Below are 57,671 nucleotides of genomic sequence, written 5' to 3'. Positions count from 1 at the left end.
AAAAAGGGCAGGAGCGGAGCTGTGAACGCCAATTATTATGATGACCGCCAGCTGTTCGAAGCGGTTCGGCCGTTTATGGTTAAGAGCATCAGAGATCATATAAACCTCGGATTGGATACGTCAGAAGTCTTTGTATTAGGTAAAAAAAATGCAGTCTTCCTGGAAAAAATCAATCAGCAGGAAAAGTTTTTCGATGAAATGACCGTTTTGGAACATCCGCGGTACATTCAGCAATACAAGAGCAAGGAAAAACCCATGTATATCGACAAGTATTTATTAGCCTTAAATAAAATTAAATGAACAACGGAACTGTACAACAGGAAATAAAAAACAATATTGCCGAAATCACCTTCGGACATCCCAAAAGCAATTCGCTGCCGGGCGAAATTCTGGAACTGCTGGCAAAAACTATTTTAGACGCGGGCCGCGATGCTTCTGTCAAAGCTATTTTATTAAAATCCTTGGGTGAAAAAGCCTTCTGTGCCGGCGCCAGCTTTGATGAATTACTCTCCATTGAAGAATTGGAAACTTCGCAAAAGTTTTTTGGGGGTTTCGCAAAAGTACTCAACGCCATGCGCACCTGCGGGAAACTGGTGATTGTACGTGTACAGGGGAAAACCACCGGCGGCGGTGTGGGAATTGCATGTGCGGCTGATTACTGCTTTGCCACGAAAGAGGCGGCCCTGGCGCTTACAGAAATTAATCTAGGCATCGGTCCCTTTGTAATTGGTCCGTATGTGGAGCGTAAAATTGGAACATCTGCGTACGCTGCCATGTCGATCGACGCAGATTTCAGAAGTGCAGATTGGTGTGAGCGGCATGATGTGTACCATTCAGTATCAGGAAACATTCAGGAAATGGATGAGAAAATTTCAGAGTTCCTGCAAGTGTTATCCGGCCGTAGTGCTGAAGCGCTGGCTCTGATTAAAAAAGTTTCCTGGGAAGGCACCGAACATTTTGAGAAACTGATGCCTGAACGTATTCACATGAGTGCCAGCCTGATTCTGGAAGATTCGGCCAAGCAGAATATTCAGAAGATTAAAGAGCGCCTGCGTGCAAAATAAACCTGCGGAGTCGGCAAAGACGGTGTTGATTCTTGGTGCCAATTCAGATGTTGCCAAAGAATGCATGCGCCTTTACGTGAAAGGCGGATATTTCGTGTTGGCCGCTTCCCGAGATCTGGAGCAACTGCAGCAGTTTATCAACCGTGAGCAGTTGCCGGCGCAGCAAATTGAAGTTTTATATTTTGATGCTGAAGATTTTTCCAGCCATCAATCCTTTTATTACGGCTTAGCGCGCAAGCCCAACATTGTTGTGTATGCCGCCGGTTTTTTAGTGACCAATGATCAGGCTTTACACGATTTCCCCGTTGCGCACAAGATGATGCAGGTCAATTATGCGGGGGCCGTTTCTATTTTAAATCTGGTTGCTACGGACACGCAAAATATTCAGCTGGAAAGGATCATTGGGCTGTCTTCTTTATCCGGCGTTCGCGGGCGAAAGAGTAATTTTATTTACGGCAGCACTAATTTACGGCAGCACTAAATCAGCTTTTACGCAATATCTGGCCGGGTTGCGGCAGTTGTTGAATGCGCGCGGTGTTGTTGTCAACGTCGTGACCAGCGGATATATTAATACAAAAATAAATGCCGGGTTGAATCTCAATAGGCATTTGCTGATGGAACCTGCTTTTGTCGCAAAGCATATAATTAAGGCCGACCACCGTTTCGAAATCGTACCCGGCTGGAAGTGGAAGATTATTCATCGGCTGCTGAAATGGATGCCGGAGTGGGCGGTTGCAATGCTTCCTTAAATGATGTGTAATAAAAGAAAGCCGTTTCATACATATGTGAAACGGCCTTTTTATGGGTTGTGCTCAGATTTTTCTGCTGCGTCCTTGTTTTGTAAAAGAATATAAATTATTCCTCTGCAATTTTCAATGAAAGTTCCTCCAGCTGCTCCTCCGCAATAGCGCTCGGTGCATCGATCATGACATCACGGCCGGAATTGTTTTTCGGGAAGGCAATGTAATCACGAATAACTTCATTTCCGTCCAGAATAGCCACCAGACGGTCGAAACCAAAGGCCAGGCCGGCATGAGGTGGTGCGCCATATTTGAAAGCATTCATCAGGAAGCCGAACTGCGCTTCCGCTGCCTCGGGCGTGAAGCCCAGCAGTTCAAACATTTTCGATTGCAGGTCGCGGTTATAAATACGCACAGAACCTCCACCAATTTCGTTTCCGTTCAGTACGAGGTCGTAGGCATTGGCGCGCGCTTTCCCCGGATCCGTTTCCAGCAATGCAATGTCTTCCGGCTTTGGTGAGGTAAAAGGGTGGTGCATTGCATGGTAGCGGTTCGTTTCTACATCCCATTCCAGCAGCGGGAAATCTACTACCCACAGCGGCGCAAACTCGTCCGGTTTACGCAACCCTAAGTGATTGCCCAGCTCCATCCGCAGTGCCGATAACTGTGCGCGTACTTTATCTGTCGCGCCCGACATAACCAGCATCAGATCGCCCGGTTCCGCTTCGCAACGTTCCGCTATCTTTTTCAGCGCTTGTTCATCGTAGAATTTATTGACCGAAGAGGTTACGGTTCCGTCCGCCTGATATTTAATCCATACAATTCCGGTGGCACCGATCTGCGGGCGCTTTACCCAGTCCGTCAGCGCATCGATTTGTTTTCTGGTATAATCCGCGCAGCCTTTTACATTAATGGCTACCACGAGGTCTGCCTCATCAAATATTTTAAAATCCTTACCCTGTACCAAATCGTTGAGTTCTTTAAACTCCATGCCGAAACGGATATCAGGCTTGTCATTTCCGTATTTCTGCATGGCTTCCGCGTACGTCATCCTCGGAAATTTCCCAAACTCTTTTCCGGAAATATCTTTCAGCAAACTGGCGGTCATTCCCTCGAAAATTTCCAGGACATCTTCCTGCTCCACAAATGCCATTTCGCAATCGATCTGGGTAAACTCCGGCTGACGGTCCGCGCGCAGGTCTTCATCACGAAAACATTTTACAATCTGGAAATAACGGTCCATGCCGCCGACCATCAGCAATTGCTTAAAGGTTTGCGGTGACTGCGGCAGAGCGTAAAACTGTCCGGGATTCATACGGCTCGGTACTACAAAATCGCGTGCGCCTTCCGGCGTTGATTTAATGAGTACCGGTGTTTCCACTTCAATAAAACCTTTATCCGACAGATAGTTCCGTACTTTCTGCGCCATCTGATGCCTGAAAATCAGTTTTTGCTGCACCGGATTCCGGCGGATATCCAAATAACGGTATTTCATGCGAAGTTCCTCGCCACCGTCGGTTTGATCTTCAATTGTGAAAGGCGGCAATTCTGCAGCGTTGAGAATGCTGAGTTTTTCGACGAGAATTTCAATATCGCCGGTCGCAATTTTCGGGTTTTTGCTTGTCCGTTCGATCACGCTTCCGGTCACCTGTATCACAAATTCGCGGCCCAGTTCGCGCGCCTGTTGCAGCAGTTCTTCCGAAGAGCGGTCGGCATCGAAAACCAGTTGGGTAATGCCGTAGCGGTCGCGCAGGTCAACCCACATCATAAATCCTTTATCGCGGATGGTTTGTACCCAGCCCGACAAGGTAACCGTCTGGTCAAGGTGGTTCAGATTCAGTTCTCCGTTGGTATGCGTTCGGAACATAATTTTCTTTTTTAGAATGAAATGCGGTTACCGGCAGCTGGCCGGTTTCAACCGGGCAAAGATACGGATTTCGGCTGTTTTTCAGGTAAGGGCAAGAGGCGGTTTCGGGAATGGGTGGTGCGAGCGAAGCGAGCGCCGAAAAGGGTGTTTGTGGCAGGAGATAGTTTTAACAAAAACTGGACTGGATTTTATTGAAACTTTAAAAAATAAAACAGCGCGAGCGAAGCGAGCGCCGAAAAGAGTGTTTGTCACGTCCGGTCAATAGTAGGGAATCCGGGGCCAATTGCGTGTGACTTATTTAAATTTTAAAAACTTCGCCTGCCGGACAGCGTACTTTGCGTGAGGGATTGCAGTGGAAATCCCGCAGGACTGTCCGGAACGGCAGGCCGAGGAATTGCAACGAAAAGCCCAACCCTGCCCCATAAAAAATCTCAGCTTATCCCAACTTTTCCCGGGGCAGGGGCACGCCCAAAACGTACTTCGGAAGATGAAATAATTTTATAACTTTGTTAGACCAACCAACTAAAATATTGTCTATGGGAAAAGGAGATCAAAAATCTAAACGCGGTAAAATCACCGCCGGAAGTTATGGTAAAAGAAGACCGCGCAGAAGAAAATCGGTGAACAAAATCCCGGTGAAAGTGATGGATGAAAATGAAGACAAAAAATCCGTGAACAAGGTGCGCGAAGAAGTGGGTTACCCGTCTGGAAAGTCGGAAAATGCTGAGTCCGGCAAGCCCAAGACTGCTTCTAAAACTGCCAAAAATAAAAAAACCGAAGAATAATCTTCGGTTTTTTTGTTCTATTTGCCGCCGAGCAAACTTCCCAGTACGCCGCCCAGACCGCCTTGCTGTTTGCCACCGCCACCCATGACGCTGCCCAGAATGTCATTCAGCGGATTCCCCGACTGGCCGCCGCCGCCCAGCACATTTCCTAAAATATCGTTCAGTGGATTCCCATGCTGTGCCTGCGACTGCGCATTTCCTAGAATACCTCCCAGTAAATCGCCCAGTCCGCCGCCGGAACTTACGCCGTTGTCGCGTTTCTGTTTCCCGAGATATCCCATGATCAAAGGTGCGAGCATCGCCAGCACAGGTCCGATTTTATCCATGGAGATTCCGGTTTTGCCGGCAAGCTGATTTTCCACCGCTCCTTTTTCACTGCCGAAAATATGATCGAGGATAGAGCCGCCTTCTGTTTGTCTTTCCTTTGCCTGCGCCGGATTATTCAGGATACTGCCATCGTGGTCTTTTTCCAAGGCGCTATTTAAGGCATCTGCTTCCGCGGGATCGTGTTCGGCCTTTTTTCTTAAATAAGAAATAACTAATGGTGCCGCGACGGCCAGCAAGGCAATTACCTGATTTTTGCTGACGCCGAAATTATGGTGCGCTTCCGATGCTACTTCCTGTCCGGCATGGCCGGTAATCATATCCAGTAAACTCATAATCTGTATTTTGTAATGGTTGAATACCGGAGAGAAACAAGAAATATTCCAACGCTGTTAATTCTTAAAGATGGGCACGTTTGAGCAGGCTTCGCCAAACATCAGGGATTTGACGACCGGTTTCAGTTTTTGCACCAGCTCCACATAGGCGTTTTCGGGCAATGGATTTTCTGAGCAGCCTTTTACCAACACACGTTTTCCTTCCAGTTCACTGAAATCGTATTGCTCGAGCGCATCATGCATGAGAATAGTTTCCAACGCATCGCGGCTGCCAAAGATTACCTTCTTCGCTGTTTCGGTTACTTTGGCGGTAATCAGGAAATACGCCCAAAGTGGTACAATGGCATCTGCAGAGTTATAAATATATACAAAGGCGTCTTGAAATGTCTGCGTATCCAGAGCGGCAATCTGCTGCCGGTACTCCTTTTCCCGCAGGATAAGACCTTCATATAAATATTCCTTTAAATCAATACCCATTCGCCTGCCCTTTGGGACCAGTTGTGACAGGTCAAAATTTACAAGGCCGCTGTCGGCCACTTTATTTTTTATCTCAAAGTCCGCCATTTTTTATTTTATCTTTGACCAAAATTACAAAATTTTTGTCCGTGAAGTATTACCTTATCGCTGGTGAAGCCTCTGGCGACCTGCATGCCTCCAATCTCATGAAAGCCTTGCAAGTGCAGGATTCTCAGGCGGAATTTCGTTTCTGGGGCGGTGATCTGATGGCTGAGGTGGCCGGGCACGCACCGGTGAAACATTACCGCGATCTGGCCTTTATGGGTTTTCTGGAAGTGGCAAAAAATATCAAAACGATTCTCAGCAATATTAAATTCTGCAAACAGGATCTTTTGCAGTATCAGCCGGATGTGCTCATATTGGTAGATTATCCCGGTTTCAATCTTCGGATTGCGGCCTATGCGAAAAGCCTGGGTATTAAGGTGGTATATTATATATCGCCACAGCTTTGGGCCTGGAAGGAGGGAAGGGTATCTAAGATTCGGCAGTATGTGGACGAAATGCTTGTAATTCTTCCGTTTGAAAAAGAGTTTTATAAAGGGCATCAGGTGGAAGCATATTTTGTAGGCCACCCTTTGCTGGATGCTGTCGCGGATCTGCGGCCGGTGGATGCGGCCGATTTTCGGCAGGAACATGCATTGGATGAGCGTGAAATCATTGCATTGCTCCCCGGTTCCCGGCAACAGGAGGTAACAAAAATGCTCGGCCTGATGCTCTCGGTCCGTGCTGCTTTTCCACAATATCAGTTTGTGATCGCCGGTGCACCGGGTTTGTCACCTTCTTTTTATGAGCAGTTTACCGATGCGGATGTGCATTTTGTTTCCAATCGTACGTATGATTTGCTGCGTTGTTCCCGGGCGGCGCTGGTCACATCGGGTACAGCGACGCTTGAAACTGCCTTATTAAACGTGCCGGAAGTGGTATGTTACCGCAGCAGCTGGGTTTCCTACCGTATTGCACGGTTGGTGGTGCGCAACATTAAATTTATCTCATTGGTGAATCTGATTATGGATCGTGAGATTGTTACCGAACTTATTCAGGAAGAATTAAATACTAAGAGACTGGTTGCTGAACTTTCCAAAATTACTGAAGGCCCAGGACGGGAAACGTTGTTAGAAAATTACCGTTTACTCCGTGAAAAGCTGGGTGGAAAGGGTGCCAGTGATGAAGCAGCACGCATCATTGTAAAAGGGTGATTACACCCGGTAAAATACAGCGATAATACCTGTATCTTTAAAAACAAAAAGATATGCAGAGACAGCCCTTGTTTATTCTGTGTATTGGCTTTGTAACCGGCATTTTTCTCCAGGATATTTTTCATTTATCCGGACTTTTTCTGGTTGGCTTAGTGGGTGCCGGCCTGCTGGGGTTATCCATTTTCTTTATTAAGAATTTTCTCGCCTTTCGCCTGCGACCCGCATTTCTAGTGGTTTTTTTTATTACTTTGGGTATGGTAGCGCACGGGATTTATTCAGAAAGAACGCAGCTTCCGCCTTTACCTGCTAAGGCGACGATTCTTTTTAAATTAAATAAAAAGCTGAATAATAATGAGCGTAACCGCCGGTATGAGGTGGACGCCTGGCACGAAAAGCAACATTTCACAACGCTTCTTTCAGTGCCGAAAGAGCAGCCTTCACTGGACTTTAAACACTACTACCGTGCAGAGGTTTATTTAAATACCGTACAAAAGCCCTATCATGATTTCCAGTTCGATTATGCGAAATATCTGGCGCGAAAAGGAATTTATTATCAGGCGTATGTGCCTGCCCAACTGCAATTGCAACCGCGTGCAGACCTGAGCGTGGCCGAACGCATCCGGCAGGCGCGTTTGGAATTATTACACAAAATAGATGGCTTACCACTGTCGCCTCGCACACGGGAATTTACAAAAGGTATCATTTTAGCAGACCGCAGCGGCTTGGATTCGGAAACGGTCCGGGACTTCCGGAATTCGGGAACTATGCATATTCTGGCAATTTCCGGCACCCATATGGCGGTAATCTTCGGCTTAATTCTGTGGATATTAAATCGCTTATTGCCACCACGCTTTCGGACTTTTAAAATCATAGCAGCGCTATGTTTAATCTGGGCTTTTGCGATTTTTATAGATTATGGAAACTCCGTAGTACGCAGTTGCATTATGGTTACGGTATATTTTATATTTATATTGCTGCGCCGGACGCCCGATTTACTGCATTCGATGTCGCTGGCCGCTTTCGTGATTTTAAGCCTGGATTCCAATCAGCTTTTTGATGTCGGCTTCCAGCTGAGCTTTTCGGCAGTTCTTGGAATCTACTGGCTCAACGGCCCGCTGCTGAAACGGCTGCCGGCCGCCCGGAATAAAATTCAGAATCTCCTGCTGAATATTGTCAGCATCAGTATTGCTGCACAGGCGAGCACGCTGCCTTTGGTTATTTATTATTTCCATCAGTACTCATTTGTGTCGCTGCCGGCAAATCTGGTGATTATTCCGTTTGCGGAAATGGTCATCATTTTTTCTTTAATAATTGTGCTATCTGCCGCTCTCTCGCTGCCCGTTCCTGCCATTCTGTGGCTATATGATCACGTTATTTCGCTGGTGCTGAAAGCGGTACATTATTTCGGAAACGCCAACTTTGCTCTGACCGAACAGATTCCGATGACACTTCCTGAATTGATCCTGGCAGCCTTGCTGGTGTATTTCCTGCGCCCGCTGATTCAAAAGTTCAGTATTAAAAATATTTCCAGATTTGCCTTTGTTACTTTTGTATATGCAGGAACCGCTTTGCTGCTTAACTACCGGGCTTCACTGCTGAATGAAATATTGCTGCATCCTTTTTACCGGGAGAAAGTCATTTCCGTAAAAGATAAAAATTTTGTAACTTTCTACCTCCGGGAAAGCAGTGATCGTGTGAAAATACAACAGTATATCATTGCTCCTTATCTGACCTCGCGCCGCACGAAAAAGTTTGAAATAAAAATAATTCCGGCAGGCACCCAGGAGGTTCGTTTTGGTAAGAAAATATTCCGTCTCGAAGATTGAGACCGGAAAGTAATTCTTATTTAGAAAGATTACAAACTGATTTTTTCTGACTTTGGTCAGGAAAATTGGTCTGGCGTTTTCCTAACTTTGTGATAATTCAAATTTAAACCTTAATTATGGCAGGATTAACGAGTTCTACTATTGGTAGAAAGTACGCAATGGCATTGTCTGCAATGTTCTTGCTCATTTTCCTAATTATGCACCTCACGGTGAATCTTCTTTCAGTGATCAGCCCTGCTGCATTCAATGCCGCTTCTGAATTCATGGGCTACAATCCTTTCATTCAGTTCCTGATGCAGCCGATTCTGGGCTTTGCAGTGATCTTCCATTTTGTGATGGGTTTCATCCTCGAAGTTAAAAATCAGCGCGCGCGCCCGATTAAGTACGGGATGAACAATCCGTCGGCGAACTCCACCTGGATGTCCCGAAATATGATTTATTCAGGCTTGGTGGTGCTCTTCTTTTTGGGACTGCACATGTATGATTTCTGGTGGCATGAAATCGATTACAAATACATCACCGTGGAAGCACCGGTGGCGGACCGTTTTTATGCAGAACTGCACCATCAGTTTGCGAACCCGATCCGTGTGGGGATTTATGTGGTTTCTTTCGTATTGCTGGGGCTGCACCTTGGGCATGGTTTCCAGTCTTCATTCCAGTCAGTGGGTGCGCGTCATCCCAAGTACACGCCGGCAATCAAAGCGTTCGGTAACTGGTACTCTATCCTGATTCCTGCAGGATTTATTTTCATTGCAGTGTATCATTTTATAACTCAGTAAATTTTAGATTTTTATTTAAGCTAAAATTTGAAATTTAAAATTTAAAATCATTACAAATGAGCAAATTAGATTCAAAAATTCCGGCAGGCCCGCTCGCGGACAAATGGAAAAATCATAAAGACCATATGAACCTGGTAGCACCAAATAACCGCGACAAGATCGATGTGATAGTGGTGGGTACCGGGCTGGCAGGAGGTTCTGCTGCTGCTACCCTGGCTGAACAGGGATATAACGTAAAAGCATTCTGCTATCAGGATTCCCCAAGACGTGCACACTCTATTGCTGCGCAGGGCGGGATCAACGCTGCTAAAAATTATCAGGGTGATGGAGACTCTATCTACCGCCTGTTCTATGATACTATTAAAGGTGGTGACTACCGTGCGCGTGAAGCAAACGTGTACCGCCTGGCAGAGGTTTCCGGTAATATTATTGACCAGTGCGTTGCGCAGGGTGTTCCTTTTGGCCGTGAATATGGTGGACAGCTGGACAACCGTTCATTCGGTGGGGTACAGGTTAAGCGTACTTTCTATGCGAAAGGGCAAACAGGCCAGCAGTTATTGCTGGGTGCTTATTCTGCCATGAGCCGCCAAATCGGTAAGGGCCGAATCAAAATGTACAACCGTCATGAAATGATGGATCTTGTAATTGTTGATGGAAAAGCACGTGGAATTATTGTTCGTAACCTGGTGACCGGTGAAATCGAGAAACACTCCGCACACGCCGTAGTAATTGCTTCCGGCGGATACGGAAACGTATATTTCCTTTCCACCAACGCAATGGGTTCCAACGCGTCCGCTGCCTGGAAGATTCACAAGCGTGGTGCTTATTTTGCGAACCCTTGTTTCGTACAGATTCACCCGACCTGTATTCCGGTACACGGAACGCAGCAGTCTAAACTGACGCTGATGTCTGAATCACTTCGTAACTCCGGACGTATCTGGGTTCCGAAAAAGATTGAAGATGCCGAAGCAGTGCGTGCCGGTAAACTGAAACCGGAATCCATTCCGGAAGAAGACCGCGATTATTATCTGGAAAGGAGATATCCTGCCTTCGGTAACCTGGTGCCGCGTGACGTTGCCTCCAGAGCAGCGAAAGAGCGTTGCGATGCCGGACACGGAATTGAAAACAACGATACGCATGAAGGTGTATTCCTGGATTTCTCCACGGAGATTATGAAAAAAGGAAACGAAGCTGCAATCGAGAAAAATATCCATAACCCGACGCCTCAGCAGATTTACGATTTAGGTAAGGCATGGGTGGAAGAGAAGTATGGTAACCTCTTCGTGATGTACGAAAAGATTACAGCCGATAATCCATATGTGACGCCAATGAAGATTTATCCGGCGGTTCACTACACCATGGGTGGAATCTGGGTAGATTATAACCTGATGTCCACCATTCCGGGATGTTTCGTTATCGGTGAAGCCAACTTCTCTGATCACGGTGCCAACAGGTTGGGCGCTTCTGCACTGATGCAGGGTCTGGCCGACGGTTACTTTGTACTGCCATACACGATCGCTGATTACCTTTCTGCTGATATCCGAACCGGAAAAATCCCGACGGATACGCCTGAATTTAGCGAGGCTGAGCAACAGGTGGTGGAAAGGCTGAATTTCTTTATGACCAATCAGGGAACGCACAGTGTGGATCATTTCCACAAAAAGTTGGGGCACATCATGTGGAACAAAGTGGGCATGGGACGTACACCGGAAGGGCTGCGTGAAGCAATCCGCGAGATCGAAGAAGTGAGAAACGAATTCTGGAAAGAAGTACGCGTGCCGGGCGATGCCAACGGTATGAACCAGGAACTGGAAAAAGCCTTCCGCGTTGCTGACTTTTTGGAACTTGGCCAGCTGATGGCGATTGACGCTTTGCAGCGCGAAGAATCATGCGGAGGACATTTCCGCTGGGATCACGCAACGGCTGAAGGAGAAGCCGAACGTGATGACGAACACTTTAAGTATGTAGCCGCCTGGGAATATCAGGGTGAGAATATCAATGCGGAAGTGATGCACAAAGAGGAACTGATCTATGAAAATATTGAAGTGAAAACCAGAAGCTACAAATAATCTCCAACTAAATTATAAAAAATGAGTGCACAAAAAGGATTAAACCTGACTCTGAAAATTTGGAGACAGAAAAATAATAAATCAAAAGGACAGTTTGAGACCTACAAGATTTCCGGAGTGTCGACCGATGCTTCTTTCCTGGAAATGCTGGATATGCTCAACGAAAACCTAATCAACGAAGGCCAGGAGCCCGTAGCTTTTGACCATGACTGCCGCGAAGGAATTTGCGGGATGTGCTCGCTGTATATTAACGGCCGTCCGCACGGACCGGATACAGGCATTACCACCTGCCAGCTGCACATGCGTATGTTCAAGGACGGCGAAACAATCCACATTGAACCGTGGAGAAGTGCTGCCTTCCCGATCATTAAAGACCTGGTAACTGATCGCAGCGCCTTTGACCGCGTGATGGCCGCCGGAGGTTTTGTCTCCGTAAACACTTCCGGAAACACGCTGGATGCCAATGCGATCCCTGTTCCAAAAGAAGATGCGGATAACGCCATGGATGCTGCCGCTTGTATCAGCTGCGGCGCCTGCGTAGCAACTTGTAAAAATGGTTCCGCGATGCTGTTTGTGGGTGCTAAAGTGACCCAGCTGGCGCTGTTGCCGCAAGGTCACGTGGAAGCAGAAAGACGCGTCCTGAACATGGTGAAAGCCATGGATGAAGAAGGATTTGGGAACTGCTCCAATACCGGCGCCTGCGAGGTGGAATGTCCGAAAGGAATTACGCTGGCCGTGATTGCAAAAATGAACCGCGAATATATGGCGGCGCATTTAGACAAAGGATAGACTCCTTATTATAATACCTAGAAACTGCTTCCATTTCCGGAGGCAGTTTTTGTTTGTTAAACTTTGCCAATTATCGCATATTAATTTTAAACACTTCTTCGTATAGTGTATTTTTGCTCGTTTATAAAAACATCTTAATTACATTAATAAATTAAAACAACAAATGACTAAGTATTTTTTGATGCTGCTGGTGGGGTTTCTCACTTTAAGTTGTTCCAAAAAAGTAGAATTTACCGGTAATGTGGCCGGTGGATCGCCGCTGGAACGAATTGAATTTATAGAAGCTGCCGGTGTTGCCACCTTGCCTTTAACCAATGTAGGTGTGGACGCAAAAGGCAATTTTTCCGGTGCGTTCGAAGCACCACGCGACGGAATGTATCTGATGACCTATGGCGGAAAACAGGGAATGATTTTCGTGAAGGGTGGTCAGAAATTAAATATTTCCGGCCAGGCCGGCACTTTTCCAATGCAGTTCACTGTAACAGGAGATGCTAAAAAAGACAACGACTTCCTGCGTGAGGTAGAAAATAAAATAAAAGACTACGCAGCCAATATCAACCTGGGCGATATGGTCGCGAAAAAAGAGGATGCATTCCTGAAAAGCGTGGAAAAAATTCATGCTGATCTTGAAAAAAGAATCGATCAGGCTGCCAAGCAAACTTCTGCGGGCAGTGACGTGGTACAATGGAAAAAAGATGAATTGGAAGCGAGCGTGCTCGGCCTGATGGCTCAGTATGAAATGCACCATCCGCAGGTAGCCAACGATCCTAATTACAAAATTTCCAAAAAGTTCCAGGAAATGGAAGCGGGTCTGCAGAAAAACAAAGAGAGAATGCTGAAAAATCAGCCGCTCTACCGAAACTATCTGTTGGGCAAACTGAATAAAGATTTCATGGAGTTCGGTCAGAAAAAGAGCCAAGCCGGACAACAGCAACCTTCATCCGTATTGTTCTCTGAATTTTTAGATTCCAGAAAAGAACTTTCTGATCTGGAAAAAGATTACCTGCTTGCTTATATTATTGCCAGCGGCGATATCAGCCCATCAACTTCACCTGAAGATAAGGCAAAAGTTCAGAAAATTATTCAGGAGAAAATTAAAAATGCTGAAATTAAAAAAGATTTGGAGCGCATTCAGTTTGTGATTGATGGTCCTGCCACCGGAAAACCTGCTCCGGGCGGAAAACTGGTAACTGCTGAAGGTAAGGATTTTTCGCTGAGCGCCCAGCGTGCAAAACCAGCTTTAGTGATGTTCTATGCTTCCTGGAATCCATATATCAGCGAAATGACGATTTCTGTTCTAAAGGAAGTACATGAGTTCTATAAATCCAAACTGGATTTCGTTTATGTAAATATGGACGACAGCAAAGAGCAGTTTGTGAAAACCAGTAAAGCATTGCTTCAGGGCCTGAGCGGAACGCAGGTGTATGCCGAAGGTGGAATAAATTCTTCGTTTGCCAAAGACTGGGGACTGTACGGTTTCAAACTTCCGTCCTTCATCATCATCGATAAAGCCGGCAACGTGGCCAGCAAAACTTTCTACAATCTCGGCGATCCGGACTTGGTACAGGTCCTGGAAAAGCAAACCGGCCTGAAAGCACCGGAAGTTGAACAATCTCCTGAGATAGAACTTCAGAATGACTGGGCAGACGCACCGGCTGTGCAAACGCCTTAAAATATAATACACTTGATAAATCCCGTTGAAATTCAGCGGGATTTTTTATGATCAGATATTAAATTAAAAACAGATAGTTATGCATAAATTAAACAGTTGCATTTTTTAATCTGTGAGCCGTTCCGCGGAAAGCCGTATTTTTGCAACCATTAATATATTTCATGCGTAAAAAACATAAAAATAAAGTCCTCGAAAACATTACGCTTACCGGCGCAGGAGCCAAAGGTGTGGCTATCGGTAAAACGGAAGAAGGGAAAACAGTGCTGGTTTCCGGCGCGGTTCCGGGTGATGTTGTTCACGTAAGGGTTAAGAAATCCAAGTCCAATTACTTCGAAGGCGAAGCGATCGATATTGTGGAACCTTCTCCTTTCCGTGTAGCTCCGAAGTGTATTCATTTTGGTGTGTGCGGCGGTTGCAAGTGGCAAAATCTGGACTATGTCAAGCAATTGGAATTTAAACAAGACGAAGTTTATAATCACATTCGCCGTATTGGCGGTATCACTGATTTCGAAACACTTCCGATCATGGGCAGCGCCGAAACCTATTTTTACCGTAATAAAATGGAATTTTCATTCTCCAATGCGCGCTGGCTGTCGGCGGACGAAATTGCAAGCGATGCGGAGGTAGATAACCGCGATGCGCTGGGCTTCCATATTCCGGGCATGTGGAGCAAGATCCTGGATCTGAAGGAATGCTGGCTGCAGGAGGATCCGTCCAACGCCATTCGGCTGGCCGTCCGGAATTATGCCATTGCACATCAGTTGCCTTTCTTTGATGTACGTGAACACGGCGGTTTTCTCCGAACTTTAATGTTAAGGCAAAACTCAAAAGGAGAATGGATGGTGCTGTTTCAGCTCTTCCAGGAAATGGAAGCGGAGCGTATTGCTTTATTTGATCACCTGCTTTCGATCTTTCCGCAGATCAGTACGCTGCTGTACTGTATTAATTCCAAGCCGAATGATTCCATTTATGATCAGGAGATTATGGTGTATTCCGGTGAAGGCTATCTGATGGAGGAAATGGAAGGGTTGCAATTTAAAATCGGACCGAAATCCTTTTTCCAGACGAATTATAAACAAGCCCTGGAGCTGTATCGCAAAACACTGGAATTTGCCGATCTGCAGGGAAACGAAATTGTTTATGACCTGTATACCGGGACTGGTACTATTGCACAGTACGTAGCGCGGAAAGCCAAAACAGTAATTGGAATTGAATCGGTACCGGAAGCTATTGATGCTGCGCGTGAACATGCTACACTGAACGGTCTGGACAATTGCACCTTCTACTGTGGTGATATGAAAGAAGTTTTCACCGAAGAATTTCTGGCAGCGCACCCCCGACCGGATGTTTTGATTACCGATCCGCCCCGCGACGGCATGCATGCTAAGGTGGTGGAACAAATCCTGAAAGTGGCACCGGAAAAGATAGTGTATGTCAGCTGTAATTCGGCGACTCAGGCGCGTGACCTGGCATTGATGAAAGAACAATACCGCCTGGTTAAAATCCTGCCGGTGGACATGTTCCCGCAAACACACCACGTGGAAAACATTGCTCTGCTGGTTAAAATTTAAGCTATGAATTGTAAAGTTCTTCTGTCATTCTTACTGCTCTCTTTCTTGGTTTCCTGCGGCAGCGACGATGATATTTGCCTCAGTGGTGAAGCAACGCCCCGTTTGAAAATGAAATTTAAAACACAGGCAACCGGAAAATTAAAAACACTGGACTCTGTTTTCGTGAAAGTGGATTACGGAAACGGGCCCATTGCCGTGATAGCGAATAAAGTACCGACCGATTCTCTGCTGATACCCCTCCGCGTAGACGATGCACCGGCCACCAGTATATTTGTAGGCCTCTCCCGCGCCACCGTAACATCGGAGGTGAAGATAAATTATACTACATCCTCGGAGTATGTATCGCCGGCGTGCGGAATCCGTAAGATTTACAAAAATGTACTGGCAGAGGTGCCGGCACCGGCTGAGGCACGGGCTGTGGAACAATTACAAAATGAAATCACTGATGAAAATAAAACACATCTATATCTTCTTTTTTAGCTTAAGTATTGTCTCTTTGTCGGGACAGCAGCAGAAAGATTCCCTGCGCCTGTCGCCTAAATATCAACCTAATTTTTTGGTTGGCTTTGATGTGTTGAATGCGGGAATTTCTTTGTTTGCAGACAGAAAGATTTTTCAGGGTTCGGTATCGAGTGAGATCAGGTCAAAAATGTATGCGAACCTCGTTGCCGGTTTTGAAAATAACACATATCAGAAAAACGGCTATGATGCGGTGGCTAATGGCCCCTTTATAAAATTGGGCGGCACCTATATGCTCGCCCACGATGCTGAAAATACGCGGAACGGCTTTTTCGCCGGTGCGCGCGTAGCCGGAAGTTTTTACACCCAGGAATATAAAGCTGTTCCTATCCGTGGTTTTAGCGGCGCCTCGGCCAGTCAGGCATTTCCTTCCTCGACTCAGAGTTCCTACTGGGCAGAAGCTGTAGTAGGTGGCCGGATTCAACTGTTTGAATCTCCTTTTTATATCGAAGTCACGGGTGAACCGCGTTATCTTCTTTTCACAACAAAACAAGAAGATATTGTTCCGATGATTGTGCCGGGTTTTGGAAAAAGTTCTGCTAAATTTAATATGGGTTTTAGCTGGTCAATATCATATTTGTTCTGAAGTAAAAGAACTCTCATTAAAACAGCAAAAATTATAAAATTAAAAGTTAATAAAATACACGGCATTATATAATCGGGTGTTATATGCTTTTTAATCAGAATTATAAGCAGTATTTATTTCCATTAAATGTAAATTAAAAGACAAATCTTCTTCGGATTTGTCTTTTTTATTTTGGGGGATGACAAAAAAAATTTACATTTGAGTAATATTAATCCAAAATTATTATGAAGAAAATTTTTACTTCTTTACTCCTGCTCAGTATGGGTACCGCAGCGCTCGCGCAGTGGAGCCCTACGCAGATGCACGGAGAGAGAATCCGCGCGACCTCCAATGTGAAGAAATTCTACACTCTGGACTTGCAGAAACTTCGTGCAGACCTGGCCAAGGCAGAGCCTACCGGCCGTAATGCCAAGGCCGTTGAAATCTCACTTCCGACGCTGGATGGCAAGGTAGAGCGGTTTGCAGTGTACAGCGCACCGGTGGTGGTGAAATCACTGGCAGACCGCTATCAGCTGGGCTCGTATGTAGGTGTGGGTATTGATGATCCCACCGCCTCTGTGCGCTTCAGTGTGGCACCAAATGATTTCCAGTCGATGATGTTCCGCAATGGTGCCTATGAGTTTATCGAACCACAGGATCACAACAAGACGGTGTATGGTGTTCATCCTAAAACCAATAAGTCTGAAGCAGATAAGGCGTTCGTTTGCTCCACTTCAGAAGCGCCGCTGACCAAACAGCAGATTGATAAAATGTATATGTCCGGGCAGTCCTTCGGGAAAAACAATCTGGATGTAAACAAAAGCTCAGACCAGAAGTACCGCACCATGCGGCTGGCCATGTCGGTAACCGGTGAATATACGCAGTATTTCGGCGGGGTTGAAGGAGCTATGACACAGATTAACGCAACGCTTACTCGCTGTAACGGCGTTTTCGAAAAAGATTTTGCTTTACATTTGATTTTGCAGGATTTCCCGCAGCTTATCTACACAGATCCGGCTAGTGATCCTTACTCACCTGCTTCCTCCGGCGCGGGTGGCAGCTGGAATCTCGAACTTCAGCGTAACCTGACCAACACCATTGGAAGTGCCGCTTATGATATTGGGCACTTGTTTGGTGCCACCGGCGGCGGTGGAAATGCGGGCTGTATCGGTTGTGTTTGTGTAGACCCGGTAACCAGCAGCAGCAAGGCAAAAGGATCAGCCTTTACTTCACCGGCCGACGGTATCCCGATGGGCGATAACTTCGATATCGATTATGTAGCACACGAAATCGGTCACCAGCTGGGTGCAAATCACACATTCTCCATGAGCCTGGAAGGTACAGGTCAAAATGTGGAACCGGGTTCAGGGTCTACTGTCATGTCGTATGCAGGAATTACCGGCGCAACCGATGTACAGCCACACTCCGATGGATATTTCCATATCAACTCCATTATCCAGGTGCAGAATAATCTGAACAGCAAAACCTGTGATATTGAAACAGCGGTTGCCAATACACCACCGGAAATCACACCCATGCTGGATGTTTCTATTCCTAAGGGAACGGCCTTTGTGCTGACTGCGCAGGTCACCGACGCGGAAAATGATGCCTTAACTTATAACTGGGAGCAGGTGGATAATGCCTCCGTTACCATTTCGAAAGCAAACTTAGGGAACACGACCAGTGGCGCCAGTTTCCGCTCGATGATGCCATCTAACAGTCCGACAAGATACTTCCCGCGACTCTCCAGTGTGCTGGCCGGGAAACTTTCAGATCCTGCCAACTGGGAAGCGGTTTCTTCTGTAGCAAGAACATCTACGTTCCGGATTACCGTTCGTGATAACAATGCAGATCCAAAACAACAGCAGACCCAGCAGGCGTTGCAAAAAGTAACCGTGGTGAACAGTGATCCGTTTAAGGTGACCAATACCAAAGTTTACAATAATGCTCCAAGCGCTGTTAACTGGAATGTGGTAGGAACAGATCAGGCACCGTTTAATGTGCAAAACGTAAAAATTGATTATACCACCGATGAAGGGGCTACCTGGACAGTACTGAAAGCATCAACACCAAATGATGGCACGGAAGATGTAGATTTTTCTACATTTGCTGCTGATACACAGTTGAAATTGCGGGTATCTGCGATCGGCAACGTATTTTATGCTGTAGCTCCGGTTATCGTTTCCAAAATCGTTTCCTGCGATGGATCTGCACCGGTTGGCTTAACGGCTACAACGGTACAAATTGAGTCTGCTGTAGTGGTATGGGATCCGGTTCTGGATGCTACTTATAAACTGAGATACAAGAAGGCTTCTGAATCTTCCTGGACTGAAGTAGACCTGTCTGCAACTACCTACACGCTGGAAAACCTGGAAGAAGGTACCGCTTATGTAGTAGAAGTAGCAGCTGTTTGTACCGGAACCGTAGGTGCCTATGCTTCACTTGAGTTTACTACCAAAGGTCTGGAGTATTGTACACTTGTTTCCGGCAGTGCCAAAGACGAATTTATTAAACGGGTTCAGATCACAGCACAGGGTGCAGCCGGCGGCGACAGTGGTGAGACGGGTGCTACTACATATACTGATTATTCAGGTGATACCAATAAGGTTATGATGCTTGCTAAAGGAACCACCGAAAATACAATTACGGTAACTAAAGCTTGGACAAGCACTCAATATAACGAGGGAGTAACTGCGTGGATTGACTTTAACAGAAACGGAATTTATGAAGCAAATGAGTTAGTTATGTCAACTACGGCAAATAAAGAAACTCCTGTAACAGCGACATTCACAGTTCCGGAAGATGCGTACACCGGCGATAAACCACTGGGTATGCGCGTAGCACTGCGATTTAATGCAGCACAGACCAACCCTTGCGGAACATTTAGCTACGGCGAAGTAGAAGATTACGCTGTGATGATTTCCTCTACGCTTGGTGTAAATGACCAAGTGAAAAACAGTGGAATTTCTGTATATCCGAACCCTGCAGTGGATGTGCTGAATGTAACCAAAGTTTCTGACAGAGCTACCTATACCATCTATAACATGGCCGGACAGGCAGTTGCCAAAGGTAATGTTGCAGATAACAAAGTACAGGTATCCAAATTGCAGAAAGGTGTTTATATCATCTCCGTAGACAATAACGGTGAAACTGCCAAAGTGAAGTTTATCAAAAAATAACACTTTGATTACTAAACTAAGCGAATCCCCGGTCAAATGATCGGGGATTTTTTTATATCCTTTTGTCGCTTAATAAACTGCCGCATATTTTAACCAAAGTTTAACCTTTAGCCGCGGCACAGATCTATCTGTTTCCCTGAAAAAAGAAGTATTTTGCAGACTCTATGAAAAGATCACTTTTGCTGCTGGCTTTCCTGCTGACACACTTTTTAAAAGCGCAGTTTTTCTCCGGTGAAATAATACTGCGCGATAAATCCGTGTATTATCTTAATCAGGTGTATGTAACCAACATCACGTCGCATAAAACCGTATATACAGATTATTTCGGAACCTTTAAAATTCCTGCAAAACCGGGAGATATTATCCGGTTCACTTCTATTGTGACGGACCGCCGCGATGTGCAGGTAACCGCTGAGCAATTGCAGAACCCCAATAATATTATTGAACTGAAAGTAGCGTATTACGATATTCAGGAAGTAGTCATCAGTAAATTTAAGCCCACCGGCAATTTGCGTCAGGACGTGAGCCAGCTTAAAAGCGGTGAAAAGAAAATGGCTTTGCAAAAGAAGATCGGTCTGCCGGAACCCAAAGGAAATGGTTTGCCGCCCGAACTGCCGGTAGCCGGCTTCTCCGGCGGCGGGCTCACTTTTAACCTGGAAAGCATTTATGACATGATTTCTGGTGAACGGAAGAAGAAAGAGCGCGCCCGCCAATACGAACAGATGACCACGACGATCGAAAATATTAAAAAGTATTACGGTGTGCCGTATTTCACTTCACTCAAAATCCCGGAAAATTTAATTGATAATTTTCTGCAGTTCGTGTACACCTCTGAGAATTTATCACCCGCACTCACTTCCGGCAACTATGAACTGGCCGGCCCCATTATGGAAAAATATCTGCCGATTTACCAGCGCAGATTGCGGAATTCCAGCCTGATGCAGGAGCCAAAATAAATGTTCTCATTACAATAACACGGAAAACTTTATATTTGCCAACCTTTGACTAATAAGATATAGCCATTAAGCGGAAATTTGTCGCTTTTGAGGTTAAATCTAAATAATGTTACAATCTTAAAATATTATCAACAACTTTCTTCTGTATGGGTAAAAATAAACTGGCGCGTTTCGCCGAAAATAAAACGCTTCCCAATGTGTTTCAGCCAACGCGTGAAGAAGCGCTGCAAGAATTTCATCTGAAAGGCAAATGGCGTGATGGGGTTTTTAAAAACAACCATCCTATTGTGCTGGAACTGGGTTGCGGAAAAGGAGAATATTCGGTTGGTCTGGCCAAAGCTTTTCCGGAAAAGAATTTCATCGGTGTGGACATCAAGGGCGCGCGCTTTTGGTTTGGTGCCAAAGAAGCCATTGAAACCGGCCTGCATAATGTTGCGTTCCTCCGGACCCAGATTGAGCTGATTGACCGCTTTTTTGCCGCGGGTGAGGTGGATGAAATCTGGATCACTTTCCCGGACCCGCAAATCAAATACCGCCGTACGAAACACCGCTTAACCCATCCTGATTTTCTGGAGCGATATAAAAAAATTCTGAAACCGGAAGGCATTGTGCATCTGAAAACCGATTCCGAATTTTTGCATGGATACACCCTTGGATTGTTGCAGGGAATGGGTCAGGAAATCATCTCCGCGCATCATGACATATACGGTGCACCTGAGTATGATCCGGATACGCCTTTGCTGCGCGAAATTAAAACCTATTATGAAGGTTTATTTGAAGCAAAAGGGAAGACGATTACATACATTAAATTCCGAATACATTAATAAAGATTAAAGGCGAACTGTAATGGTTGGCTTTTCTTATTTTAATAAAACAGTGGCATGCTTTGCAGTGAAAGTTTCCGGCTTTCGTATTACAAAGCTTAAAGTTTCTGCGTAATTACACTGCGCTTTTCCAACTTAAAATCAAGTCCAGTCGCAAGCGTATTGAAAACAAAAAGACCCGAATCACTTCGGGTCTTCTGTGTATGATAAGAAATTTCTTATGCTTCAGTGTTGAAATCTGCATCTGCATCGGCAGATACTTTTTCACCTTCTTCTTTAGATCTTTCTTTTTCAGCTTTTCTTTGAGAAAGGCCTTCTTTGATTGAGTCAGAAACTACGCTCAGCAGCATGTCGATAGACTTGGAAGCATCGTCGTTTCCTGGGATCACATAATCCACTTTGCGTGGGTCAGAGTTCGTATCCACGATAGCGAATACAGGGATTCCCAGTTTCTTAGCTTCAGTTACGGCGATGTGTTCACGCATGATGTCTACTACGAAAATCGCAGAAGGAAGACGAACCATGTCAGCGATGGAACCTAAGTTTTTCTCCAGGTTTGCACGCTGGCGGTCTACCTGAAGTCTTTCTTTTTTCGATAAAGTTTCGAAAGTTCCGTCTTTCTTCATTTTATCGATGTGGTTCATCTTCTTCACAGCCTTACGGATGGTAACGAAGTTCGTCAGCATACCGCCCGGCCATCTTTCAGTAATATAAGGCATATTTAGTTCCGCAGCGTGCTTAGCCACTACTTCTTTCGCCTGCTTTTTGGTAGCTACGAAAAGAACTTTTTTGCCGGCAGAAGTGATTTTTTCCAGAGCGGAGCAAGCTTCGTCCAGTTTCACTGCTGTTTTATGTAAGTCGATAATGTGAATACCGTTTTTCTCCATAAAAATGTATGGAGCCATGTTCGGGTTCCACTTGCGGGTCATGTGACCGAAGTGTACGCCTGCCTCTAAAAGGTCTTTAACATTTGCTTTTGCCATGTCGCTTTTTTGTTTTTAGTTTACGTTCCGCTTTTTCGCAATCAACTCGTCTTTAGATGGGAGAAGAGTTTGGGTGCTAAACTAAACGGGGCATAGGTTGCTTTTGGCTTCTTGCTTTTGGCAATCAGCGTCCAGCGGTTAGTTAAATTGAATTTCCTAAGAAAAGCTAAAAGCCATAAGCCAATAGCCATTCGCCGATTAACGTTTCGAGAACTGGAATCTCTTTCTTGCTTTCTTCTGGCCTGGTTTCTTACGCTCTACCATTCTGGCATCTCTGGTAAGAAGTCCGTGTGGCTTCAGCATGCCGCGGAACTCTTCGTTGATTTCGCACATTGCGCGGGAAATCCCCAAGCGGATCGCTTCTGCCTGACCGGTAATACCGCCACCGAAAACGTTTACTGTTACGTCATACTGCCCGGCAGTTTCCGTAAGCAGGAAAGGCTGGTTTACTTTGTACACCAGTACATCTGTCCCGAAGTACTCCTTCGCATCTTTCCCGTTGATGGTGATGTTGCCGGAACCCGGACGCACATACACTCTGGCAACAGAGGTTTTTCTTCTTCCGATTTTATGAACTATGGACATAGGAATTATTTAAATTCGTTAATATTAATTTCTTTTGGCTGCTGTGCTTCGTGCTTGTGCTCAGTCCCTTCATACAGATAAAGGTTTTTGAACAGCTGCGTTCCCAGCTTGTTCTTTGGAAGCATTCCTTTTACGGATTTTTCCAACACTTTCAGGGAGTCTTTTTTCTGAAGCTCCAGCGCCGTCATCGACTTCTGACCACCAGGATATCCTGTATGCCAGATGTACGTCTTGTCTGCCCACTTGTTTCCGGAAAGGGTTACTTTCCCAGCATTCAACACGATTACGTTATCACCACAATCTGCATGCGGCGTAAAGTTCGTCTTGTGCTTACCTCTCAAAATCTTTGCAACCTTCGAAGCCAGTCGGCCCAGAGGCTGTCCTTCAGCGTCTACCACAACCCATTCTTTATTAGCGGTAGCTTTGTTAGCTGAAACGGTTTTGTAACTTAATGTATTCACACTTTTTCGTTTACGATTAAACATAATTTTCCCCAAAACGGGTGTGCAAAGGTAAGGATTTTTTTTAATTTATGGAAAATAATTTCCAATTGCGTACGGCAGTGATTCTGCGCAGCAGGCGTGGTCATCCACTATTTTAAATCGGAATGAAAGCAAGCCGTTTTTTTTGATGATTATTTGGGGCGATCCCGTCCACTGCCTTTCCCTGCGCTTCGGGCCGGGCTTTTCGTTGCAATTCCTCGGCCTGCCGTTCCGGACAGCCCTGCGGGATTTCCACTGCAATCCCTATCGCGGTGCTCGTTTAGTTGTGAAGTGAGTGAATAATGAATAATTGAGACGTGAGTAATTGAGTAGAAAGTGATTGATAGCTGCTTGAATGATGGGCTGGTTAGATATAAGGGAAGTTTAGCTGCGTGTTCCAATAACGGACGCTTAGAGAACAACTTGTCAGTTTCAAAAGGAATAAATGTTAACCAAATAAGCCTTGGAGGTTTGTATTGATACAGCTATGAAAAATTTAAATATTCATTTTCTGAAATTATAGTTAGCCGTCGAATGCTGCTTGCAGGCAGTCTATACTCAAACGCTCAACCACTCAAATATTCAATTACTCAAAAACTCCGCCACCACTCACTACCTCCGCATCGACTTACTCGGCCGGAAACTCGCCAGCAGATAATACACCACAAACACCATCGAGAATTTAATCACTGATGGCACGGCCAGCTCCAGACTGAAAATAAGGGCGCCCAGTCCCAGCAGTGCGGCCATTGCCAGGAGTGAATATCCCAGTTTTTGCGGCAAAGTAAATTTCAAATCGTCCAGCAGATAGGCTGTTCCCCAAGCCAGGCCGAACGCAAAGCCATAATATAAGTGCAGTTCCCAGCCCTGGCTGCCCAGAAAAAGCCAGTTCAGCAAAAAACTCAGTGCCGTGCCGGCCAGTGTATAAAGAAGTGCGCGCTGCATAATTTCAGAATTTAGCGCAAAAGTAACCATTTACCGCTGAAACTTCTTATCTTCGGTTGCAAGTACAAAATACATGAAACATAACTTATTCTTCCTTCTTCTCCTTTCCTGTTGCGCCACGCTTATTTCCTGCGAAGGACTGCTCGATAACTATTTTGAGCGCAAAGAAGAACAGAATTATGTTTCAACCTATCAAGGCGTGTACAAAGGAACCTATAGCGGGGACGAGGCGGGCTCCCTCATCATTGAAATTTCAAAAAACGGTGCAGCGACCATTAGCAGAACCAACGCCAGTTTCACCGAGACCGCCGATTATTCCGGTAGAGTTTGGGATGATGGCTCACTGCAATCGGTCGTCTTTCAATCCGGGTTTCGGCTGTACGGCAATTTACATCAGCTGTCCGGTACCTGGCAATACAACAGCTGGAGTGGCACCTGGACTCTGAAAAAACAATAATCTTATCAGATCCCTGCTTTGAAAAAACTATTTAAAATTTACCTTCTTCTGCTCACAGGTTGGGCCTTATGGTCTTGCGATTTTCTAAGTTCGCGCTTTGACCTTGAAAAGGAAAAGCAGGCGCAGGAAAACTATCAGTCTCCTTATATGGGAAAATGGACCGGTACGTATACCGGTGATGGTGCCGGAACGCTCGTTTTCAATGTTTTCAAAAGCGGCAATGTGGAAGTAACCCGCACCGCCGGCGGAAGCACGGATTTGTTTTACGTCAAAGTAGGCGATGGCGGCGCTATTTACAACACACCCTCGCCCAACTCAGGTTTCATTCTTTACGGAAACCTGGCACAAAAAACCGGTACCTGGAAAATGGGCGACTGGACAGGAAGCTGGTCTGTAACGAAACGTTGATTTTTTTAAATAAGTGTTTGTGCTACGTGGAGGGTTCTTATCGCTATGGCTAATGAATTTTAGTTGCTATCGTTGAAGCTAATTAAAGCCTTTTCTTTACCGGAAAGGCTTTCTTTCTTCCAAAATTTCAAAAAATGGTATCTTTGGGAACTTTCGAAAATTACCGTATGGAACCTCAAAAATATACACCCAAACATAAAGTCCGTGTCGTCACGGCAGCTTCACTTTTCGATGGCCACGATGCCGCCATCAATATTATGCGCCGCATGATCCAGGCTACCGGAGCTGAAGTTATTCACCTCGGCCATGATAAATCTGCCCAGGAAGTGGTGGACTGCGCCATCCAGGAAGATGCCAATGCCATTGCGCTGACATCCTATCAGGGCGGCCACACTGAGTATTTTAAATACATTTATGACCTGCTGCGCGAAAAAGGAGCACCCCAGATTAAAATTTTCGGTGGCGGCGGTGGCGTTATCCTGCCCGAGGAAATCAAAGAATTGATGGACTACGGAATCGACCGTATCTATTCCCCGGATGATGGCCGTGAAATGGGCCTGCAGGGAATGATTAACGATTTGGTGCAGCGTTCGGACTTTGCTACCGGCGAACATATTACCGCCGCAGACCTGGACAAGATTCAGTTTGAATACAGTAAATCCATTGCGGAAGTAATTTCTGCCGTGGAAAACTTCTCCGATGAGCGCCCGGATTTGGTAGAAGCCATCGCTGAAAAAGCAAAATATATTCATATCCCGATTATCGGGATAACCGGTACCGGTGGTGCAGGTAAATCCTCGCTGACTGATGAACTCGTTCGACGTTTCCTGCGTGCAAACCCGGACCAGAAAATTGCCATTATTTCCGTGGACCCCTCTAAGAAGAAAACCGGAGGTGCCCTACTGGGTGACCGCATCCGCATGAATTCGATCCACGATTCCCGCGTGTATATGCGTTCCATGGCGACCCGGGAAAATAATGTTTCTGTTTCGCCTTATATCCATTCAGCACTGGATATTTTAAAGCTGGCGCATCCCGATCTCATTATTCTGGAAACATCAGGCATCGGCCAGAGCGGTTCCGAAATCACCGAAATCGCTGATGTCTCGATGTACGTGATGACACCGGAATACGGCGCTTCCACGCAGCTCGAGAAAATCGATATGCTGGACTATGCTGATCTGATTGCTTTAAATAAATCCGATAAGCGCGGCGCACTCGATGCGTTGCAGGCTGTGCGCAAAACGTACCAGCGCAATCATGTGGCCTTTGAGCAGAAACTGGAAGAAATGCCGGTGTTCGCGACCAAAGCCAGCCAGTTTAATGATTGGGGCACCACCGAGCTGTACAATGCACTCATCCGCAAGGTGAACGAAAGACTCCGGGAAAAAGATGGCGATACCGCCGCCAGCTTTCGGGAATTTGTAGAGCATAATGTTTCCGACGACAGTACCGTAATTCCGCCCAAGCGTGTACGCTACCTTTCCGAAATTGTGGAAAGCAACCATGCCTACGATCAGCAGGTGAAAGAACAGGCGGAAACTGCGCGCAAATTATATCAGCTGGAGGGCATCCGCCAATTGCTGGCAGACCATGATCATGTTCAGCAGGCTCTGCAGTCTGCTTATGAAGAAACGCGCAAGGAATTATCTGAAGAGAATAGTTCGTTCTTGGAAAACTGGAACAGCTTTACCGAGGAAATGGCAGCCGATTCCTTTTCTTATTTTGTGCGCGGCAAGGAAATTAAAGTGGAAACCAAATATGAATCACTTTCTCACCTGAAAATCCCAAAGATCGCGTTGCCGAAATTTAAAGATTGGGGTGACCTGATTCGCTGGAAAGGACAGGAAAATGTGCCCGGACAGTTTCCGTACACGGCCGGACTTTTTCCTTTTAAAAGAACAGGAGAGGACCCTACCCGAATGTTTGCCGGTGAAGGTGGACCCGAAAGAACCAACCGCCGTTTCCATTATGTGTCTGCGGATATGGATGCCAAGCGCTTATCGACAGCGTTTGACTCCGTGACGCTGTACGGCCAGGATCCTGCCTTGCCACCGGATATTTACGGTAAAATCGGAAATGCCGGTGTTTCAATTGCGACACTGGATGATGCTAAGAAATTGTACTCCGGTTTTGACCTGGTGAATGCCATGACTTCGGTTTCAATGACCATCAACGGTCCGGCACCGATGCTGCTGGCCTTCTTCATGAACGCGGCGATTGATCAGAATGTGGAAAAATACCTGACTGAACATAACCTTTGGGATAACGTCGAGAAAATTCTTAAAGCAAAATATGACGACCAGGACTTGCGAAGACCAGTATATTCCGGCGAGCTTCCGAAGGGAAATAACGGACTGGGTTTAAAATTACTCGGTCTCACCGGTGACGAAGTGGTGGAAGCTGATGTTTATAATAAAATTAAAGCAGAAACAATTGCCACGGTGCGCGGAACGGTGCAGGCGGATATCTTAAAAGAAGACCAGGCACAAAACACCTGTATTTTTTCCACGGAGTTTGCCCTGCGTCTGATGGGGGATGTGCAGCAGTATTTCATTGACCAGAAAGTGCGGAATTTCTATTCGGTTTCCATCTCGGGGTATCACATTGCCGAAGCAGGTGCCAATCCGATTACGCAGCTGGCTTTCACACTGGCAAATGGTTTCACATATGTGGAATACTATCTGAGCCGCGGCATGGATATCAATGACTTTGCGCCTAACCTTTCCTTTTTCTTCTCAAACGGTGTTGATCCCGAATATGCGGTCATCGGCCGGGTGGCCAGAAAGATTTGGGCCAAAGCCATGAAGTTTAAATACAATGCCAACGAACGGAGCCAGATGCTGAAGTATCATATCCAGACATCCGGACGTTCGCTGCACGCGCAGGAAATTGATTTCAACGACATCCGCACCACGCTGCAGGCCTTGTATGCTATTTACGATAACTGTAACTCTCTCCATACCAATGCGTATGACGAAGCTATTACGACGCCGACGGAAGATTCCGTACGTCGCGCCATGGCCATCCAGCTCATCATTAATAAGGAGTTAGGCTTGGCGAAAAATGAAAATCCTCTGCAGGGATCCTTTATCATCGAAGAATTAACCGACCTCGTTGAAGAAGCGGTATATGCCGAATTTGACCGGATCACCGAACGAGGCGGCGTGCTCGGTTCCATGGAAACCATGTATCAGCGCTCGAAAATTCAGGAAGAAAGTATGCATTATGAAATGCTGAAGCATACGGGCGAATATCCGATTATCGGCGTGAATACCTTCCTCGGGAAAGATGGTTCACCCACCGTGCTGCCGGGTGAGGTAATTCGTTCCACTGATGAAGAGAAACAGCAACAAATTAAAAACCTGAAAAACTTCCAACAGGCGCATGCAGACCGCAGCGAGGAAATGCTGCAGCAACTGCAGACGGCGGCCATCAACCAACAAAACCTTTTCGAGGTTATGATGGAAGCAGTAAAATTCTGCTCGCTGGGGCAGATTACCACCGCACTGTTTGAAGTGGGAGGGAAGTACAGAAGGAATATGTAAGTTTTAAATCTAAACCTTCAAGGTTTCAAAACCTTGAAGGTTTCTTTTTTAAACAAAACAATTAAGCCGCCAGTTCCCCGCAGGCATCCGCACATTTGCGGCAGGCTTCCATACAGCGGCGGCAATGATCGTGCATATCGGCGTGTTTCGCGCATTCCTGTTCACATTCACGGCAAATCCGAATACAGACCTGAATTAAATCGCTGATGTTCGTGTATCCAGAAACTACCAGCTGATGAACGGTTGTACAGACTGCCGCGCACGCACGATCCGTCCGGATACATTCTTTCATCATCGATACGTTTTCTTCATCCAGGCAGGCATCCGCACAATAATTACACGCGGCGATGCATTCCGCGAGGGTCTGCACCAAAGTTTGATTATTCATAATTCTTATTTTAAAATTTGTATTGTACTGTGTGATGCAAATACTGCAAGCACTGCGCCAGCCGGAATTTTGGTTTTTCGGGAGTGAAGTCATCTGTCGGGAAAGCTGTAAATTTGCAGCGTGACAGAAAAAATTATTTTGGGTATTGACCCGGGGACAACGGTGATGGGGTTTGGGTTGATCTCGGTGCAGGGCAGCAAAATGGATTTGCTGTCGATACATGAGCTGATCCTTAAGAAATATCCGAACCACGAAACGAAACTGAAATATATCTTCGAGCGAACCTTATCCTTAATTGATGAATTTCATCCGGATGAAGTAGCGCTGGAAGCACCCTTTTACGGTAAAAATGTGCAGTCCATGCTGAAGCTGGGGCGGGCGCAGGGTGTGGCGATGGCGGCTTCCTTATACCGGGATGTGCCTATTACTGAATACTCGCCCAAGAAGATTAAAATGGCCATTACCGGAAACGGAAATGCCAGCAAGGAACAGGTGGCCGGGATGCTGAAAACACTTTTAAATTTAAAGGAATTTCCCACTAAGTACCTGGATGCCTCCGATGGTTTGGCAGTGGCGGTTTGTCATCACTTTAATTCGGGTAACGCCCTTACCGATAAAAGCTATACGGGCTGGGACAGTTTCTTAAAACAGAATCCGGACCGGCTGCGGTAATTTTACAACAGAAATTTAATGAACTCATTTTAAAAATACCTTTATAAGAGTGCTGATCCTTGTAAAACCAAATACTATCCGTAACATTGTTGCGTTTATGAAGACATATTGTATTTAAAACTTTATGAAAAATAATATAAAAGAACATTCACCTGCTGATATACGCCCAAATGCCTTGCAGCATTTCCTGCTGACTTGCTCCGGCAGCAATGTGCATCAGTTACGCAAAGCACCCACCGAATGGAATAAGTTTTCCGGTATCGGCGGCGTTATTTTATTCACGGCAGTCTTTGCAGCTTTATCCGCCGGATATGCCATGTTTACGGTATTTGATGATGCCTGGATTTCAGTAGCGTTTGCTGTTCTGTGGGGTTTAATGATTTTTAATCTCGATCGCTATATCGTCTCGTCGATGAAAAAAACCGGCGCCTGGTGGCAACAATTGCTTATGGCTTTACCGCGGCTGATCCTGGCAGGTTTTCTGGGAGTAATTATCTCGAAGCCGCTGGAGTTAAAAATATTTGAAAAGGAAGTCAACAAACAGTTGAATACCATTATCCAGCGGAATAAAGCACAGTTGCAGAAGGAGATGAACGGCCGCATTCTGCAGCAATCCACTCCTTTCGCAAATGAAAAGCAGACCATACAGACCAAAATTGCAGATTATCAGAAATCCTATGACTCTGCTGCTGTGGAACTGGAGAAAGAAATTTTGGGAAAGGAGAGCGGCTTGACCAGTGGCAAAGTAGGGTATGGTCCGAATGCCAAACGAAAAGCCGAGCTGAAAGAACAGCGGCGCGCGGATCTGGAAAATTATCAGAAGCAAATAGCTCCGCGATTAAACTATCTGGATCAGGAAGTGGCAAAAGTATATTCCAATGTGGAGAAAGAGAGAGAAAAAACCGATACTGCCGAGGATCGTTTTACCGGATTTGCCGCTCGGTTACAGGCTCTGGATGAGTTAGGTGAAAATTCAGCAGTCATCGCAGTAGCAGCCAGTTTCATCATGGGTTTGTTCATCTGTCTTGAAATTGCACCTGTACTGGTCAAGCTGATTTCCTCAGCCGGGCCATATGATTACCTTCTGGAAAATACCGAGTCGGGCTACCGGCAGTATGCGGCTGAAAAAATCCGGAAGCGCGATTTAGTAACAGAGCACCGGATCCGGCAGCTGGAAAAAGAGTTAGAAGAAAAACCATAAAAAACTACCGCCGAATGGGCGGTAGTTATCTTCAAATTTAAATCTCACCCGTTAGGGCAGTTGGTTGACCGTAGCGGCAACTTCTTCATCTTTTACTGTTCCTTCTGCCTGGCTGACCATTTCGCCCTGCTTGTTAAAGACCGTAATAATATTCGAGTGTGAGAACACAATCGGTGTAATCTGTTTATACTTCGTGGCCAGCACATTCGCCAGTTCACGGGTATCTTCCGCATTGCTCCGAAGCAATTTCCAGGAACCGTCGGTAAGATTGTTTTTCTGTGCATACGCTTTCAAAACTTCGGGCGTATCATTTTCCGGATCCACAGATACCAGAATAAAGTCGGTATCCTTTTGATGCTTCTTATCCAATTTTGCTTTGACCTGTTGCATATCCTTAACCAGGAGTGGGCAGGCGGTTTCGCAGCGTGTAAAAATCATCGTAACCACCAGGTTTTTTCCTTTCAGGTCCCGTAGTTTTAGGGTTTTTCCGTCCTGATTCTGCCAGTTGGATTCCAGCAAGAAGATGGATTCTTCCAGCGGCTTTTCTTCCTGTTTATTTTCCTGGACACATCCTGTCAGCAAGATCAGGAACATCCAGACTATTATATTTTTCATTTTTCTAAGGTTGAGAGGTTTCTCGCGCACCTGAAGCCCAGATTGCCCACGGTATAATTTGCTTTAAGGCTCGCCCGGAAAGCGTATCGCATATACGAGGCATAGTTTAGAACATCAGTCGTCGTCGTGGCCGCCGCGGCGCAGAATAAGCCTTTGTCATCAAACTCGGCGGTGCGTGAATCGCTGGTCGTCATGATGGAATTAAAATCTTCTGTCCATTCCCAGACCAGGTCAAACATATTGTACACTCCCCAGTAATTGGGTGCAGATTCCTTCACCGGATGCAACTGGCGGTTTTTCTGATTGTACAGATTAACCAGGTGCGAAGAATACGTTGGTTTCTCACGGGCGTTGGGCACTTCTTCATCCGCCATGGCAACATATTCCCATTCATCCAGCGTTGGTAATCTTTTGCCGGCACTCTTGGCATATGCTTTCGCCGCGTACCAGGAAACAAAGGTTACGGCCGCATTCGGGTCGGCATCTTTTGGTAAGGTTTCGTCGTCCTGCCAGTCTTTCAGATACGTGTCATCAGCAAAAACAGATTTCACATTGCTGCGCCTCCACTGCGGATTCAGTTTAACGAATTCCAGAAATTCGGCATTAGTCACCGGTCTTTCATCCAGCAGAAAATCATCGACTTCCTCCAGTATGCCATTCTCTCCGTAAAACGGCTGGTATTTGCCACCTTTGATGATCACCATTTTAACCGTAGGCGTGATGGGCGCCAGTCCTGTAACCGGACTTCTTTTAACTGGTTTTTCCGGTGTGGCGGGTGCTTCACAGGCGATTGCTAAAAATAAACTGCCGCCCAGCACCAGCATGATCAGGCGTTGTACGGCAGTTTTTATGAAATGTGCGTTAGTCAATTACTGAACTTTATTATAAACTTTCGGATTCTTTTCACCGGTCACTTTCAGTTTACCGATCGCTCCTTTGTTGAATGCGCGGAAAATCGAGTGGTCCACGAGGATGTATTCTCCCGGTTCATCCACTTTAAACTCTACAATCGCTGCACCTCCGGCAGGAATCACCGTTGTTTGTACGTTTTCATTGATTTTAGATCCTCCTTCTACATATACTTTATCGAAGATTTCACCAATCACATGGAAAGAAGATACCAAGTTCGGTCCGCCGTTTCCTACATACAGTCTCACGGTTTCACCTACTTTGGCTTCCAGAGCCTCAGGGCCCATCAGTGCATTCTTTTTACCGTTAAAGACTACATACGTCGGATTTTCATCCACACCTTTGTCCTGATCAAATTCCTGAAGTCCTTTCTCATCGGTTTTTCCTTTGGTGTAGAACTCACCCTGCATGATGTAGTACTCGCGGTCTACTTTCGGCAAGCCTCCTTCCGGCTCTACCAGGATCAGCCCATACATTCCGTTCGCGATGTGCATGGGAACCGGTGCAGCGGCACAGTGATATACATACAAGCCGGGGTTTAATGCTTTAAAATTAAAGATCGCAGTTTTGCCGGGCGCCACGTTGGTTGCTTCGGCACCACCGCCGGGACCGTTCACCGCGTGCAGGTCAATATTGTGTGGCATTACACTGTTGCTTGCATTTTTCAGGTGAAGTTCCACTTCATCACCCACGCGTACACGGATGAATGTTCCCGGAACTGTACTGTTGAAAGTCCAGAATTTATAAGTTACCCCATCTGCCAGTGTTCCTTCTTCCTCCGTAGATTCCAGATGTACAATTACTTTTTTTGCAGCGCGGTCGCCGATTGCGGCAGGCACCATTGGGGGTTTCAGGATTTCGTGCTTCAAAGCGTCGCCGCTCACCTGGATGCTCATCGGGTCGTTACCGGACTTTGTGGTAGCATCTGTGTTGTTTTCTTTACATGCCTGCAATCCGAGAAGGCCAAGTGCCAGGATAAATGCTGTTTTTTTCATTGTGATATTTTTTCTGTTTTTCAATAGGACAAAGTTATCCGAATTAAAAGCTGTTTCAAAATTTAAACGTATGAGTTAAATCACTGTTTGAAGTTTTAACTTTTGAATAATTTATCTCGCATCAATTGTTTATTTATTAATGATCTGATAAAATTAAAATTAAAGGTTCCGTAATCTCTTTCTCCGCCAGATAATGCGCCTGGCAAATTCTTGAGGAAAGCTGATAGTACCCCTTTTCAATAACAAACTGATTTTTGGATTGTGCCGGGATGGGCAAACTGTAAATAAACTGATCAGTGCTGCGCTTCATCCGCAGAATCATGGGGCAGAAAGATTTGTTTTCAATCACAGCTGCGGTTCGGGGTTCGCGTGCATCAGGTTCATTTAAAAGATAGGTGAGCACTTCTGCGGTCACCTGTTTTTTATTAATCCTGTCTTTTTCCATCAGCCTGTCAAATTCTGACATTCCGGTTACAGGTGCTGTAGGAGCAGGACTGCCGGCCGGCCGCCGAACCACCTGATACTGCTCAGTACAGGAGAAGATAACCAGAACAAATAAGGGCCAGAATTTTTTCATAAAATTGTAAAGATACAAATTTTGAGAAGCAACAAAAGCTGCAACATTTGTTACAGCTTTAGAACAATACGGTTTAAAAAGTCTTTTAAAGAGAATAATTGGGCGCTTCCTGGGTGATGATCACATCATGCGGATGCGACTCCTTCAGGCCGCTGCCGGTAATCATAACCATTTTGCCGTCGTTTTGCAGTGTAGGAATATCAGGCGTTCCGCAATAGCCCATTCCCGCGCGGATACCACCGGTCAGCTGGAAGACCACATCTTCCAATTTTCCCTTATGCGGCACACGGCCTTCGATCCCTTCGGGTACAAATTTTTTGGCTTCACTTTGAAAATAGCGCTCCTTGCCGCCACGTTTCATGGCAGAAAGTGAACCCATTCCCTGATAAGATTTAAAGGTGCGCCCCTGGAAGATAATTTCCTCGCCCGGTGCCTCATCCGTGCCGGCTAAAAGAGAACCCAGCATCACCGCACTTGCACCGGAAGCCAGCGCTTTCACAATATCACCAGAGAGTTTAATCCCGCCATCCGCAATCACGGCTACATTTTTCGTCTTCGCATAATCAAAGACGTTGTAGATCGCTGAAAGCTGCGGTACGCCCACACCTGCTACGACACGGGTAGTACAGATAGAACCGGGACCAACACCTACTTTCAATACATTGGCGCCGGCTTCAATCAGATCCTTGGCAGCCTCTGCCGTTACGATATTTCCGCCCACAATATCCAGTTCCGGGAAGTTGCTTCGGATTTCTGCAATTTTCAGCAGCACGCCTTTGGAATGGCCATGCGCCGAATCAATCGCAATAATATCCACGCCGGCATTTACCAGTGCCGTAACACGATCCAGTGTATCTTCGCCCACGCCCACACCGGCGCCGACCATCAGCCGACCGTTACCGTCTTTATTAGCGTTGGGATATTCCGTCTGATTGTCAATATCCTTAATGGTAATCAACCCAACAAGTTTGAAATCCTTATCGACAATCGGCAGTTTTTCTACCCGGTTTTTAAGCAGAATTTCTTTGGCTTCCTCCAGCGTAGTTTCACGATCAGAAGTAATCAAGTCTTCGCGGGTCATCAGTTCTTCCACTTTTCCGTCCAGATTTTCCTGATACTTCACATCGCGGTTGGTGATAATGCCGATGAGTTTCTGGTCGTCATCCACGACCGGCAATCCTGATATTTTATAATGCGCCATCAGTTCTTTGGCTTCCGCCAGCGTGTGGTCTTTGGACAGCGTAACCGGATCGGAGATCATTCCGTTTTCAGAACGTTTCACACGGTACACCTGTGAAGCCTGCTCCTCGATGGTCATGTTTTTATGAATGAAACCCAGGCCGCCAACACGCGCCAAGGCAATAGCCATTTCAGCTTCGGTTACGGTATCCATCGCAGCGGAGACAACCGGAACATTCAACGTGATTTTATCGGAAAGGCGTGATTTGAGGGAAACCTGATTCGGCAGGACTTCGGAGTAAGAGGGAATGAGCAGAACGTCATCGAAAGTGATGGCCGTTTCCACTATTTTGTTGTGAATAGACATCTTTACTTTCTTTGCGAAATTAAGCTTTTTTTAATTAAAATAAAAAAGAATGCAGTTTTATTAACGAAAATTTAATCAGTACGACCTTATAGGGTGATACAGTATTTAGTTTATTTTAAACTTAACACTGTTTCTTTCGGACAGATTAATCATCTCCGAAATATCATCCGCTGTAAATTTACCACTGACATCTATGTAAACTGTCTTGTCTTCACTGCGCACCGTCAGGAACATTTTGCGAACCTTTTCGTTTTCCTGTCTCGCCTGAATGGTGATGGTTTCCGTATCTTTTTTAATTGTCATCCACTCTTCGAACTGACGTGCGGAGAGATAGTTATTAAAGTCCCGGTTCATTTGCGTGCTCGCGTTATTAACGGCCATGACGCGGACACCCGTGATTTTGCTCGTTATATTTTTAGCCTCAGCATAACTAAATCCTTCATCGCGGAGTGCCTGCCGTGCGATTGCCCGGGCCACCAGCATCGGAACTTTAATGGTTACAAAGTCAGCAGTAGGATAGGCATCCCGGTTTTCTTTAAAATATTCCATCTTCGGCTGGCGGGATATCATGCAGGATTGCAGCGCAAACACCAGTACAAGCGTTAGGAGAACGATAACTTTTTTCATAGCGGAAGATTAAAATGATTTCACAGAACCACCGCTGGTCTGGCGGATGTCATTTTTACTCAGGTTTGCTGCGCGGTAGCGGATGCTGGCACCGGAACCAGCGTTGGCTTTCAGATTTTGTGTGGCATGTATTTTCAGGGAAGCACCGGAAGAGGCCTCCGCCGTGAGCGACTGCGCTTGCAGATCCTGAGCATTTACGGATGAAGCACTGGAAATGTCGAAGCTGGCAGATGATGCTTTCCCGGTCAGGGTTAAAGACGCGCCGCTGGTACTGGTAATATCAAGGGACTTTGTTTTAATATTAACCCGGGAACTGGACCCCGAAGTTGTACTCACCTTTGAATGGTTGCTGATGTTTAAATCCGCATTAAAATTAGCACCCGAGCTAATGTTGCCGGTAAAATCCGTTTCGCTGACCTCGTTAGCAGTGTAAAACTGCGCTCCGGAGGATAAGTCCACACTTTTTAGATGCGGTGCCTCTATGGTGACCTGCAGTTTCTTGAACTTCAAATTTTTATTATTGGCTTTCCTGATGCCAAGCATCAGAATACCATCCTTTACTTCCGTCTGCACATATTGCTGCAGATCACCATCGGCTTCCACCACCACAGTTTGCCGGTTTCCCTGGGTAAAGTTTACCTTGATTCCCGAAGAAGCACTGATGCCGGCAAAAGGCCCGACATTCCGGACTTGGGTAATAACCTCGCCGCGCGTGCCAGCTGGTTCCTTTGTTTTTGAGTTGGCCGTTACCTGTTCCTGGTTCACAAGTTTATTAACATCGTTCACAGAGATTTGGCCATCTAGCATCATCAGAACTGTGTTATCATCGGCATTGATGCTGAGTAAAAGATCATTTAAAATTCCGTTTTTAGCTTCACCGGACAGGAATTTTATTTTGTTTTCCTTGCTGTTGACCGTCATCAGTTCATCGTAATTCAGATCCTTTAATGCTGCGGTGATGTCGGATTGGATTTTAGGAACCAGGCTGGTTTGCAGTGCAGAACTCGTTTTGTTTTCCGGTTTTTCAATGACCAGGATTTTAATTCCGTTAATTTTCGTCAGCAGCGGTTTAATCTGGTTCAGTTCCGCGTCCGCAATGTTGAGGTTGCTCAGCATGCTAAACATGGGTTTGGCGATCTTAATAGAGGTAACGCCTTCTGTTTCCTGGTATTTATCAAAAATCTGGTTGAGTTTTTCTTTTTGTGCACTCAGCTGGAAGAATTGCGAAAACACGAGGGTTAGTATTATAAATAGCTTTTTCATGGTAGTAAAATTAGTCGTTATCAAAATCAGATATTGCAGCAGTGTGGGCTACCGTTTTCGCCACTTTATCCGATAAAATTCTGATAGAAAATTTTGCAAGATCGATCGCTTCCTGCTCGTTTTCTACTTTTTGCCCGTTGATGATAACATAACCGGCCTGATATCCGGGCTGATTGCTGTTATTTTCTTTATTGTTTAGATGCGCATAGCGCGGTTTTGATTCCTTACGGATACGTCCGCGGCGCGGCAGAATCTGATCCATGATCCGGTCAGTATTCACTTCCTCTGCCGTCATGGTGGAGTCGGCCTGAATACTGTCCCGGCGCACAACGGCTGTGTCCGCTGTTTGCAAAGCCAATCTGTTTTCCCGGAAAAACTGTTCTTTATTTTTCAGAATTTCCTGTTGTACTAGAGTGTCTTTGTGTGAAGCATCCGGCTGTTTTTCTATTGAAATATAAAGTCCAAATGAAATTAACAATACAATCCCGGCGGCTGCCCAAAGCCAGGTCGGTTTTTTCTTTGGTGTTACCGGAACTAATGGTGTTTCTTTTTCAGTTGTATTCAGAAAGTCATCAAAGTCCCAGTTCATCTGTTCTTCTTTGAGACTGGCAAGCGTTTCTTTATATAGTGTGTCTGACTTTTTCATTGCATAAAATTTAAATTACATATGCTCCACGGCACGATTCTCAAAATGCATGAGCTGCTCAATCTGCAGTTTCACTTTTTGCCGTGCACGCATCAGGTTGCTACGTACGGCATTGGCTTCCATATCCAAAATCGCAGAAATCTCCGGCACGTCCATTTCTTCCACATCTTTCAGATGGATAACCGCCCGCTGCTTTTCGGGAAGCTGATTGATGAAGCCCAGAATATGCTCGCGAAGATTGTTGGCTTCTGTGTAATAATGATGTGACTGGCTTTTATGAAGACTGGCAAACCCCAGTTTTATATCGTGATGTTTCAACCGGTTCAGGCATTCATTTTTTACTGCCCTCAGCACGTAGGATTTCAGGCTGGTAAGCTGACTCAGTTCTTCTTTTTTCTGCCAGAATTTCAGCATCAGATCCTGCACAATATCCTGCGCTTCATCGCTGCTCAGCACAAATCTTTTCGCAAAGCGATACATCTCATCCTTGAGACAAAATACCGTTTCTTTAAAAGTTTGCTGAGTCATACGCCGGGTTCTGATAGTAAGACAATGAAGATGCAGCTTTTGTTACATATAAAACAAAAAAACTCCGGAAATGATTCCGAAGTCTTGTTTTGTTATGGAATTTTAGCGTAAAAAACGTTTACAGATCAGTCACTTTCCTTCCAATCTTATAAACAGTTCCGCGGAATGAAGCGATGAGCACTTCTTCCTGATTTCGAACGGTGATATCATACACGGCGGTTTTGCGCGTATCAGCCACCAGGATACTTTCTGCAGTTAAGATTTCGCCTGCCCGCACTGCTTTGCAAAAGTTAATCGTGCAGGTCAGCGCCACGGCTGCTTCATTGGTATTATTGCTCGAAAAAGCCAGCGCCGAATCTGCCAAAGCAAAAGTAATCCCGCCGTGCACAGTTTTCAGCCCGTTAATCATATCGTTTTTAACCGGCATTTGGATTTTGCAGTATTTCTCGCGAACATTCAGCAGTTCAATGTCCATCCACTGGGAAAAGAAATCCTGACTGAGCATATATTGGGCGGTTTCGAGCGGTGTCATATTTTAATTTGAAGATAAGTTAATTTGAAAATCTGGGTTTTTTTACAATGCTACATTTAATTACATTCTCGCGAGCAGCGGGCTTTGGCGGTAGCGCTCTTCCTGATATTCGTTGTGAAGTTTTGTAAGTGTCTCAGAAATTTTGTCATATCCCAGGTCATATCCCCACTGCAAAAGACCTTTCGGATAATTCACGCCTTTCTGCATGGCCAACTCCAGATCCTCGTCATTGGCGATGCCCAGGCGCTTGGCTTCCACGGCTTCATTAATGAGCATGGAAATAATTCGCATGAAAATTTCCTGGTATAATTCCTGATTTGTTTCTGGCTGCGGTTTTTCCGCGCCGTCCGCATAATCATAAAATCCGCGTCCGGTTTTTCTCCCCAGCAAACGTGCTTCGCTCATTCGCTGTTGCAGAAGGCTGGGTTTGTATTTAGGGTCATAAAAATAATCGGCATACACGGTTTTGGTGACCGCAAAATTCACATCAATGCCGATGAGGTCCATCAGTTCAAACGGTCCCATTTTAAAATTTCCCAGGCTGCGCATCGCCTCATCAATCTGTTCCGGTGTGGCAATATTTTCTTCCGCAAGACGCAGTGCTTCACCATAAAACGGACGGGCAATCCGGTTCACAATAAAGCCGGGAACATCCTTCGCGATCACAGGCGTTTTTCCCCACGATTGCATCAGTTCATAAAGTTTTTGTGGCAACTGTTGATCCGTTAAAAGTCCCGGAATAATTTCCACCAGCGGCATCAGCGGGGCCGGATTAAAGAAATGAATGCCCACAAAACGCTCCGGATGTTTTAAGCCTGCGGACAAGGAGGTAATGGAAATAGAGGAGGTGTTGGTGCCGATAATACAGTCCTCGCGGACGACCGCTTCCAGATTTTCAAACGTCTGGCTTTTAATTTCCTTGTTTTCAATAATGGCTTCGATTACTAAGTCGCACGCACCGAATGCCTGCAAATCAGGACAGGCCTGAATTTTCGACAGGATATCGGTCTTTTTATCGTCGCTGATTTTTTGTTTTTCCACCAGGCGGGTCAGCACTTTTTCCAGTCCGGCAATTGCTTTTTGAGTTTGCGCTGTATTGGTGTCATATATAAAGACTTCGCAACCGGAAGTGGCAGCGACCTGCGCAATGCCTATTCCCATGGTGCCGGAGCCGATGATTCCTATGTTCATTTATTTAATTTAAAAATGGGTTAATTTGATGATTTGAAAATGAGTTAATTTGATAGTGTGACTGTTTTGAAGATTTGCTCCGGTTGAGGTTGCTGATTTAAATATCTGATTAACGAGCGAGAACCGTTTTTGAGGGAACAGCTGCTCCTAGAATTAAACAATACCAAGCGCACAGTCGAAAGTTTTTTTGACACCAACATTCTCTCTGTGGTTTCTCATAACAGTTTATCAACATCTTTAAATTACCATATTCTCAAATCCGCACATTACCCACATTATAAGATTTCCAAATGGTACTCTATTTTCCCTTGTATTCCGGTGCCCGTTTCTCCAGGAAGGCACCAATTCCTTCGCGGAAATCTTCGGACTCCGCTGCCTCCTGTTGCAGAATGCCTTCCAGGTCGAGTTGCTGGCTAAGCGAGTTTCCGTAGGATTCATTAAATGCTTTTTTAGTCAGTGCTATAGCTTTTGTCGGAAGTGCCGAGATCTGTGTCAATACCTGCATCGCGGACTCAGCGAAGGCTTCATTTGGAAAAACATCAGCGATCAGACCCATATTTTTCGCTTCTGTGGCAGAAAGTTTTTTACCGGTAAATGTCAGGTAATTTGCCTGCTGACGGCCCAGTAACTTTGGCAGCCAATATGTGCCGCCGGTATCCGGAATCAAGCCAATATTTACGAAAGCCTGAGAGAAATAAGAAGCTTCCGTCGCCAGGCAGATATCACAAATCAGCGCCAGCATGGCACCCGCACCAACCGCCGGCCCATTGACTAATGAGATAACCGGCTTTCTGCAAGCCGCAATCTCTTTTACCAAGGGGTTATAGTAATCAATGACAATGCGCTGAATAATTCTGTCCTCTTCCGGGTCATTGAAAGACATGGCATCTTTCAGGTTCTGACCGCTGCAAAAAGCTTTTCCACGCCCGGAAATAGCGAGACAGCGAACATCAGGATTTCGGCTGCCGGCATACACGAACTCGCGCAGTTCCTGGAGCAGCACTTTATTTAAGCTGTTGTATGTTTTTTCGTCATTCAGATAGGCAATCTGTATTTTGCCATCAAGTGCGGTCTCGATCTGCAGTTGGGTATAAGTCATATCAGGCGGATTTGTGTTTAGTGATGAGATAAAGGGTTTGGTAAAACAACTCAGTTTAATGGCATTTAAAATAATCAAAAGGTTCCAGGCAGTCATTGCACTGGTAGCTGGCTTTGCAAAGGGTTGACCCGAAGCGGCTGATTTGCGTGGTGTTTTCGGAGCCGCAGCGCGGACATTTTTTCGGTACATCCAGGTGGTCCTGGTCTGCGCCTTTTTCTGGTGGTGTGATTCCGTAAGCGCGAAGTTTCTCGCGGGCTTCATCGGTAATCCAGTCGGTAGTCCAGACGGGCGCAATGCGCGTGGTCACCTTTGCTTCCAGGCCGTGTTCACGAAAAAGCTTCATGATATCCTCTTCAATGTTGAACATGGCCGGGCAGGCAGAATAAGTCGGCGTAATGACGACTTCCGCCGTGGTTTCCGATGTACGCTGCGCCTCGCGCACGATACCGAGTTCCACAATATTAATCACCGGAATTTCCGGATCGGGAATCTGAGCGAGTAAATCAAGAAGATTTTCCATTGGTTTTATCGAAGCAGTTATTCGTGGTGTCCCGGCTTACCAGGCACAGTTTGGGTAGGTGCGCTGCATGTATTGCAGTTCACATAAAATATACCCGAAATATTCTGTATGATAACCGGTGCGCGAACCTTTTTGCATAAAGGTGCTTTCCGGGATAGAGATTCCAAACTCTGCAAAATCCTTTTCTACGGCAGTTTTCCACGCGGTGTGGATTTCGCTCTCGGCCGGAACAATATCCAGTTGTACCAGTTCATGCTCGCCCGGCGTTTCAGCAAACATTCCGGCTGTGTATTCCCACAAAAGGTCTACTGCGTTGTGCAGGCGTTCCTGACTCTCGGGCGTGCCGCCAGCAAACATTTTAATCCAGGTAGCCGTATGGGTACAGTGATACTTTACTTCTTTTAAAGATTTTTCCGCGATGGCGGCCAGCGTTTCATCTGAGCTGGAAAGCAACGCTTCGTACAACACCTTCTGATAGGCTGAAAAGAAATAGACTTTAAGCAAAGTCTGCGCATAATCACCGTTGGGCAATTCCGTGAGCTGGCAGTTCAGGTATTCTTTTTCCAGACGAAGAAAGGCCAGGTCATCTTCGGTTTTCCCGAGATCCTGTACCTGCGCGGCATATTTAAAAAGATTGTTCGACTGACCAAGGTAATCCAGGGCAATATTCGTTAGCGCAATATCTTCCTCCAGATACGGGCCCTGGCCGCAAAGTTCGCCCAGCCGCTGACCCATAATCAGGGTGTCATCTGCCAGTTTCAGTAAATAATGATATAAGGGATTCATATAATCTCAATTTTTAAAAGGTGACGGCTGTACGTCCTGCAAAGTCATTATACGGTGTACATTATACATAGTACAATTTGCAACCTACATATTCTTTACGTCGTTTGGAATTTCATAAAAAGTAGGGTGACGGTACAGTTTGCTTTCAGCCGGATCGAAGAAGGCTTCTTTATCAACACCTTCAGAAGTCACCATATATTTGCTGGGAACCACCCAGATGGAAGTTCCTTCCATGCGGCGGGTGTACACATCGCGTGCGCTTTGTAAAGCCATTTCGGCGGTGGCAGCCTGCACAGTGCCGGCATGTTTATGGGAAAGCCCGGGTTTGGTTTGAATGAAAACTTCCCACATATCTAAATTGCTCATTATGCTAATAATTTTGGGTTAAAAGGTACGTTTTTTAGCGTGGTTTTCAAAAACGATTAACGACTTTGGTAAACTGACGAAACCAGCTTTTTTTTGTTTTGTAACTAAAAAGAACTTTTTAAAACGTAAGTTTATTTCCGTCACAATACACTGCTGCTGGTGTCAGGCTTCCCTGATGATACAGAATATCGTGGAAGTTATTGGTTCTGTAAAGCACAAAATCAGCTTTTTGCCCGGTTTCCAGTTTCCCGCGGTCATCGAGATTGAGCGCATGTGCCGCCCGGAACGTGATGCCGGCCAGTACTTCAGCTGTTGTAAGTTTCTCAAAGGTGGCCAGAATGCTTGCCTGCGTAATCAGATTTCCCATCGGTGCGGACCCGGGATTCCAGTCTGAAGCAATAGCGAGTATTCCGCCCGCATCAAGAATTTTACGCGCGGGCGCGAATTTTTCCCCCAGCCCAAGACTCGCGCCGGGCAAGGCTGTGGCCACGGTATCAGATTGCGCCAGGAACTGCAGGTCCTCTTCAACAGTCGCTTCCAGATGATCAGCGGAATGTGCACCGGTTTCCACCGCAATTCTTGAACTGCCTGGTGTGAATTGGTCTGCATGCACGGTGAGCTGGAAACCCATTTCTTTTGCTTTTAATAAAAAGTTACGGCTTTCCTCCGGCTGAAATGCAGATTTTTCAATAAAGATATCCACGCGCTCTGCCAGTTTTTCTTCCCGGACAGCCGGCAAAATTTCTTTCAGAATATAGGTAAGGTAAGCTTCATTTCCACCCTCAAAGTCTTTTGGTTTTAAGTGTGCCGCTAAACAGGTTGGAATCAGTGTGGCGCAGGTTTGCTCTTGTGCTTTTTTAATCACACGCAGCATTTTCAGCTCATGCTCGACATTAAGGCCGTATCCTGATTTTATTTCAATGGTTGTAATCCCGAGTTCCAACAAACTTTCAATACGCTGGAGGGTTTTTTGGAGCAATTCGTCCGCGGAAGCTTCCCGGGTATGCTGTACGGAACTCCAGATTCCGCCACCTTTTTCCGCAATCTCGAGGTAGGTCTTACCGGCATTGCGCATGGCAAAATCGGTCGCGCGGCTCCCTCCGAAACAAATATGCGTATGTGCATCTGTAAACGCCGGCACGCAAATCATTTCTTCTTCAATCAAATCAATTTCTGCGTCAGGAAATTCTTGCTGCAGTTCTGCATAGGTGGCTGTTTTATAAATCTTTCCATCCTTTATCGCGAGGCCACCGCTGGGAATAACTTCGATTTGTTCATCATTAATTTTTCCGCGCAGGGGTAAACCACTCAAGGTAACCAATTGTGTGAATGGTCCTGTTATCTTTATCATAAACTCATGCAGTACTTATTTGTCTGCAGTCCAAATTTAAAAAAAAATAAGCCAGTTCGGGGCAGAAGCTACCTTGCAGCATTATGTTAATCTGTCGCCAAATTCGTATCTTTGAAGTTAATTCACGACTGAAAATGACCGACTTTCTGCACGCAGATAAAGATAATTATTCCGAGGAGGACCTGAGCCTGGAACGGCGTATCCGGCCGCAGAGTTTTGGCGACTTTGCCGGTCAGCGCAAGACTTTGGATAACCTCGAAGTGTTCGTTGCCGCCGCGAAAAACCGCGGTGCCGCACTGGATCATGTGTTACTGCATGGCCCGCCGGGCCTGGGAAAAACTACGCTGGCCAACATTATCGCGAATGAACTTGGAGTAAACTGCAAAATTACCTCCGGGCCTGTCCTGGACAAACCGGGCAGTCTCGCCGGACTGCTGACGAATCTGGAAGAGAATGATGTGCTTTTCATCGATGAAATCCATCGCCTGTCACCCGTGGTCGAGGAGTATTTATATTCCGCCATGGAGGATTATAAAATTGACATTATGCTGGAAACCGGACCGAATGCACGCAGTGTGCAAATCGGTTTGAATCCTTTTACGCTTATTGGCGCTACCACGCGTAGTGGCATGCTCACCAAGCCGATGCTGGCCCGATTTGGAATACAGTCTCGGTTGGAATATTACACCGTGGAACTGCTGGGCATGATTATCGAGCGCAGCGCACGCGTACTGGGAGTGAAAATCACTGAAGACGCTGCCTTGGAAATTGCCAGAAGAAGCCGCGGTACGCCCCGGATTGCCAATGCTTTATTGCGCCGCGTGCGTGATTTCGCGGAGATCAAAGGTAACGGCGATATCGAAATTAATATTACAAAATTTGCACTGAACTCACTGAATGTGGATGAGTTTGGTTTGGATGATATGGACAACCGCATCATGCGCGTCATGATAGAAAACTTCCGCGGCCGGCCGGTTGGCATTGCTGCGCTGGCGACATCGATTGGTGAAAACCCGGAAACGTTGGAGGAGGTGTATGAACCATTTCTGATACAGGAAGGATTTATCATCCGGACACCAAGAGGTAGAGAAGTGACTGACAAAGCCTATCGCCACCTGAATATTTCTGCACCAAAGAAACCGGATGAGTTGTTTTAAATCATTTTAATCAATTTGTCTTCACTAAGAACGCTAAGGAGAATAATGATTCTGTGCGCATAGTTACTCATCTGTTTTTTCCATTGCTGAGCGAAGCGGCCTAGCATTCAAATTTCTGATCTCATACAGCTTAAATCTTTGCGTTCTTCGCGCTAATGACAAATCATAATTAACACTCAAAACTTGATAAATTCTTTCAATTTATTGAAAGCTTTATTTAACATTTTTATAAAGACAAAATTTGCGACCTTTGCAAATTAAACTGAAATTGACCGGCAGTTCAATATTATAAGAATGACAGACATTTGCGTTTTTATATCTATCGTTATTTTTATAGCTTTAGACTATCAAAGAATTGCAAAGAAATTTCAGTATAAAAACAAGACCTTATGAAATTATACCCAATACAATGCGGAAAATTTAAACTGGATGGCGGAGCGATGTTTGGCGTAGTGCCGAAGTCCCTCTGGGAAAGAACCAATCCGGCAGATGAAAGAAACCTCATTGAACTGGGCACCCGCTCCCTGCTCGTTGAAGACGGTAAAAAACTTATTCTTATTGATACCGGTCTCGGTGACAAACAAAATGAAAAGTTTTTTGGTCATTATTCCCTTTGGGGCGATGACAGTATTGATAAAAGTCTGAAGAAATATGGCTTTGTGCGCGATGATATCACAGATGTCTTCCTGACGCACCTTCATTTTGATCATTGCGGCGGCGCTATTAAATGGAATGCAGACCGTACCGGATATCAGCCAGCCTTTAAAAATGCACATTTCTGGTCTAATGAAGCGCACTGGAAATGGGCCACAGAACCCAATGCCCGCGAGAAAGCCAGTTTCCTGCCGGAAAACATTCTTCCTATTCAGGAAAGTGGCCAGCTGAATTTTTTGCCCACGCCGCAGAATGGAAATTATGGTTTTGCACCGGATTTAAAGATGGACGTGATTTTTGTGGACGGCCACACCGAGAAGCAAATGCTGCCGGTACTGCAATATCAGGATAAAACGGTGGTGTTCGCGGCAGACCTGATTCCGACTGTCGGGCATATTCCACAGGTCTACGTTATGGGATATGATACGCGACCCCTTTTAACACTGGAGGAAAAGGCGAGATTTTTGAAGCAGTGCGTAGATAATGAGTATTTGCTCTTTTTCGAGCATGATGCACATCACGAACTGGCCAGCCTCAAAATGACCGAAAAAGGCGTGCGGCTGGATGAAACCTTCAGCATGAACGAAGTGTTCGGTTATTAACATTAAAAAAAGCTAAGTAAATATAAAATTATGAATAATGATGAGCCCGAACCCAGGGCGAGTACAAAAATTATTGGTATTACCGGCGGGATCGGTTCCGGAAAAAGCACCGTTTCGCAATATATAGAAGAGGCAGGTTTTCCGGTATATTCTTCGGATCTGCGCGCCAAAGAAATTGTGAACGAAAGCGCGGATCTCCGCATTCGGATTTCAGAATTGCTGGGTCCGGATGCCTACAACCATTTAGGCGTGTACGACCGCAAATATGTGGCGGAACGCATTTTTAGTGATGAAGAGCAGTTGCTTCAACTGAACGGCTTAATTCATCCGGCGGTGCGCCGTGATTTCGAAAGTTGGGTAATACGGCAGGAAACTCCGTTTGTGTTTAAGGAAACTGCGTTGCTCTTTGAACTTAAATTAAATGAAAGCTGCTACAAATCACTCCTGGTTACAGCAGATGACAACTGTCGCCTGAAGCGTGTCATGGACCGCGACGAGAAAACGTACCGCGAAGTGGAAGCCGTGATGCTCAAACAAATGCCGGAAAAAGATAAAATCAAGCTGGCAGATTATATCATCTATAATAACGGAACGCTCGAAGATTTACGCACTGAAACGATGCGTTTTCTGGAAGAGTTGACTTCTTGAAAAAATTGCAATAAGTTCCCGGCCCTTCCAAGTGCCGGGAATTTTTGTTAAGCTTAATTAATAGTATTTTTGCATCTATGAAAAACACCGCAACCTTACTTCTGTTATTCTTCTTTGGATGTGCATTCGCACAGTCGGACACGGCTCAAATCATAACGCCCGATCGCAAAAATGCAGCCGTCACCGCCGAAAAGCCTTACGTGATTTTGATTTCAGCGGATGGCTTCCGGAATGATTATATCCGAAAGTATAATGCAACGCACCTGCATCAACTTGCCAGCAGCGGCGTCACTGCCACCGCGATGGTCCCGAGTTATCCTTCCATCACATTTCCTAATCACTGGAGCATTATCACCGGTTTATACCCCGCGCATCACGGGCTGATCGACAACTTTTTTTATGACTACAAGCGACAGCAGCAATACAAGATGAACGATAAGCAAATTGTGGAAGATGGCTCCTGGTATGGCGGCGTTCCGCTCTGGAGCCTGGCTGAGCAGCAGGGAATGATTTCCGCTTCGATGATGTGGGTTGGGTCCGCAAGTGATGCAGCAGGCACGCGGCCAACGTATTATTATCCGTATCATGAAAAGTTTACGCCCGCGGAAAAAGTGGAAAAAGTCCTCAACTGGCTTCATTTGCCTGAAGAGTTCCGTCCGCATTTTATTACGCTCTATTTCCCCGAAGTTGACAGCAACGGCCACCGCTTCGGACCGGATAGCCCCGAAACGGAAGCTGCGGTACACATGATTGATGAGACCGTAGGCCGACTGGTTTCAAAAGTGAAGGAAACCGGCCTGCCTGTGAATATTATATTTGTGGCAGATCACGGAATGATTAAAGTCGACCGCGAGGAAACCATTGAAATTCCACAAATGCTAACGGATAAAAATCGTTTTGATTACTACAACTCTAATACGTTGCTGCGCATCTTCGTGAAAAATTCGGCTGAGGTTCGCGCGGTTTATCGGGAACTTGATGAAAATAAAACAGAAGATTATCTCGTTTTTCTGGCTGACCAGTTCCCCGGGCCGCTGCACTTTTCAAAAGCTGATGACCGCTACGGGCGCATCGGCGATATTATCCTGATGCCGAAAGCGCCCAAAATCTTTTTGGAAGCCGGGCGCAGCACTTCGCTTGGCAAGCATGGTTATAATCCGTTTGAAGTTACCGAAATGAAATCAGTTTTCATCGCCAACGGTCCGGCCTTTAAAACCGGAACGGTGATTACTGATTTCCCAAATGTGGAAGTGTATCCCATCGTTGCCGATATTCTTAACTTAAATATCTCCGAATCAATTGACGGAACTGACGATACTGCCCAAAAAATTTTGAAAAAGTGATTATTTAATTACAGAACAAACGCAGCATTCATCCGGATGCTGCGTTTTTATTTATTCATAGGTTTCTTCTTCGAAAGGTAAGGTGAGCTGCACGCTGACCTGCTTCTTTTCCTGGGTGTTGAGGTTGGAAAGCGATAAGCCCAGCAGCCGGACAGGCCGGTCATATGGCCGCAACTCCCACAGTCTTTTTGCCGTTGCAAGCAGTTGGCCGCTGTTACCGAAATAAGTTTCCGTAGTTGTGCTCCGGGTACACATGCTGAAGTCACGGTACCGGATTTTTAAGGTGAGTGATTTTCCCAAAATTTCTTTTTTTCGCAAGCGTTCTTCCAGTTGGGTGCTTAATAGTTCCAGCTGTGCAAAAACCGCTTCTTCATCCGCCAGATTCTCCCAGAAGGTTTCTTCCACCGCCACGCTTTTGGGCGTACGGTGCGGCCGTACCTCGCTTTTGTGAATGCCGCGTACCACTTGATAATAATAATGACCCGACTTCCCAAAGTGATGTATCAGTTCTTCGAGTGATCTTTCCTTTAATTCCTTTCCGGTGAATATTTTCAGCTCGTGCATCCGGTTGGCTGTCACTTTTCCGATGCCGTAAAATTTCTCAATCGGCAGTGCTTCCATAAACTCCAGAATCTGGCTCGGATGAATGGTTTTCTGACCGTTGGGTTTGCGGTAATCGGAGGCTACTTTTGCCAGGAATTTATTAACTGAAATGCCGGCCGAGGCGGTCAGGCCGGTTTCCTCGAAAATGCGGCGGCGGATTTGTCTGGCGATTTCCTGCGCTGAATCGATGTCTTTCTTATTTTCGGTAACATCAAGGTAGGCTTCATCTAAGGATAAAGGTTCTACCAGGTCAGTGAACTCGTAAAAGATTTGCCGGATTTGGGCAGATATTTCCTTGTACCGCTGAAAACGGGGTTTAACCACAATCAGATGCGGGCATTTTTGCTGAGCAATTCTGCCGGGCATGGCCGAGCGAACGCCAAATTTCCGGGCTTCATAACTGGCGGCGGCAACAACTCCGTGCTGGCCACCACCCACTGCGAGCGCTTTTCCGCGAAGTTCGGGATGGTCACGCTGTTCCACCGAAGCATAGAAGGCATCCATATCCACATGGATAATTTTCCGAACCGTTTCCATACTGCAAAAGTACAGGTTTTAATTTTTTGCAGACTGCTAATATCAGTTTTTAAAACAGAGAAAATGCAGGTGCAGCAATTGATATCCAGCGAATTATCACTTAAATTAATTAAGCCAAAATTTTTTCAAAACTATCAGCTTATACGTTTCAAAAAAATTCTGCTATCTCCGGCAGCTCAATGTTTATAACAAGAGAAAAGCACACCGTCCGATGCGCTTTTTGATTTGAAAGTAAAAGTTACCCGTGATAATTCCGGACCAGGCCTTTCACAATGGCGATTACATTTGGCATTGCTTTTTTCGCCGCCTGCAATACTTCTTCATGAGAAACTTCCAGCGCGATATCCGGTCCGCCCAAATCGGTGATAATCGATAAGCCGAAACATTCCATTCCCTGATGTTTTGCCACAATCACTTCCGGCACCGTACTCATGCCCACGGCATCACCGCCAATTGCGCGAATCATTCCGTACTCTGCCGGCGTTTCAAAAGTAGGACCCTGCAAAGCCACATAACAACCCTGATGCACTTTGATATTTTCAGCTTCCGCCACCTTTAGTGCTGTTTGCAACATCTTTTTATTATAAGGTTCACTCATATCCACAAACCGCGGTCCGAGCTCATCCATGTTCTTGCCGCGCAACGGATGTTCCGGCATCATGTTGATGTGATCGTTAATCAGCATCACATCCGCGACCTGGAAATCAGGATGCACGCCGCCGCAGGCATTGGAAACAATCATGTTCTTAATTCCAAGCTGATGGAAAACGCGCACCGGGAAGACTACCGTCTGGATATCATGGCCTTCATAATAGTGAAAACGCCCGCTCATCAGCAAGACCTTTCTGCCTTCCAGCGTGCCATAAATGAGTTTGCCACCGTGTCCCGCAACGGTTGTTTGCGGAAAATTCGGTATTTCGGAATATTCTAAAGTACAAATGGGCGCCACCTCATCTTTTAAATTCCCCAAGCCGGAACCCAGGATAATAGCAAACTCCGGCGTGTCGTTAATTTTATCTTGAATAAACGCGGCGGTTTCTTTGATTCTGTCCAACATAGTCTAAAATGATTTGGTTAAATGCTTCCTGCTTATCAATATTAACGTGGATCGGCCAGTAGTATACCAGGTCGCGCAATGCATCGAAAGTCTTAAGCCGCACATAATCTTTTTCAGTAGTTAAAAGAATACGGTATTCGCCCAGCTTTTTGTATTCAGCCATAATCTGGCGAATATCCTCGTCCGTGAAATTATGATGGTCCCGGAACTTCAGGTGTTTTACTTTCTTGCTGAAACGGTCCAGATGCTGAAGCAACGGTTTGGGATTAGCGATACCGGTCACCAGCAATACATCGTAGTAGGAAAGATTATTGTCCGGCAGTATTTTATCGCGGCTGTAGAGGTTTTCATCATATCCGATTCCTGAGAAGAAAACATGCTGATTTTCTGTCGGCTTAATCCGTGAAATATAATATTGTTTTTGCTCAGCCGTTAGTTCCGGCGGGCATTTGGAAACCATGATAATGTCGGCACGCCTGGCACCATTCCGGCTTTCGCGCAGGTTACCCGCCGGCAGAAGGTAATCCTTAAAATAAGGATCACTGTAATCCGTCATCAGGATCTGGAAACCCGGTTTAATGGCGCGGTGCTGGTAGGCATCGTCCAGCAGCAGGACACCTAAATCCATGTCATCAATCATTTTTCGCGCGCCGGGTACTCTTTTTTCGGACACACCAATAACGAAGCGGTTTTTGAAACGTTCAAACAGCTGCATGGCTTCATCGCCCACCGTTTTGTAATTGCTGTCGTAATTGGTAATATGGTAACCCTTGGTCAGCCGTCCGTAGCCGCGGGAGAGTACACCGGTTCTGTACTGCCTGGAAAGGAGCTCGGCGAGATACATCACCATCGGTGATTTTCCGCTGCCGCCAACCGAAAGGTTTCCGACATTAATTACCGGAATTTTAAAACCTGTTGAAGAATAGATCCCCCATGAATACAAGGTGTTGCGCACTGCAGTTACCAGATGATACACGAGAGAAAAGGGGTAGAGATACCATCTTTTCATAGGCGTCAAAATTACATTTTTAAAACAGCAATTAAAAATTAGCGGCCATGATTTGAATCTTCTTTTGTTATGAGGTACGTTCACATAAACTTGTGTGGATAGGCCATTTTCTGTAAAAGTATTTATGTAATTTTGCCCGCAAGATTTCCACTGCATGAAAAAGAAAAACGTTGCCGTCGTCATGGGCGGCTATTCAGAGGAGTATAAAGTGTCGCTGAAAAGCGGTGAGCTCATCTTCAGTTCGCTGAACCGTGATCTGTACAATGTGTACAAAGTAGTTATCCTGAAGAAGGATTGGTATTTTATCGATGACCGCGGAAATCATCTGCCGGTGGATAAAGCTGATTTTTCGGTAACGCTGAGCAGTGGTTTTAAAGTAACTTTTGATGTCTGTTTCAATATCATTCACGGGAAGCCGGGCGAGAACGGAGAAATGCAGGCGTATTGGAATACCATCGGACAAAAATATACCGGCTGCGATTTCTATCAGAGTGCTTTAACTTTTAATAAAAAAGATACGCTGGCGGTACTTTCTAAATATGGCATTCCGTCGGCGAAAAGCTTTTATGTACGCGAGGGTGAGCAAATTAATCAAGAGGAAATTATCGCGGAACTGGGTTTGCCGTTGTTCATTAAACCCAATCAGTCCGGCTCTTCGCTTGGGATTTCAAAAGTAAAGGAAGCTGCGGAGTTCGATGCTGCACTCAAATTGGCTTTTGCTGAAGACCAGGAAGTGCTGATTGAGCAGTATCTGGACGGCACCGAAGTTTCTGTCGGCGTGGTGGATTATAAAAACGAAGCTTTGGTGCTCGGTATTACTGAAATTGTACCGCACAATGAGTTTTTCGATTATGAAGCGAAGTACGAAGGCGCATCGGAAGAGATTACACCCGCAAGATTAGATGAAGATACAAGGATGAAAGTAGAGGAAATTGCGAGGCGCGCGTATGTCGCTTTGGGAATGAGCGGTTTTTCTCGTAGTGAATTTATTATAACCAATGGCATTCCGTACATGCTGGAAATGAACACCAATCCCGGTTTTTCGCCGGCGTCCATTTTACCGCAACAGGCAGCGCATTACGGAATGGCGCTCGAGGAACTCTGTGGTAACGAGGTAGAAAAAGCCCTGAATAAAAATTTATGAGAATAGCCGTTTTTCCGGGGTCTTTTGATCCTATTACCTTAGGACATTTTGATATTGTGGAGCGTGCTTATCCGCTGTTTGACAAAATTATTATCGCCATTGGCCAGAATTCGCAGAAGAAATATATGTTCTCGCTGGAGCAGCGCATGCAGTTTATCCGTGAAACATTTGCGAACTTTCCGAATATTGAAGTCGATCATTTCAAAGGGCTGACGGTGGATTACTGCCGCAGCAAAAATGTGCGTTTTATCCTGCGTGGCCTCCGCAATCCGGCTGACTTTGAATTTGAAAAAGCCATTGCCCAGACCAATCGTGAACTCACCAAAGAACAGAAAGTGGAAACGATTTTCCTGCTGACCTCCTCCGGTAAATCATTTATCAGCAGCAGCATTGTCCGGGAAATCATTACCTTCAACGGAAATTATGAAATTATGGTGCCGCCTGCTGTGCGTGTGCCGCGTCCGTAATCTGCTATGCACGTACACGAGAATTTTAACCTTGCGATCGAAATCCTGGGAACGATTGCTTTCGCCATGTCGGGAAGTTTTGCCGCCATGCAGAAGCGGCTGGATCCTTTCGGGGTTTTAATTATAGCCTTTGTTACTGCCGTTGGCGGCGGAACGGTACGGGATGTCCTGCTGGATGTTCCGGTCTTCTGGATGCGCGACCTGGTGATTTGTACGGTTATTTTTATGACAACGCTCGTGGCGATGATCTTCAAGTCTGTGGAAAAAAAGTTTAAGGTTACCTTATTTCTGTTCGACAGTTTCGGGCTCGGCCTGTTCACTATTGTCGGTGTGCAAAAAGGACTGAATGCTGATCTGCATCCCTTGATTTGTATTACACTGGGTACCATCACCGGTTGTTTTGGCGGGATCAGCCGCGATATTCTGCTTAACCGGATTCCGCTTATTTTCCGGCAGGAGATTTATGCAACTGCCTGTATCCTGGGCGGTGGGCTATTTTTAACTTTGGTTAAATATTCTGCTTTGTCCTACGCGTTGATACAAATTTCCACCATTCTGCTGATAGTAATAATCCGGACCCTGGCGGTGAAATATCAGTGGCAGATTCCAAAGTTCTACGGAACAGATAACAGTTCAGAGGCTTAAGTTTACATATAAATACATAAAAATCCTGTCTGGTTCTGCCGGACAGGATTTTGAATTTTATTAAAGATATTTTATCTGAATTTGCCGCGTTGGCGCATGTGCGGATTGTGCATATGCTTTTGCATGCTCGGCATTTTCAACTGATCTTTCAGCATTTTGATCTGGTCGGTCATCATTCCGGCACTGTCCAGGCGCTTGGCTTCTTCAAGTAATTTTGCGGCTTCCTGTCTTTTGCCTTTTTGCACAGCGCCTGCTGCGATATTCAGAGTAGCCATGGCACGGTCATGTTTCATATTCAGACCAAAATCCAGTGCTTTGCGCATGTAGGGTTCTACTTTGGCCGGCTGGTCCTGCGCCAGTGTCAGTCCCTGCAGGTAATGGAAGTAGCCGTATTGTGATTTATGCAACTGGCTTTCATAGTTCGTGATTTTGCTCAGCCAATGCGCTGCTTTCACCATATTTTGTTTTCTGAGGAACCAGAAGGCCAGCAGGATATATTCATTTTTAAAGAAAAGGAGAATAGGTAAAGCCGAAACAAATACCAGCACAATGCCCCAGCCAATATTGCGGTTCATCATCAGGTAGACAGCAGCCGCTAAAATAAGAGCGGTAATTATAAATTTCAGGTATTTATTCATGTTGAAATTTTAGAGGTGCAAAGATAAGAATTTGTACAGGAAAGCGCAGCGCGTTATTTTGCTTCACGCCGCACGTAGGTCTGAAAACAGAAGTCATAAGCATGGCGCTCATCTTTTTGCTCGCAGTGTTCTTCCGTCATTTCCCAGACTTTCGGGTCTATTTTAGGGAAATAGGTATCTGCTTCCATCGTGGTATCCACGCGGGTTACCTCCAGCTTATCGGTAATGTCAAGTGTTTGTTCGTAAATATGCCCGCCACCGATAATGAATACTTCCGGATCTATCTTCTTCGCAAATTTCACTGCTTCTTTCAGGCTGCCTACAATCAGAATTCCCTCCTCGAACCAGTTTTCGCGGCGACTCACCACAATATTGGTGCGGTTGGGCAGCGGTTTTCCGATGCTTTCGTAAGTTTTGCGACCCATAATAACAGGATGTCCGGAAGTAATATTTTTAAAGTGTGCCAAATCTTTCGGCAGATGCCACAGCATTTGATTGCCGGCGCCTATTTCGTTGTTGCGGCCCAGGGCCACCACAGCAGTGATCATTTTGTTTAAGTTTCCACAAATTTAGCACATATATTGTATATTTGGGTAGCTATTAAACGATAAAAAAATAAATAAAACGATGAGAAACAGAGGTTGTATGAGCGCAGGATCGATAGGGATTGCGCTGGTAGTAATTGCAGTAATACTTTTTTTCTGGGGAAAGAACGGATATAGTAATTTCGTAGGAAAAGAGCAGACCGTTAATACCAAATGGTCCAACGTGGAAACGGTCTATCAAAAGCGCGCAAACCTGATTCCGAATCTGGAACGTACAGTGAAGTCCTATGCCAAGTTTGAACAGGAAACCTTAACCAAAGTAGTGGAGGCGCGTTCCAAAGCGACTTCTATTACACTGGATCCAACCAATATGACCGAAGAAGATATGGCCAAATTCCAGGCCGCACAGGGACAGCTTACCGGAGCGCTGAGCAGGCTGATGGCCGTCGTGGAACAATATCCTAATCTGAAAGCGGACCAGCAGTACCTGAATTTCCAGCGGGAATACACAGCGATTGAAAACAGCATTCGCAGCGAAACGGTGTATTATAACGAAGCGGCGCAGGATTATAATACAACCATTAAAACCTTCCCGAACAATATTCTGGCAAACTTCACCAACTTTAAAGAAAAACCATACTTCAAGGCAGCCGCCGGCGCAGAAAATGCACCTGAAGTATTCACGGAATAATGAAACCTTACCTGACCGATTCACAGCTGGCACAGCTGGTAGAAACCATTCGGACGGCAGAAGATTATTCTACCGGCGAAATCCGGATTCATATTGATTCCCACACGGAAGGAAATAATGCGGAAATTGCTTTTGAGGTTTTTACTAAACTGTGCCGGCACCAAACGGCCGAATTGAATGCCGTGCTGTTTCATATTAATTTTGAACAGCAGTACCTCACCATTATTGGTGATGAAGGTATTCATGCTAAAGTACAACAACAGTTCTGGGACCGGCTGCATGATCAAACGACGCGTTACTTTGCGGAAGGCCGCTATTTCGAGGGGCTGCAAAAAGCAGTGCTGGAAACCGGCCTGGAACTGAAAAGACATTTCCCTATTACCGGGGACAATCCCAATGAGTTACCGAATGAGATTACTTTCTCGTAATTTTTTATTTACCTGTATACTGCTGTTTCTGAGCTGCGGCTTCTTCCTGGCTCAGCGTGTACCGCCTAAACCCAAATTGCTGTATCCGGTGACGGATGAATCGGGCATTTTGACTGCTTCAGAAAAAAAAGCGCTGGATGATAAACTGATTGCGTTCTCGGATTCTACGTCCACGGAAATTGCCGTTATCATTATTCCCACCACGAAAGGAGAGGACGTGAATTTCCTCGCAACCATGTACGGCGAAGAATGGGGAATTGGCCAGAAAGAAACAGATAATGGTGTAGTCTTCCTCATCGCCACTAATGACCATACCATGTCCATCCAGCAGGGACGCGCTGTGGAACAGTATCTGACCGCTTCTGTGGCAGGCCAGATTCTGGATTACATTGTAACACCGCAGTTCCGGCAGGGGAACTGGTACGCCGGCATCAATGGCGGAACTTCTGCCATCATGGAGGCAGTACAAGGAAAATTTAAACCTATTGTTAAAGACAAAAGGCCGGAAGACGGGCTGAGCACTTTCCAACTGCTGATTATTGCCGTTTTTGTCTTGCTGATTCTGCGCTTCTTATTCGGTAACCACGGCGGTGGAGGCGGCGGCAGGGGAGACGATGTGATCCTTTCGCGGCGGGGCCGTACCATGTATCCGGGCGGCTTCTTCCCGTTCCCCGGCAGTTTTGGCGGCGGCGGTTTTGGCCGCGGTG

Annotated in this window: 59 protein-coding genes and 2 pseudogenes (2 of these 61 running past the window's edge); 32 read left to right on the top strand and 29 right to left on the bottom strand. The window is 45.8% G+C overall.

Features of this window, described 5'->3' with window-relative positions:
- The 4 genes from MVI27_RS09410 to MVI27_RS09395 form a co-directional block, all read left to right on the top strand.
- Positions 1-300, top strand: the 3' end of a protein-coding gene (locus MVI27_RS09410; protein WP_246961229.1) for an SMUG2 DNA glycosylase family protein. It extends 393 nt beyond the left edge of the window; 300 of the gene's 693 nt are visible here — the last part of the coding sequence; the start codon falls outside the window, past its left edge; the stop codon is at positions 298-300.
- Positions 297-1,064 (top strand): enoyl-CoA hydratase/isomerase family protein, encoded by a 768-nt coding sequence (locus MVI27_RS09405; RefSeq protein WP_246961227.1) that lies wholly within the window; start codon positions 297-299, stop codon positions 1,062-1,064. The genes MVI27_RS09410 and MVI27_RS09405 overlap by 4 nt, the downstream gene beginning before the upstream one ends.
- A complete protein-coding gene (locus MVI27_RS09400; RefSeq protein WP_246961225.1) occupies positions 1,054-1,545 on the top strand; it encodes an SDR family NAD(P)-dependent oxidoreductase in 492 nt (163 codons plus the stop codon). The genes MVI27_RS09405 and MVI27_RS09400 overlap by 11 nt, the downstream gene beginning before the upstream one ends.
- A 109-nt stretch (positions 1,546-1,654) precedes the next feature.
- Positions 1,655-1,813: a hypothetical protein gene (locus MVI27_RS09395; RefSeq protein ID WP_246961223.1), complete on the top strand. Its 159-nt coding sequence runs from the start codon at positions 1,655-1,657 to the stop codon at positions 1,811-1,813.
- 106 nt (positions 1,814-1,919) lie between these two features.
- Here the strand turns inward: MVI27_RS09395 and aspS are convergent, their stop codons facing one another.
- The gene (gene aspS / locus MVI27_RS09390) at positions 1,920-3,671 is read right to left on the bottom strand and encodes an aspartate--tRNA ligase (RefSeq protein ID WP_246961221.1); all 1,752 of its coding nucleotides are present in this window, start codon (positions 3,669-3,671) and stop codon (positions 1,920-1,922) included.
- A 536-nt stretch (positions 3,672-4,207) separates the two neighbouring features.
- Between aspS and MVI27_RS09385 the strand changes: the two are divergent.
- Positions 4,208-4,285: pseudogene (locus MVI27_RS09385) on the top strand (30S ribosomal protein THX); the annotation flags it as partial.
- Between the two features lie 188 nt (positions 4,286-4,473).
- On the opposite strand, the gene MVI27_RS09380 reads toward MVI27_RS09385, so the two are convergent.
- On the bottom strand, positions 4,474-5,115 hold the full coding sequence (locus MVI27_RS09380; protein ID WP_246961219.1) for a DUF937 domain-containing protein: 642 nt from the start codon (positions 5,113-5,115) through the stop codon (positions 4,474-4,476).
- A 57-nt stretch (positions 5,116-5,172) separates the two neighbouring features.
- Positions 5,173-5,679 carry a DUF2480 family protein gene (locus tag MVI27_RS09375; protein ID WP_246961217.1) on the bottom strand — a complete coding sequence of 169 codons (507 nt, stop codon included), beginning with the start codon at positions 5,677-5,679 and terminating at the stop codon, positions 5,173-5,175.
- A 41-nt stretch (positions 5,680-5,720) separates the two neighbouring features.
- Here MVI27_RS09375 and lpxB point away from each other — a divergent pair, with 41 nt between their 5' ends.
- The 12 genes from lpxB to trmB all read left to right on the top strand — a co-directional run bounded on the left by lpxB (position 5,721) and on the right by trmB (position 21,576).
- Entirely contained in the window at positions 5,721-6,827 is a 1,107-nt protein-coding gene (gene lpxB, locus MVI27_RS09370) for a lipid-A-disaccharide synthase (RefSeq protein ID WP_246961214.1), read from the top strand.
- 53 nt (positions 6,828-6,880) lie between these two features.
- The gene (locus MVI27_RS09365; RefSeq protein WP_246961211.1) at positions 6,881-8,653 is read left to right on the top strand and encodes a ComEC/Rec2 family competence protein; all 1,773 of its coding nucleotides are present in this window, start codon (positions 6,881-6,883) and stop codon (positions 8,651-8,653) included.
- Between the two features lie 116 nt (positions 8,654-8,769).
- Positions 8,770-9,432, top strand: a complete 663-nt coding sequence (locus MVI27_RS09360) for a succinate dehydrogenase cytochrome b subunit (RefSeq protein ID WP_246961208.1) — start codon at positions 8,770-8,772, stop codon at positions 9,430-9,432.
- Positions 9,433-9,488: 56 nt separating this feature from the next.
- A complete protein-coding gene (locus MVI27_RS09355; protein WP_246961205.1) occupies positions 9,489-11,501 on the top strand; it encodes a fumarate reductase/succinate dehydrogenase flavoprotein subunit in 2,013 nt (670 codons plus the stop codon).
- Positions 11,502-11,522: 21 nt separating this feature from the next.
- Positions 11,523-12,290 (top strand): succinate dehydrogenase/fumarate reductase iron-sulfur subunit, encoded by a 768-nt coding sequence (locus MVI27_RS09350; protein WP_246961202.1) that lies wholly within the window; start codon positions 11,523-11,525, stop codon positions 12,288-12,290.
- A 163-nt stretch (positions 12,291-12,453) separates the two neighbouring features.
- Positions 12,454-13,962, top strand: a complete 1,509-nt coding sequence (locus MVI27_RS09345) for a TlpA family protein disulfide reductase (protein ID WP_246961199.1) — start codon at positions 12,454-12,456, stop codon at positions 13,960-13,962.
- 161 nt (positions 13,963-14,123) lie between these two features.
- The gene (gene rlmD / locus MVI27_RS09340; RefSeq protein WP_246961196.1) at positions 14,124-15,533 is read left to right on the top strand and encodes a 23S rRNA (uracil(1939)-C(5))-methyltransferase RlmD; all 1,410 of its coding nucleotides are present in this window, start codon (positions 14,124-14,126) and stop codon (positions 15,531-15,533) included.
- A 3-nt stretch (positions 15,534-15,536) separates the two neighbouring features.
- The gene (locus MVI27_RS09335; protein ID WP_246961193.1) at positions 15,537-16,013 is read left to right on the top strand and encodes a DUF6452 family protein; all 477 of its coding nucleotides are present in this window, start codon (positions 15,537-15,539) and stop codon (positions 16,011-16,013) included.
- Positions 15,979-16,638 (top strand): DUF6048 family protein, encoded by a 660-nt coding sequence (locus tag MVI27_RS09330; protein WP_246961191.1) that lies wholly within the window; start codon positions 15,979-15,981, stop codon positions 16,636-16,638. Before MVI27_RS09335 ends, MVI27_RS09330 begins: the two co-directional genes overlap by 35 nt.
- A gap of 224 nt (positions 16,639-16,862) precedes the next feature.
- A complete protein-coding gene (locus MVI27_RS09325; RefSeq protein ID WP_246961188.1) occupies positions 16,863-19,796 on the top strand; it encodes a reprolysin-like metallopeptidase in 2,934 nt (977 codons plus the stop codon).
- A gap of 164 nt (positions 19,797-19,960) precedes the next feature.
- A complete protein-coding gene (locus tag MVI27_RS09320; protein ID WP_246961186.1) occupies positions 19,961-20,752 on the top strand; it encodes a hypothetical protein in 792 nt (263 codons plus the stop codon).
- A 146-nt stretch (positions 20,753-20,898) separates the two neighbouring features.
- The gene (trmB, locus tag MVI27_RS09315) at positions 20,899-21,576 is read left to right on the top strand and encodes a tRNA (guanosine(46)-N7)-methyltransferase TrmB (protein ID WP_246961183.1); all 678 of its coding nucleotides are present in this window, start codon (positions 20,899-20,901) and stop codon (positions 21,574-21,576) included.
- Between the two features lie 218 nt (positions 21,577-21,794).
- On the opposite strand, the gene rpsB is transcribed toward trmB, so the two are convergent.
- The 4 genes from rpsB to MVI27_RS09295 form a co-directional block, all read right to left on the bottom strand.
- Positions 21,795-22,559 carry a 30S ribosomal protein S2 gene (gene rpsB / locus MVI27_RS09310; RefSeq protein WP_246961181.1) on the bottom strand — a complete coding sequence of 255 codons (765 nt, stop codon included), beginning with the start codon at positions 22,557-22,559 and terminating at the stop codon, positions 21,795-21,797.
- Positions 22,560-22,757: 198 nt separating this feature from the next.
- Complete coding sequence (rpsI, locus tag MVI27_RS09305) at positions 22,758-23,144, bottom strand: 30S ribosomal protein S9 (protein ID WP_246961177.1); 387 nt, start codon at positions 23,142-23,144, stop codon at positions 22,758-22,760.
- Positions 23,145-23,149: 5 nt separating this feature from the next.
- Positions 23,150-23,605, bottom strand: a complete 456-nt coding sequence (gene rplM, locus MVI27_RS09300) for a 50S ribosomal protein L13 (RefSeq protein ID WP_246961424.1) — start codon at positions 23,603-23,605, stop codon at positions 23,150-23,152.
- Between the two features lie 633 nt (positions 23,606-24,238).
- Positions 24,239-24,571 (bottom strand): hypothetical protein, encoded by a 333-nt coding sequence (locus MVI27_RS09295; RefSeq protein WP_246961174.1) that lies wholly within the window; start codon positions 24,569-24,571, stop codon positions 24,239-24,241.
- 73 nt (positions 24,572-24,644) lie between these two features.
- On the opposite strand from MVI27_RS09295, the gene MVI27_RS09290 reads away from it, so the two are divergent.
- The 3 genes from MVI27_RS09290 to MVI27_RS09280 all read left to right on the top strand — a co-directional run bounded on the left by MVI27_RS09290 (position 24,645) and on the right by MVI27_RS09280 (position 28,984).
- Positions 24,645-25,028: a hypothetical protein gene (locus tag MVI27_RS09290; RefSeq protein ID WP_246961171.1), complete on the top strand. Its 384-nt coding sequence runs from the start codon at positions 24,645-24,647 to the stop codon at positions 25,026-25,028.
- 18 nt (positions 25,029-25,046) lie between these two features.
- A complete protein-coding gene (locus MVI27_RS09285; RefSeq protein ID WP_246961169.1) occupies positions 25,047-25,436 on the top strand; it encodes a hypothetical protein in 390 nt (129 codons plus the stop codon).
- A 167-nt stretch (positions 25,437-25,603) separates the two neighbouring features.
- The gene (locus tag MVI27_RS09280; protein ID WP_246961167.1) at positions 25,604-28,984 is read left to right on the top strand and encodes a methylmalonyl-CoA mutase family protein; all 3,381 of its coding nucleotides are present in this window, start codon (positions 25,604-25,606) and stop codon (positions 28,982-28,984) included.
- A gap of 61 nt (positions 28,985-29,045) precedes the next feature.
- Here MVI27_RS09280 and MVI27_RS09275 read toward each other — a convergent pair whose 3' ends face one another.
- Positions 29,046-29,372 carry a four-helix bundle copper-binding protein gene (locus MVI27_RS09275; protein WP_246961165.1) on the bottom strand — a complete coding sequence of 109 codons (327 nt, stop codon included), beginning with the start codon at positions 29,370-29,372 and terminating at the stop codon, positions 29,046-29,048.
- A 120-nt stretch (positions 29,373-29,492) separates the two neighbouring features.
- Between MVI27_RS09275 and ruvC the strand changes: the two genes are divergently transcribed.
- Positions 29,493-30,044: a crossover junction endodeoxyribonuclease RuvC gene (gene ruvC, locus MVI27_RS09270; protein ID WP_266213256.1), complete on the top strand. Its 552-nt coding sequence runs from the start codon at positions 29,493-29,495 to the stop codon at positions 30,042-30,044.
- 124 nt (positions 30,045-30,168) lie between these two features.
- The gene (locus MVI27_RS09265) at positions 30,169-31,245 is read left to right on the top strand and encodes a DUF4407 domain-containing protein (protein ID WP_246961163.1); all 1,077 of its coding nucleotides are present in this window, start codon (positions 30,169-30,171) and stop codon (positions 31,243-31,245) included.
- Positions 31,246-31,296: 51 nt separating this feature from the next.
- Here MVI27_RS09265 and MVI27_RS09260 read toward each other — a convergent pair whose 3' ends face one another.
- The 16 genes and pseudogenes from MVI27_RS09260 to hutI all read right to left on the bottom strand — a co-directional run bounded on the left by MVI27_RS09260 (position 31,297) and on the right by hutI (position 44,793).
- Positions 31,297-31,860 (bottom strand): SCO family protein, encoded by a 564-nt coding sequence (locus MVI27_RS09260; protein ID WP_246961161.1) that lies wholly within the window; start codon positions 31,858-31,860, stop codon positions 31,297-31,299.
- Entirely contained in the window at positions 31,857-32,729 is an 873-nt protein-coding gene (locus MVI27_RS09255) for a formylglycine-generating enzyme family protein (protein ID WP_246961159.1), read from the bottom strand. Before MVI27_RS09255 ends, MVI27_RS09260 begins: the two co-directional genes overlap by 4 nt.
- 15 nt (positions 32,730-32,744) lie before the next feature.
- Positions 32,745-33,764, bottom strand: a pseudogene (gene nirK / locus MVI27_RS09250) (copper-containing nitrite reductase); the annotation flags it as partial.
- 136 nt (positions 33,765-33,900) lie between these two features.
- Complete coding sequence (locus MVI27_RS09245) at positions 33,901-34,341, bottom strand: DUF6759 domain-containing protein (RefSeq protein ID WP_246961157.1); 441 nt, start codon at positions 34,339-34,341, stop codon at positions 33,901-33,903.
- A gap of 85 nt (positions 34,342-34,426) precedes the next feature.
- On the bottom strand, positions 34,427-35,887 hold the full coding sequence (guaB, locus tag MVI27_RS09240; protein WP_246961154.1) for an IMP dehydrogenase: 1,461 nt from the start codon (positions 35,885-35,887) through the stop codon (positions 34,427-34,429).
- A gap of 105 nt (positions 35,888-35,992) precedes the next feature.
- Positions 35,993-36,514: a DUF4252 domain-containing protein gene (locus tag MVI27_RS09235; protein ID WP_246961151.1), complete on the bottom strand. Its 522-nt coding sequence runs from the start codon at positions 36,512-36,514 to the stop codon at positions 35,993-35,995.
- 9 nt (positions 36,515-36,523) lie between these two features.
- Entirely contained in the window at positions 36,524-37,777 is a 1,254-nt protein-coding gene (locus MVI27_RS09230) for a DUF4252 domain-containing protein (RefSeq protein ID WP_246961147.1), read from the bottom strand.
- Positions 37,778-37,787: 10 nt separating this feature from the next.
- Positions 37,788-38,423, bottom strand: a complete 636-nt coding sequence (locus MVI27_RS09225) for a hypothetical protein (protein ID WP_246961144.1) — start codon at positions 38,421-38,423, stop codon at positions 37,788-37,790.
- A 15-nt stretch (positions 38,424-38,438) separates the two neighbouring features.
- The gene (locus MVI27_RS09220; protein ID WP_246961141.1) at positions 38,439-38,951 is read right to left on the bottom strand and encodes an RNA polymerase sigma factor; all 513 of its coding nucleotides are present in this window, start codon (positions 38,949-38,951) and stop codon (positions 38,439-38,441) included.
- 118 nt (positions 38,952-39,069) lie between these two features.
- Positions 39,070-39,483: a hotdog fold thioesterase gene (locus MVI27_RS09215; RefSeq protein WP_246961139.1), complete on the bottom strand. Its 414-nt coding sequence runs from the start codon at positions 39,481-39,483 to the stop codon at positions 39,070-39,072.
- 60 nt (positions 39,484-39,543) lie between these two features.
- Positions 39,544-40,674: a 3-hydroxyacyl-CoA dehydrogenase NAD-binding domain-containing protein gene (locus MVI27_RS09210; RefSeq protein ID WP_246961136.1), complete on the bottom strand. Its 1,131-nt coding sequence runs from the start codon at positions 40,672-40,674 to the stop codon at positions 39,544-39,546.
- Between the two features lie 298 nt (positions 40,675-40,972).
- The gene (locus MVI27_RS09205) at positions 40,973-41,773 is read right to left on the bottom strand and encodes an enoyl-CoA hydratase/isomerase family protein (RefSeq protein WP_246961132.1); all 801 of its coding nucleotides are present in this window, start codon (positions 41,771-41,773) and stop codon (positions 40,973-40,975) included.
- Positions 41,774-41,828: 55 nt separating this feature from the next.
- Positions 41,829-42,293 (bottom strand): 1,2-phenylacetyl-CoA epoxidase subunit PaaD, encoded by a 465-nt coding sequence (gene paaD, locus MVI27_RS09200; protein ID WP_246961129.1) that lies wholly within the window; start codon positions 42,291-42,293, stop codon positions 41,829-41,831.
- Between the two features lie 36 nt (positions 42,294-42,329).
- Entirely contained in the window at positions 42,330-43,079 is a 750-nt protein-coding gene (paaC, locus tag MVI27_RS09195; protein ID WP_246961128.1) for a 1,2-phenylacetyl-CoA epoxidase subunit PaaC, read from the bottom strand.
- Between the two features lie 84 nt (positions 43,080-43,163).
- On the bottom strand, positions 43,164-43,445 hold the full coding sequence (gene paaB, locus MVI27_RS09190) for a 1,2-phenylacetyl-CoA epoxidase subunit PaaB (protein WP_246961126.1): 282 nt from the start codon (positions 43,443-43,445) through the stop codon (positions 43,164-43,166).
- Positions 43,446-43,563: 118 nt separating this feature from the next.
- On the bottom strand, positions 43,564-44,793 hold the full coding sequence (gene hutI / locus MVI27_RS09185) for an imidazolonepropionase (protein WP_246961421.1): 1,230 nt from the start codon (positions 44,791-44,793) through the stop codon (positions 43,564-43,566).
- Between the two features lie 137 nt (positions 44,794-44,930).
- Between hutI and ruvB the strand changes: the two genes are divergently transcribed.
- The 4 genes from ruvB (at position 44,931) to MVI27_RS09165 (ending at position 49,200) form a co-directional block, all read left to right on the top strand.
- Complete coding sequence (ruvB, locus tag MVI27_RS09180) at positions 44,931-45,953, top strand: Holliday junction branch migration DNA helicase RuvB (RefSeq protein WP_246961124.1); 1,023 nt, start codon at positions 44,931-44,933, stop codon at positions 45,951-45,953.
- 389 nt (positions 45,954-46,342) lie between these two features.
- The gene (locus MVI27_RS09175) at positions 46,343-47,209 is read left to right on the top strand and encodes an MBL fold metallo-hydrolase (protein ID WP_246961122.1); all 867 of its coding nucleotides are present in this window, start codon (positions 46,343-46,345) and stop codon (positions 47,207-47,209) included.
- Positions 47,210-47,239: 30 nt separating this feature from the next.
- Positions 47,240-47,857, top strand: a complete 618-nt coding sequence (coaE, locus tag MVI27_RS09170) for a dephospho-CoA kinase (RefSeq protein WP_246961120.1) — start codon at positions 47,240-47,242, stop codon at positions 47,855-47,857.
- A 77-nt stretch (positions 47,858-47,934) separates the two neighbouring features.
- Complete coding sequence (locus MVI27_RS09165; RefSeq protein ID WP_246961118.1) at positions 47,935-49,200, top strand: alkaline phosphatase family protein; 1,266 nt, start codon at positions 47,935-47,937, stop codon at positions 49,198-49,200.
- A 51-nt stretch (positions 49,201-49,251) separates the two neighbouring features.
- On the opposite strand, the gene dinB is transcribed toward MVI27_RS09165, so the two are convergent.
- The 3 genes from dinB to lpxK all read right to left on the bottom strand — a co-directional run bounded on the left by dinB (position 49,252) and on the right by lpxK (position 52,406).
- Positions 49,252-50,340: a DNA polymerase IV gene (gene dinB, locus MVI27_RS09160; RefSeq protein WP_246961116.1), complete on the bottom strand. Its 1,089-nt coding sequence runs from the start codon at positions 50,338-50,340 to the stop codon at positions 49,252-49,254.
- Between the two features lie 238 nt (positions 50,341-50,578).
- The gene (locus MVI27_RS09155) at positions 50,579-51,397 is read right to left on the bottom strand and encodes a purine-nucleoside phosphorylase (protein ID WP_246961113.1); all 819 of its coding nucleotides are present in this window, start codon (positions 51,395-51,397) and stop codon (positions 50,579-50,581) included.
- A complete protein-coding gene (gene lpxK / locus MVI27_RS09150; protein WP_246961109.1) occupies positions 51,354-52,406 on the bottom strand; it encodes a tetraacyldisaccharide 4'-kinase in 1,053 nt (350 codons plus the stop codon). The genes MVI27_RS09155 and lpxK overlap by 44 nt, the downstream gene beginning before the upstream one ends.
- Before the next feature lie 154 nt (positions 52,407-52,560).
- Here lpxK and MVI27_RS09145 point away from each other — a divergent pair, with 154 nt between their 5' ends.
- From MVI27_RS09145 to MVI27_RS09135, 3 genes are read left to right on the top strand one after another with little or no spacing between them, the layout of a single operon-like run.
- Positions 52,561-53,550, top strand: coding sequence for a D-alanine--D-alanine ligase (locus MVI27_RS09145; RefSeq protein ID WP_246961106.1), 990 nt, complete (start codon positions 52,561-52,563; stop codon positions 53,548-53,550).
- A complete protein-coding gene (gene coaD, locus MVI27_RS09140) occupies positions 53,547-54,017 on the top strand; it encodes a pantetheine-phosphate adenylyltransferase (protein ID WP_246961103.1) in 471 nt (156 codons plus the stop codon). The genes MVI27_RS09145 and coaD overlap by 4 nt, the downstream gene beginning before the upstream one ends.
- A gap of 6 nt (positions 54,018-54,023) precedes the next feature.
- Positions 54,024-54,662, top strand: a complete 639-nt coding sequence (locus MVI27_RS09135) for a trimeric intracellular cation channel family protein (RefSeq protein WP_246961100.1) — start codon at positions 54,024-54,026, stop codon at positions 54,660-54,662.
- 71 nt (positions 54,663-54,733) lie between these two features.
- On the opposite strand, the gene MVI27_RS09130 is transcribed toward MVI27_RS09135, so the two are convergent.
- Positions 54,734-55,300, bottom strand: coding sequence for a DUF2892 domain-containing protein (locus MVI27_RS09130; RefSeq protein WP_246961097.1), 567 nt, complete (start codon positions 55,298-55,300; stop codon positions 54,734-54,736).
- A gap of 53 nt (positions 55,301-55,353) precedes the next feature.
- Positions 55,354-55,848, bottom strand: a complete 495-nt coding sequence (locus MVI27_RS09125; RefSeq protein ID WP_246961094.1) for a dihydrofolate reductase — start codon at positions 55,846-55,848, stop codon at positions 55,354-55,356.
- 79 nt (positions 55,849-55,927) lie between these two features.
- Here MVI27_RS09125 and MVI27_RS09120 point away from each other — a divergent pair, with 79 nt between their 5' ends.
- The 3 genes in view from MVI27_RS09120 to MVI27_RS09110 are tightly spaced (each overlapping or abutting the next) and all read left to right on the top strand, a layout consistent with a single transcriptional unit that may run on beyond the window.
- Positions 55,928-56,536 (top strand): LemA family protein, encoded by a 609-nt coding sequence (locus MVI27_RS09120; protein ID WP_246961092.1) that lies wholly within the window; start codon positions 55,928-55,930, stop codon positions 56,534-56,536.
- Entirely contained in the window at positions 56,533-56,964 is a 432-nt protein-coding gene (locus MVI27_RS09115; RefSeq protein WP_246961419.1) for a TPM domain-containing protein, read from the top strand. Before MVI27_RS09120 ends, MVI27_RS09115 begins: the two co-directional genes overlap by 4 nt.
- On the top strand, positions 56,945-57,671 hold the 5' portion of the coding sequence (locus MVI27_RS09110) for a TPM domain-containing protein (protein ID WP_246961090.1). 83 nt of this gene lie beyond the right edge of the window; only the first 727 of its 810 coding nucleotides appear in the window; it begins with the start codon at positions 56,945-56,947; its stop codon lies beyond the right edge, outside the window. The genes MVI27_RS09115 and MVI27_RS09110 overlap by 20 nt, the downstream gene beginning before the upstream one ends.

This window comes from Chryseobacterium salipaludis (assembly GCF_022968825.1).
Classification (GTDB): domain Bacteria; phylum Bacteroidota; class Bacteroidia; order Flavobacteriales; family Weeksellaceae; genus Kaistella; species Kaistella salipaludis.
Note: the sequence above shows the minus strand (reverse complement) of the source record. Positions and strands in the feature narration are given on the sequence as shown.

Coding starts and splice junctions, on each gene's coding strand:
- MVI27_RS09405 (WP_246961227.1), top strand. CDS start 297: ATGAACAACGGAACTGTACAACAGGAAATAAAAAACAATATTGCCGAA.
- aspS (WP_246961221.1), bottom strand. CDS start 3,671: ATGTTCCGAACGCATACCAACGGAGAACTGAATCTGAACCACCTTGAC.
- MVI27_RS09380 (WP_246961219.1), bottom strand. CDS start 5,115: ATGAGTTTACTGGATATGATTACCGGCCATGCCGGACAGGAAGTAGCA.
- MVI27_RS09375 (WP_246961217.1), bottom strand. CDS start 5,679: ATGGCGGACTTTGAGATAAAAAATAAAGTGGCCGACAGCGGCCTTGTA.
- MVI27_RS09365 (WP_246961211.1), top strand. CDS start 6,881: ATGCAGAGACAGCCCTTGTTTATTCTGTGTATTGGCTTTGTAACCGGC.
- MVI27_RS09360 (WP_246961208.1), top strand. CDS start 8,770: ATGGCAGGATTAACGAGTTCTACTATTGGTAGAAAGTACGCAATGGCA.
- MVI27_RS09355 (WP_246961205.1), top strand. CDS start 9,489: ATGAGCAAATTAGATTCAAAAATTCCGGCAGGCCCGCTCGCGGACAAA.
- MVI27_RS09350 (WP_246961202.1), top strand. CDS start 11,523: ATGAGTGCACAAAAAGGATTAAACCTGACTCTGAAAATTTGGAGACAG.
- MVI27_RS09345 (WP_246961199.1), top strand. CDS start 12,454: ATGACTAAGTATTTTTTGATGCTGCTGGTGGGGTTTCTCACTTTAAGT.
- rlmD (WP_246961196.1), top strand. CDS start 14,124: ATGCGTAAAAAACATAAAAATAAAGTCCTCGAAAACATTACGCTTACC.
- MVI27_RS09335 (WP_246961193.1), top strand. CDS start 15,537: ATGAATTGTAAAGTTCTTCTGTCATTCTTACTGCTCTCTTTCTTGGTT.
- MVI27_RS09330 (WP_246961191.1), top strand. CDS start 15,979: ATGAAAATAAAACACATCTATATCTTCTTTTTTAGCTTAAGTATTGTC.
- MVI27_RS09325 (WP_246961188.1), top strand. CDS start 16,863: ATGAAGAAAATTTTTACTTCTTTACTCCTGCTCAGTATGGGTACCGCA.
- MVI27_RS09320 (WP_246961186.1), top strand. CDS start 19,961: ATGAAAAGATCACTTTTGCTGCTGGCTTTCCTGCTGACACACTTTTTA.
- trmB (WP_246961183.1), top strand. CDS start 20,899: ATGGGTAAAAATAAACTGGCGCGTTTCGCCGAAAATAAAACGCTTCCC.
- rpsB (WP_246961181.1), bottom strand. CDS start 22,559: ATGGCAAAAGCAAATGTTAAAGACCTTTTAGAGGCAGGCGTACACTTC.
- rpsI (WP_246961177.1), bottom strand. CDS start 23,144: ATGTCCATAGTTCATAAAATCGGAAGAAGAAAAACCTCTGTTGCCAGA.
- MVI27_RS09295 (WP_246961174.1), bottom strand. CDS start 24,571: ATGCAGCGCGCACTTCTTTATACACTGGCCGGCACGGCACTGAGTTTT.
- MVI27_RS09290 (WP_246961171.1), top strand. CDS start 24,645: ATGAAACATAACTTATTCTTCCTTCTTCTCCTTTCCTGTTGCGCCACG.
- MVI27_RS09280 (WP_246961167.1), top strand. CDS start 25,604: ATGGAACCTCAAAAATATACACCCAAACATAAAGTCCGTGTCGTCACG.
- MVI27_RS09275 (WP_246961165.1), bottom strand. CDS start 29,372: ATGAATAATCAAACTTTGGTGCAGACCCTCGCGGAATGCATCGCCGCG.
- MVI27_RS09265 (WP_246961163.1), top strand. CDS start 30,169: ATGAAAAATAATATAAAAGAACATTCACCTGCTGATATACGCCCAAAT.
- MVI27_RS09260 (WP_246961161.1), bottom strand. CDS start 31,860: ATGAAAAATATAATAGTCTGGATGTTCCTGATCTTGCTGACAGGATGT.
- MVI27_RS09245 (WP_246961157.1), bottom strand. CDS start 34,341: ATGAAAAAATTCTGGCCCTTATTTGTTCTGGTTATCTTCTCCTGTACT.
- guaB (WP_246961154.1), bottom strand. CDS start 35,887: ATGTCTATTCACAACAAAATAGTGGAAACGGCCATCACTTTCGATGAC.
- MVI27_RS09235 (WP_246961151.1), bottom strand. CDS start 36,514: ATGAAAAAAGTTATCGTTCTCCTAACGCTTGTACTGGTGTTTGCGCTG.
- MVI27_RS09230 (WP_246961147.1), bottom strand. CDS start 37,777: ATGAAAAAGCTATTTATAATACTAACCCTCGTGTTTTCGCAATTCTTC.
- MVI27_RS09225 (WP_246961144.1), bottom strand. CDS start 38,423: ATGAAAAAGTCAGACACACTATATAAAGAAACGCTTGCCAGTCTCAAA.
- MVI27_RS09220 (WP_246961141.1), bottom strand. CDS start 38,951: ATGACTCAGCAAACTTTTAAAGAAACGGTATTTTGTCTCAAGGATGAG.
- MVI27_RS09215 (WP_246961139.1), bottom strand. CDS start 39,483: ATGACACCGCTCGAAACCGCCCAATATATGCTCAGTCAGGATTTCTTT.
- MVI27_RS09210 (WP_246961136.1), bottom strand. CDS start 40,674: ATGAACATAGGAATCATCGGCTCCGGCACCATGGGAATAGGCATTGCG.
- MVI27_RS09205 (WP_246961132.1), bottom strand. CDS start 41,773: ATGACTTATACCCAACTGCAGATCGAGACCGCACTTGATGGCAAAATA.
- paaD (WP_246961129.1), bottom strand. CDS start 42,293: ATGGAAAATCTTCTTGATTTACTCGCTCAGATTCCCGATCCGGAAATT.
- paaC (WP_246961128.1), bottom strand. CDS start 43,079: ATGAATCCCTTATATCATTATTTACTGAAACTGGCAGATGACACCCTG.
- paaB (WP_246961126.1), bottom strand. CDS start 43,445: ATGAGCAATTTAGATATGTGGGAAGTTTTCATTCAAACCAAACCCGGG.
- ruvB (WP_246961124.1), top strand. CDS start 44,931: ATGACCGACTTTCTGCACGCAGATAAAGATAATTATTCCGAGGAGGAC.
- MVI27_RS09175 (WP_246961122.1), top strand. CDS start 46,343: ATGAAATTATACCCAATACAATGCGGAAAATTTAAACTGGATGGCGGA.
- coaE (WP_246961120.1), top strand. CDS start 47,240: ATGAATAATGATGAGCCCGAACCCAGGGCGAGTACAAAAATTATTGGT.
- MVI27_RS09165 (WP_246961118.1), top strand. CDS start 47,935: ATGAAAAACACCGCAACCTTACTTCTGTTATTCTTCTTTGGATGTGCA.
- dinB (WP_246961116.1), bottom strand. CDS start 50,340: ATGGAAACGGTTCGGAAAATTATCCATGTGGATATGGATGCCTTCTAT.
- MVI27_RS09155 (WP_246961113.1), bottom strand. CDS start 51,397: ATGTTGGACAGAATCAAAGAAACCGCCGCGTTTATTCAAGATAAAATT.
- lpxK (WP_246961109.1), bottom strand. CDS start 52,406: ATGAAAAGATGGTATCTCTACCCCTTTTCTCTCGTGTATCATCTGGTA.
- MVI27_RS09145 (WP_246961106.1), top strand. CDS start 52,561: ATGAAAAAGAAAAACGTTGCCGTCGTCATGGGCGGCTATTCAGAGGAG.
- coaD (WP_246961103.1), top strand. CDS start 53,547: ATGAGAATAGCCGTTTTTCCGGGGTCTTTTGATCCTATTACCTTAGGA.
- MVI27_RS09135 (WP_246961100.1), top strand. CDS start 54,024: ATGCACGTACACGAGAATTTTAACCTTGCGATCGAAATCCTGGGAACG.
- MVI27_RS09130 (WP_246961097.1), bottom strand. CDS start 55,300: ATGAATAAATACCTGAAATTTATAATTACCGCTCTTATTTTAGCGGCT.
- MVI27_RS09125 (WP_246961094.1), bottom strand. CDS start 55,848: ATGATCACTGCTGTGGTGGCCCTGGGCCGCAACAACGAAATAGGCGCC.
- MVI27_RS09120 (WP_246961092.1), top strand. CDS start 55,928: ATGAGAAACAGAGGTTGTATGAGCGCAGGATCGATAGGGATTGCGCTG.